We start from the raw sequence: 55754 nt of genomic DNA, 5'->3' as shown, positions 1-55754 counted from the left end.
GGCGCACCTGCAGGAAGTGCCAGCCGCGGCGCCCGCGCCTGTTGCGCCGGCGGCGGATGGCGCTGCACCTGTTCCGGCGGCAGCACCGCAGGCGCAGCTGAATTTCCGCTGGTAAACGTTCTTTCCTTATATAGAAGCAATGGAGTGGTTCATGGTCGATTCGCGGCGTTGGGTTTGGTTGGGTGTTATCGGCCTGCTGTGCGCATTTGTCTATCTGTTGCATCCGATCCTCACGCCCTTCCTGATCGCCCTGGGCCTGGCGTACCTGTTCGATCCCATGGTCGATCGCCTGGAAAAGCTCGGGCTCTCGCGCACCTGGGGCGTGGTGGCGGTCTTTGCCTTGTTCACGCTGATCGTCATGGCGCTGTTGCTGGTGCTGGTGCCGATGCTGGCCAAGCAACTATTGCGCCTGTATGAGCTGGCGCCGCAGATGCTCGACTGGTTGCAACACACGGCCATGCCCTGGGCCCAGGCCAAGCTGGGCCTGAACGATGGCTTCTGGAAGTTCGACAAGGTCAAGGCCGCCATCAGCGAGCACATGGGCCAGACCACCGACATCGTCGGCGTGGTGCTCAGTCAGGCGACGGCTTCGGGCCTGGCCTTGATCGGGTTCCTGGCCAACCTGGTGCTGATCCCGGTGGTGAGCTTCTACCTGCTGCGCGACTGGGACCTGATGATGGCGAAGATCCGCAACCTGCTGCCGCGTGACAGCGAGGCGCGGGTGGTATCGCTGGCAGGCGAGTGTCATGAGGTGCTGGGGGCGTTCGTGCGCGGGCAGTTGCTGGTGATGGTTGCGCTGGGTGTGATCTATGCCGCCGGCCTGATGCTGGTGGGGCTTGAGCTGGGTCTGTTGATCGGCTTGATCGCCGGCCTGGCGGCCATCGTGCCGTACATGGGCTTCGTCATTGGCATCGGTGCGGCGTTGATTGCCGGATTGTTCCAGTTCGGCGGTGACCTGTACCCCATGGTCGGGATTGTCGCGGTATTCATGGTCGGTCAGGCGCTTGAAGGTATGGTCCTGACACCATTGCTGGTGGGCGACCGGATTGGCCTGCACCCGGTGGCGGTGATCTTCGCGATCCTTGCCGGCGGCGAACTGTTCGGTTTTACCGGGGTGCTGCTGGCGTTGCCGCTGGCGGCGGTAATCATGGTGTTGGTGCGACACCTGAAGGATGTCTACAAGGATTCGCAGATGTACAGTGGTGCAGATGAGCCCGACTTATAGGTACAGTTGATCAGGCATGCTAGCAGCGCGCCATGATGGTGCGCTGCGAGGTTAACGCAAACCTTTGATTTTGCTTGTGGTCTATCGCATTGTGCCGCTCGCGTCACGGGTATAAACTTTGCAAACTTTACACAGAGGCCACTAACGGTTCTTCAGGAACTGTTCAGTCAGCATGAAACCGATTCAGCTGCCCCTAGGTGTGCGTCTGCGTGATGACGCCACCTTTATCAACTACTACCCTGGCGCCAACGCCGCTGCACTCGGCTATGTCGAACGCCTGTGCGAAGCCGACGCCGGCTGGACCGAAAGCCTGATCTACCTGTGGGGCAAGGACGGCGTAGGGCGTACGCACCTGTTGCAAGCGGCCTGTCTGCGTTTCGAGCAGCTGGGCGAACCGGCGGTCTACCTGCCGCTGGCTGAATTGCTCGACCGCGGCACCGAAATCCTCGACAACCTCGAGCAATACGAACTGGTGTGCCTGGACGACCTGCAAGCCGTCGCCGGTCGGGCCGACTGGGAAGAGGCGCTGTTCCATCTGTTCAACCGCCTGCGCGACAGCGGCCGACGCCTGCTGATCGCCGCTTCCACCTCGCCCCGCGAATTGCCGGTCAAGCTGGCCGACCTCAAATCGCGCCTGACCCTGGCGCTGATTTTCCAGATGCGCCCGCTGTCCGATGAAGACAAGTTGCGCGCGTTGCAATTGCGTGCGTCACGTCGCGGCCTGCACCTGACTGACGAAGTCGGGCATTTTATTCTGACTCGCGGTACCCGCAGCATGAGTGCGCTGTTCGAACTGCTCGAGCAGCTCGATCAGGCTTCCCTGCAAGCGCAGCGCAAGCTGACGATCCCGTTCCTGAAAGAGACGCTAGGCTGGTAAAACCGCGGCCTGTAGGACATTTTGGCATATTCCAGACGCAAAAAATCCCGCTGGCGGAGGGGGCTCGCAGCGCGCGTGTAAATGGAATGGGCTTAAGCGCTTAGATGTCAGGGCAAAACGGCAAAGTCACATTTAAATCGATTGAATTTGCAAATGAGGATGATAGAAGGCATAGTCTCGGCTTCTTTACACATTCAGCCACGGTCGTGCCCATGCTAAAGCGCTTCGCACCCCTCGTGCCTCTCGCACTCGTCACCCTGTTGTTTGGTTGCGCTGCACACTCGCCAGTGTCCCAGCAAGACGTCCAGCAACAACAGGCTAAAAATGCTGCTACCGCGCAGTCTTCCGCTCTTTATCAGGAAGAACTGGCGACCGAAAAAGAGCTCGCCGACTTTGCTGGCAGCAAGCCTTATCAGATGCCGGTTCTGGCCGACAGCATCCTCGAACGTGGCATGTCCCTGATCGGTACCCGTTACCGTTTCGGCGGTACCTCTGAAGCCGGTTTCGATTGCAGCGGTTTCATCGGCTACCTGTTTCGCGAAGAAGCTGGCATGAACCTGCCGCGCTCCACCCGTGAAATGATCAACGTAGACGCGCCATTGGTTTCTCGCAGCAAGCTGGAGCCGGGCGATCTGCTGTTCTTCGCCACCAATGGTCGTCGCGGTCGTGTCAGTCACGCCGGGATCTACCTGGGTGATAACCAGTTCATCCATTCCAGCAGCAGCCGCAGCGGCGGCGTGCGGGTCGATAGCCTGGGCGACAGCTACTGGAGCAAGACTTTCATCGAAGCCAAGCGCGCCCTTGCGATGGCTCCGACCACGGTCACCGCGCGCAAGTAAGTTATCGGGCAACGGCGCTGTAACCACCGTGTTAGAGCGCCGGCGGTCCAACAAAATGATATTCCTCAGTAATGCCCCTTCTTTTTGTAGTGCAAACTTAAAGTCTTACTTGAAGTTTGGCGCGTACCCGCTAGAATTCTGATCTATTGTTGAAAACTAACCGCGTAAGCCCTGCTTACGCGGTTTTGTTTTCAGCCTCTCGGCAGAGAAAGCCGCAGCCAGTTCAGGATGTTCTGTGATGACGAAGTCGGCCCGCCTAGCACTGATTCTCTGCGCCGCGCTGCTCAGCGCCTGCGCCAGTCGCACGCCGCCACCTGCCAAAGTGGTCCGTGCGCCGGTTTTCGCCCCCACCCAGAGTTTTTCGCCGGTCGCCGACGACGTGCTGTTTCGCGCCCTCGGCCTGGTCGGCACTCCTTATCGCTGGGGCGGCAACACGCCGGATTCAGGTTTCGATTGCAGCGGCTTGATCGGCTACGTCTACCGCGATGCAGCAGGTATTTCCCTGCCACGCACCACCAGTGAAATGATCGGCATGCAGGCACCGAGTGTCGGCAAGGACTCCCTGCAGACCGGCGACGTGATTTTCTTCGCCACCAATGGCGGCTCCCAGGTCAGTCATGCCGGGATCTACGTCGGCGAAGGGCGTTTCGTGCATGCGCCGGCAACCGGCGGAACAGTCAAGCTCGACAGCCTGTCCAAGGCCTATTGGCAGCGTGCCTACCTGAGTGCCAAGCGCGTCTTGCAGCCTGAGCATCTGGCGCGTATTCCCTAGTTTTGTTCCGGGTGGGCGGAGGGGGTCATGACTGCACGAACGCTTAATCTCGACGACGCCCTCTATCACTACTTGCTGGATGTCTCGCTGCGCGAAACGCCGCTGCTGCGCCGTCTGCGTGACGAAACCCAGGCCCTGCCCATGGCACGCTGGCAAGTGGCACCCGAGCAGGGGCAGTTTCTCGCCTTGCTGATCAAGCTCACCGGCGCCCGTCGGGTGCTGGAGGTCGGCACCTTTACCGGCTACAGCGCGCTGTGCATGGCGGCGGCGCTGCCCGATGATGGCAAATTGATCTGCTGCGACATTCCCGGCGACTACAATGCCACTGCCCGCCGTTATTGGCAGGAAGCAGGACTGAGCGAGCGTATCGAACTGCGCCTGGCGCCCGCCTTGCAGACCCTGGCCGAACTTGAGCGGGAGGGGCAGGGTGGATGCTTCGATCTGATGTTCATCGACGCCGACAAGGCCAATTACCCGGCCTATCTGGAGCATGCCCTGCGTTTGCTGCGCACCGGTGGGCTGGCGGTGTTCGATAACACCCTGTGGAGTGGGCGCGTGCTGGAGAGCAATCCGCAAAGCGAAGATACCCGCGCCATCCAGGCCTTGAATCGGGCGCTGAAGGAGGATGCGCGGGTTGATCTGTCGTTGCTGCCACTGGGTGATGGCCTGACGCTGTGTCGCAAACGCTGACATCAGCGTGTAGCGGATACTCGCCAGATCTTGTTACCTACGTCGTCGGCCACCAACAGGTCGCCTTGTCGGTCGATCACCACGCCTACCGGCCGGCCCATTGCCTCTTCATCCTTGTTCAGGAAACCGGTCAGCACATCCACCGGCGGGTCAGAGGGTTTGCCGGCGTGAAAGGGCACGAAGATCACTTTATAGCCACTATGGGGTTCACGGTTCCATGAGCCATGCTGGCCAACGAATGCGCCCTCGGTGAAGGGCGCCGGTAATGTGCTGCCTTGGGCGAAGGTCAGGCCCAGTGAAGCGGTGTGCGGGCCCACGGCATAATCCGGTGCGATGGCCTTGGCCACCAGCGCCGGATCCTGCGGGCTGACCCGGTCGTCGACATGTTGCCCGTAATAGCTGAAGGGCCAGCCGTAGAAACCACCGTCCTTGACCGAGGTGATGTAGTCCGGCACCAGGTCGCTGCCGATCTCGTCCCGCTCGTTCACCGCCGTCCACAGGGCCTTGCTGTTCGGCTCCCAGGCCATGCCGTTGGGGTTGCGCAAGCCCGAGGCAAAAATCCTGTGATTGCCGGTGGCCCGATCCACTTCCCAGATCGCCGCCCGACCTTGCTCCTGGTCCAGACCGTTCTCGCCGACATTGCTGTTGGAGCCGACGGTCACGTAGAGCTTGCTGCCGTCGGTGCTGGCGATCACGTTTTTGGTCCAGTGGTGATTGAGGGGGCCGCCTGGCAGGTCGATGACCTTCATCGGTTTCGAACTGATCGTGGTTGCACCTTCGACATAGTTGAAGCGCAGCAGGCGGTCGGTATCGGCCACGTACAAGTCATTGCCCACCAGGGTCATGCCAAAGGGGGAGTTGAGGTTCTCGATAAAGGTTGTGCGGGTTTCGGCCACACCGTCGTGGTTGCTGTCGCGCAGCAGGGTGATGCGATTGGCGCTGGGTACCGCAGCCCCTGCGCGGCCCATGAACTGCTTCATGACCCAGCCGCGCAGGCCTTTGCTGTCATCGGGCTTGGGTGGCGCGTTGGTTTCGGCCACCAGCACGTCGCCATTGGGCAGCACGTACAGCCAGCGTGGATGATCCAGGCCTTCGGCGAATGCCCCAACCTTGGTGCCGGCGGCGGCCGTTGGTTTGGCGCCATCGGCCCAGCCCACGGCAGGCGCGATGTTGACGGTGGGCAGCAGGGTCTTGTTTGGCGCCGGCAGTTCGGGCGATGGGCCAGTGCCCTCGGCGACTTTCAGGACTGCGGTCTCGCCGCAGGCGACCAGGGCTGCGGCCAGGGTGAGGACAACTGTCAGGCGAGACGTTTGCATGCCGATCTCCCATTAATAACATCGCGTGATGGGTAGAGGCGCGCGCGGCGCCGAAGGTTCAATCGGTCAGGCCGGGCCTTCCTTTAATTGACGCTCCACCCCCAACCCACTAACCTTCGCGACTTGTTTCAGGTGCTCGGTGGCCCGTGGGTCGATCGAGTGAAACAGGGAAGCCGGTGAGGGCGCGTTCTTTGACAGGACGGGCGACGATCCCGGCGCTGCCCCCGCAACGGTAAATGAGTGAAAGCGCTGCCATCAGCCACTGTGTCCGCTGCGACATGGGAAGGCGCAGCGCCCGGCCAATCGCCGCTCATGAGCCCGGAGACCGGCCTGATCCATCCAGCGGCATCACGGTGGGCGATGCCAGGCTTCTTGCCGTCTTTTTCCATGCCTGCCCGCCGTTATCCAGCCTCAACGGAGAGCTCCCCCATGACTGATTCCCCTGAACGCGACGAACGACACCTGGCGCGCATGCTGCGCAAGAAAGCGGTGATCGACGAGCGCATTGCCAACTCGCCCAACGAATGCGGGCTGCTGTTGGTGCTCACCGGCAACGGCAAGGGCAAGAGCAGTTCGGCGTTCGGCATGCTCGCGCGAGCCATGGGCCACGGCATGCAATGCGGCGTGGTGCAGTTCATCAAGGGCCGTAACAGCACCGGCGAAGAGTTGTTCTTCCGGCGCTTCCCCGAGCAGGTGCGGTTTCATGTGATGGGCGAAGGGTTCACCTGGGAAACCCAGGATCGCCAGCGTGATATCGCCGCCGCCGAAGCGGCCTGGGCCGTGTCCCGCGAGCTGCTGCAAGATCCGGCCATCGGCCTGGTGGTGCTGGATGAGCTGAACATTGCCCTCAAGCATGGCTATCTGGATCTCGATCAGGTGCTCAGCGATCTGCAGGCCCGTCCGCCTATGCAGCACGTGGTGGTCACTGGTCGCGGTGCCAAGCCGGAGATGGTCGAGTTGGCCGACACCGTCACCGAAATGGGCATGATCAAGCACGCGTTCCAGGCCGGGATCAAGGCGCAGAAAGGTGTCGAACTGTGAGTCACTGTTCATGAATAACCCTCGTCACTGCCCGGCGGTACTGATCGCCGCGCCGGCTTCCGGTCAAGGCAAGACCACCGTCACCGCCGCCCTGGCGCGCCTGCACCGCAACCAGGGGCGCAAGGTCCGGGTATTCAAGTGCGGTCCGGATTTTCTCGACCCGATGATCCTCGAGCGCGCCAGCGGCAATCCTGTGTACCAACTGGACATGTGGATGGTCGGCGAGCAGGAAAGTCGTCGTCTGTTGTGGGAAGCGGCCCTGGACGCGGATCTCATCCTCATCGAAGGGGTCATGGGGCTGTTCGATGGCACCCCCTCCAGCGCGGACCTGGCCCGGCACTTTGGCGTGCCGGTACTGGGGGTGATTGATGGCACCGCCATGGCCCAGACCTTTGGCGCACTGGCACTGGGCCTGGCGCGCTATCAGCCGGACCTGCCGTTCGCCGGGGTCCTGGCCAACCGGGTCGGCACCTTGCGTCATGCACAGCTGCTTGAAGGCAGCCTGACCGAAGGCTTGCGTTGGTACGGCGCGTTGTCGCGCGAGACCGGCATCGAGTTGCCGAGTCGGCACCTGGGCCTGGTCCAGGCCAGCGAGCTGAATGATCTGGACCTGCGTCTCGACGCGGCGGCAGATGCCCTCGCCAGCAGTTGCGAAGTGGCACTGCCGCCAGCGGTGACCTTTGCCGCGCCTGAAGTGATCGCCGCCGAGCCGCTGCTGGCCGGGGTGCGCATCGCCGTGGCCCGCGACGAAGCCTTTGCCTTCACCTATGGCGCGAGCCTCGACCTGTTGCGGGCGATGGGCGCCGAACTGTGCTTCTTTTCACCGATTCGTGATCGGCAACTGCCCGTAGCGGACAGCCTCTACCTGCCGGGCGGCTATCCGGAACTGCACCACGTGGCACTGGCGCAGAACAGCGCCATGCTCGCCGCCATCCGTGCCCACCATGACGCCGGCAAACCCTTGCTCGCCGAATGCGGCGGCATGCTCTATCTGCTGGACTCGCTGACCGACGTCGACGGCGTACGCGCCGAACTGGTCGGTTTGCTCAGCGGCGACGCGGTGATGCAAAAACGCCTGGCCGCGCTGGCGTTACAGGCGGTGGAGTTGCCGGAAGGCGCGTTGCGCGGGCACACCTACCACCACTCGCTGACCAGCACTACCCTCGAGCCGATCGCTCGTGGCCTGAGCCCCAATGGCGGGCGCGGAGCGGAGGCGGTCTACCGTGAAGGGCGGATGACCGCGTCCTACGTGCACTTCTACTTCCCCTCCAATCCATCAGCGATTGCCGCACTGCTCGCGCCTGCAGCGAAGCAGCCATGAGCGCCAAGGAATTTTCCGAAGCCGAACGCCAGGCGGTCTATCGGGCGATTGCCGAGCGACGCGACATGCGTCACTTCAGCGGCGGCACGGTGGCGCCGGAGTTGTTGCGCCGCCTGCTGGAAGCGGCGCATCAGGCGCCGAGTGTCGGCCTGATGCAGCCCTGGCGGTTTATCCGCATCAGTGATCGAACGCTGCGCCAGCACATCCAGAGTCTGGTGGAAGAGGAACGGGTGCGTACTGCCGAGGCCCTCGGTGAGCGTTCCGACGACTTCATGAAGCTCAAGGTCGAAGGCATCAACGACTGCGCCGAAGTGCTGGTCGCGGCCTTGATGGATGACCGCGAACGGCACATTTTCGGCCGACGGACGTTGCCGGAAATGGACATGGCATCGCTGTCCTGCGCGATTCAGAACCTCTGGCTGGCCGCCCGTGCGGAAGGGCTGGGAATGGGCTGGGTGTCGTTGTTCGAACCGCAAGCGCTGGCCGACCTGCTTGGGTTGCCGCCAGGGGCCAAGCCGCTGGCGGTGTTGTGCCTGGGACCGGTCAACGAATTCTATCCAGCGCCGATGCTGGCACTGGAAGGCTGGGCGCAACCGCGTCCGCTGAGTGAACTGCTGTATGAAAATAGTTGGGGAGTGAGTCAATGAGTGTGGCGTTGCTGAGTGTCGCCGCCGTGGCGCTGGATGCGTTGCTGGGCGAACCGAAACGCTGGCATCCGCTGGTGGCTTTCGGCCGTTTTGCCGACCGGGTCGAGCAGCGCTTCAACGCCGCCGGTCGCGGCTGGCGCAGCCATGGCGTCACCGCCTGGGTGATCGTGGTCGTGCCCCTGACCCTGCTGGCCACGGCTTTGTCGTGGCTGCCCTACATCGGTTGGCTGGTGGAGATTCTTGCGCTGTATTGCGCCCTGGGTCTACGCAGCCTCGGCGAGCATGTCGAACCGGTGGCCCGTGCCTTGCGCAGCGATGACCTGGACGAAGCCCGCAACCGGGTCGGTTATCTGGTCAGTCGCCAGACCAGCGAGCTGGACTCAACTGAAGTGGCCCGTGCGGCCACCGAATCGGTGCTGGAGAACGGCAGCGACGCGGTATTTGCCGCGCTGTTCTGGTTCGTCGTGGCCGGTGCGCCGGGGGTGGTGCTTTATCGCCTGAGCAATACCCTCGACGCGATGTGGGGCTATCGTAATGAGCGCTTCGAACGTTTTGGCTGGGCAGCGGCGAAAATCGACGACCTGCTCAACTACATTCCCGCACGCCTGGTGGCCCTGACCTACGCGCTATTGGGCAAAACCCGCCTGGCGCTCAAGTGCTGGCGCACCCAGGGACCGACCTGGGACAGCCCCAACGCCGGGCCGGTGATGGCGGCCGGTGCCGGGGCCCTGGGTGTGGAATTGGGCGGCGCGGCGATCTACCACGGCGAGCTGCATCAACGTCCGCAACTGGGCGAAGGCGTGCCGGCGGATGCTGACTCGATCGACCGTGGCTGGCAATTGGTCCAGCGCGGGGTGTGGTTGTGGTTGCTGATTCTCTGTGTGGGAGCCGAGTTTTATGCTTGAACACGGTGGCCGCCTGCGCAAGGCGGCCTTGCACTATGGCATCGCCGAAGCCGACTGGCTCGACCTTTCCAGCGGCCTGGCGCCGTGGCCGTGGGCGATCCCGGAGATTGCGCCACGGGCCTGGGCGCGTTTGCCGGAAACCGAAGACGGCCTGGAGCAGGCGGCGCGCGAGTACTACGGCGCCAGCCATGTACTGCCAGTCGCCGGCTCGCAAATGGCTATCCAGTTGCTGCCGCGCTTGCGCCGTGCCGGCAAGGTCGGCGTGCTCTCGCCGTGCTATGCCGAACACGCCGAAGCCTGGCGGCGCAACGGCTACGTGGTGCGCGAAGTGGTGGAGCAGGAGGTGGATTTCTACCTCGATAAGCTTGATGTGCTGGTGGTGGTCAATCCGAACAATCCCACCGGTCTGAGCCTGACCCCGGAACGCCTGCTCGAATGGCACGGGCGGCTGGCGCAGCGCGGCGGCTGGCTGGTGGTCGATGAAGCGTTCATGGACAACACCCCGCATCTGAGCCTGGCGGCCTTCGCCAATCAGGTCGGGTTGATCGTGTTGCGCTCCTTCGGCAAGTTTTTCGGCCTGGCGGGTGTGCGCCTGGGTTTTGTCCTGGCGGAACGCAAACTGCTCAAGTTACTCGCCGAACAGGTCGGCCCCTGGGCGGTCAGTGGGCCGACGCGGGTACTCGGCCAGGTTTGCCTGCGTGATACCGAAGGGCATCAGCAGCAGCGCCTGCGCAGCGAGGCGGCCAGCCAGCGCCTGGTGGAAGTCCTCGAGCGGCATGGCTTCAAGCCCCACGGTGGCTGCGCCTTGTTCCAGTGGTTGATCACCGAGCGTGCCGAGCACTTGTATGAATTCATGGCTCGGCAGGGCATCTTGCTGCGCCTGTTCAGTCACAACAGCAGCGTACGCTTTGGCCTGCCGGCCGACGAAAATGACTGGTTGCGCCTCGAGCGCGCTTTCATCGCCTACGCCAAGGAAGCCTCATGACTACATTGATGGTGCAGGGCACCACGTCCGATGCCGGCAAGAGCACCCTGGTGACGGCGTTGTGTCGCTGGGTGACGCGCCAGGGTGTGGCGGTGGTGCCGTTCAAACCGCAGAACATGGCACTCAACAGCGCCGTTACTGCCGATGGCGGCGAGATCGGCCGGGCCCAGGCGGTCCAGGCCCAGGCCGCGCTCCTCGAGCCGCATACCGATATGAACCCGGTGTTGCTCAAGCCCAACAGCGACACCGGCGCCCAGGTGATCATCCACGGCCGGGCCGTTACCACGATGAATGCCGTCGCCTATCACGACTACAAAGCGATCGCGATGCAGGCAGTGCTGGCGTCCCATCAACGCCTCAGCGCCGCCTACCCGGTGGTGATGGTCGAAGGCGCTGGCTCACCGGCGGAGATCAACTTGCGTGCCGGCGACATCGCCAACATGGGCTTTGCCGAGGCAGTGGATTGCCCGGTGCTGCTGATTGCCGACATCAACCGCGGTGGTGTGTTCGCCCATCTGGTTGGCACCCTGGAACTGCTCTCGGCCAGCGAACAGGCGCGGGTCAAAGGCTTCATCATCAATCGCTTTCGCGGTGATATCGCACTGCTGCAACCGGGCCTGGATTGGCTCGAGGCGCGCACCGGCAAACCGGTGATTGGCGTCCTGCCCTATGTCATGGACCTGCACCTGGAGGCCGAGGACGGCATCGACCAGCGTCAGACCGACAAGGCCGAACAGGTGCTCAATGTGCTGGTGCCGGTCTTGCCGCGCATCAGCAACCACACCGATTTCGACCCGTTGCGCCTGCATCCCCAGGTCAACCTGCAGTTTATTGGCCCTGGCCAGCCGATCCCGCCGGCGGACCTGATCATCCTGCCGGGCTCGAAAAGCGTGCGCAGCGATCTGCAGCACTTGCGCGCCAATGGCTGGGACACCGCCATCACCCGGCACCTGCGCTACGGCGGCAAGCTGCTGGGGATCTGCGGAGGGCTGCAGATGCTCGGCGCGCAGGTACACGACCCGCTGGGCCTGGAGGGCGCCGCTGGCTCCAGCGCCGGCCTCGGTTTGCTGGCGTTTGAAACCGTGCTCGAACGAGAGAAGCAACTGCGCAATGTGCGTGGCCGTTTACAGGTGGAAAACGCCGAGGTCAGCGGTTATGAGATTCATGCCGGGGTGACCACCGGCCCTGCACTGGAGCACGCAGCGGTGTTGCTGGAAGACGGACGCTGCGACGGCGCACAGAGTGCCGATGGCCAGGTGCTCGGGACTTATCTGCATGGCCTGTTCGAATCGCCCGCCGCCTGCAGTGCGCTGCTGCGCTGGGCCGGTTTGCAAGCGGTGCAGGAGGTTGATTACCACGGCTTGCGCGAACGCGATATCGAGCGCCTGGCGGATCTGGTGGAAAAGCATCTGGATACCGGGCTGTTGCGTCAGCTCTGTGGGATTTGAATTGACTGCTCTGGCCTCATCGCGAGCAGCGGAACGCCGCCCGGGCTGCTCCTACAGGTTTTTATGTATACGCCGCACCCCTGTAGGAGCGAGCCTGCTCGCGAAGGGGCCATCTGCCTCACTGAAATTTTCAGGACACTGTCATGCTCCAACTAATCCTCGGCGGCGCCCGCTCCGGCAAAAGCCGCCTGGCCGAAAAACTTGCCAGCGACAGCGCGCTGGAGGTGATCTATATCGCCACCAGTCAACCCCTGGATGGCGAAATGAATGCTCGCGTGGCCCATCATCGCGAACGCCGTCCTGCCGAGTGGGGCTTGATCGAGGAGCCGCTGGAACTGGCCCGGGTGTTGCGCGAAAACGCCAGTGCCGAGCGTTGCCTCCTAGTGGATTGCCTGACTTTGTGGCTGACCAACCTGCTGATGCTCGACGATTCCGCGCGTCTGACCCAGGAACGTGAAGCGCTGCTGGAGTGCCTGGCGACATTGCCGGGCGAAATCCTGTTTGTCAGCAACGAGACCGGTATGGGTGTCGTGCCGCTGGGCGAATTGACTCGCCGTTATGTCGATGAAGCCGGATGGCTGCATCAAGCCCTGGCTGAACGTTGTCAGCGTGTCGTATTGACCGTTGCCGGTTTGCCCCTGACGTTGAAAGGTAATGCGTTATGACAGATTCGTGGTGGATGAACCCGTGCAAGGCAATCGATAGCGACGTTGTTGCCCAGGCGACTGACCGGCAGCAACAACTGACCAAACCCGCCGGTTCCCTCGGTCAACTGGAAACCCTCGCGCTGCAACTGGCCGGCATGCAGGGGCGGGTGAAACCGAGCCTGGAGCAGCTGTGGATTACGATTTTTGCCGGTGACCACGGGGTGGTCGCCGAAGGGGTTTCGGCCTACCCGCAGGAAGTCACCGGACAGATGCTGCACAACTTCGTCAGCGGCGGTGCGGCGATCAGCGTCCTGGCGCGCCAGCTGCAAGCGCAGTTGGAAGTGATCGACCTGGGTACCGTCAATCTGGCCCTGGATTTGCCGGGCGTGCGTCATCTGCACCTCGGGGCGGGCACCGCGAACTTCGTTCAGGGGCCGGCAATGACCGCGACCCAGGGCGAGCAAGCGTTGCAGGCTGGGCGTGACAGCGTGTTGCGGGCCATCGACGCTGGCGCCCAACTGTTTATCGGTGGCGAGATGGGCATCGGCAATACCACTGCCGCCAGTGCCCTGGCGTGTGCCTTGCTCGATTGTCCGGTGGCTCATCTGGCCGGCCCGGGCACCGGCTTGAGTGCTGCCGGCGTCAGCCACAAGGCGCAGGTGATAGAGCGCGCCCTGGCCGTGCATGGCGCGCAGCGTAGCGATGTCGTGCAGACCCTGTTCAACCTCGGCGGTTTCGAAATTGCCGCGCTGGTTGGCGCGTATCTGGCTTGTGCCCAGCAAGGCTTGCCGATCCTGGTCGACGGTTTTATATGCAGCGTCGCGGCGCTGGTGGCGGTACGCCTGAACCCGGCGAGCCGCGAGTGGATGTTGTTCGGTCATCGTGGCGCAGAGCCAGGACATCGCCATCTTTTGGAGAGCCTGCACGCTGCGCCATTGCTCGACCTCGGCCTGCGCCTGGGCGAGGGCAGCGGGGCGGCGTTGGCCGTGCCGTTGTTGCGCCTGGCCTGCGACCTGCACGGGCAGATGGCGACCTTTGCCGAGGCGGCGGTAGCCGACCGTCCGGCATGACCTTGCACCTGGACCTGCTGCGTCACGGCGAAACCGAGCTGGGCGGCGGCCTGCGCGGCAGCCTCGATGACGCGCTGACCGCCACCGGTTGGCAGCAAATGAGCACGGCGCTGAACGAGCGCGGCCCCTGGGATCGGGTGATCAGCTCGCCCTTGCAACGCTGCGCGCGGTTTGCCGAGCAGTTGGCGGCGCGCCTCGGCGTGCCAATCAGCCTGGAAAAGGACCTGCAGGAATTGCATTTCGGCGCCTGGGAAGGGCAGAGCGCCGCGGCCCTGATGGAGACCGACGCTGAAGGGCTCGGTTTGTTCTGGGCTGACCCTTACCGCTTTACGCCGCCAGAGGGCGAGCCGGTGAGTGATTTTTCTGCGCGCGTGTTGGCGGCGGTGGAGCGCTTGCATCAGGCTCACGCGGGAGAGCGGGTGTTGCTGGTCAGTCATGGCGGAGTCATGCGCCTGCTGTTGGCCAGGGCTCGAGGCTTGCCCCGTGAACAATTACTGAATGTCGAAGTCGCCCACGGCGGATTTTTCTCCCTGAGCGTCGAAAGCGCGGCTCTACTGCGGGAAATGTCGTGAACCTGCTGCCCTTGTGGATCGCCCTGCAGTTTCTCAGCAGCCTGCCGATTCGTCTGCCGGGCATGCCGGTGCCTGAGCAACTGGGCCGTTCGCTGCTGTTCTACCCGTTGGTGGGCGTGTTTTTCGGCGTGTTGCTGTGGGCGCTGAATGGGCTGCTGACGGGCAGTCCGGTCTGGCTGCACGCGGCCCTGCTGTTGACGGCCTGGGTGATGCTCAGCGGTGGCTTGCACCTGGATGGCCTGGCGGACAGCGCGGACGCCTGGCTCGGCGGTTTTGGCGATCGAGAGCGTACCCTGGTGATCATGAAGGACCCGCGCAGCGGACCTATCGCTGTGGTCACGCTGATGCTGGTGTTGTTGCTCAAGTTCGCCGCGTTGCTGGCGCTGATCGAGCAACAGGCGACGCTCGGTTTGATCCTCGCACCGTTGCTCGGACGCGCGGCCTTGCTTGGCCTGTTCCTCAACACGCCGTATGTCCGGGCAGGAGGCCTGGGCCAGGCGCTGGCTGATCATCTGCCACGCCAGTCTGCACATTGGGTTCTGCTGTTCAGTGCCGCGGCCTGCCTGTTGATAGGCGGTTGGAGTGGGGCGCTGGCGTTGACAGTGGCGCTGGTGACGTTCTTCATCCTGCGGCGCTTGATGCTGCAACGCCTGGGTGGCACCACGGGCGACACCGCCGGAGCGCTGCTGGAGTTGCTGGAAATGACGGTGTTGGTGGCGCTGGCGCTGCACTGAGTGGGTCGGCAACCACAGACATTGCTTGCAATGGATTAGTCGCGGGTATATACACGCATCATGATTGCCTCTCAGTGTTTATGCATCAACCTGCGTCGCGCCGCCCGTGGCGTCAGCAGGTATTACGACGGCGCCCTCGATGGCTTCAGGATCAACGTCGCCCAGTATTCTTTGCTGTGCAATTTGCAGCGCCTGGATCAGCCGAGCATTTCCAGCCTGGCCGAGGCCATGGGCCTGGACCGCAGCACGCTGGGGCGTAATCTGCGGGTGCTGGAGGGCGAAGGGCTGGTGCGCATGGACGAAGGTGAAGACCAGCGCAACCGCATCGTGCAACTGACCGATACGGGGCATGAGCGCCTGGCCGCAGCGTTGCCGGCCTGGGAAGCGGCGCAGCAGCGCTTGATCGATAAATTGGGTGCCGAGAAGCGCGAAACCTTGTTGGCCTTGCTGGACGAACTCGCCTGAGGCGGGTTTTTTCGAGTTCAAGCGGGTATATACCCGCATCAGGAGAATAAAAATGACATCGATGTGGCGTACCAGTGGCTGGGTCTTGCTCGGGAGCGCGCTGATCCTGGCGTTGTCACTCGGTGTCCGGCATGGCTTCGGCTTGTTCCTGCCGCCCATGAGCGCGCAGTTTGGCTGGGGGCGTGAAGTCTTTGCCTTTGCCATTGCGCTGCAGAATTTGATCTGGGGGCTGGCGCAACCCTTTACCGGGGCGCTGGCCGATCGCTTTGGCGCGGCCAAGGTGGTGTTGGTAGGTGGCATTCTCTACGCCGTAGGCCTGATGTTCATGGGCCTGGCCGATTCGCCGTGGTCGCTGTCGTTGAGCGCCGGGCTGCTGATTGGCATCGGTCTTTCCGGTACTTCGTTCTCGGTGATTCTCGGGGTGGTCGGGCGAGCTGTACCGCCGGAGAAACGCAGCATGGCGATGGGCATTGCCAGCGCGGCCGGTTCCTTTGGTCAGTTCGCCATGTTGCCCGGCACCCTGGGTTTGATCGGCTGGCTCGGCTGGTCCAGCGCGCTGCTGGTGCTGGGCCTGTTGGTGGCGATGATCGTGCCCTTGGTCAGCATGCTCAAGGACAATCCGCTGCCAACGCTGGGGCATGAGCAAACGTTGTCCGAGGCATTGCGTGAAGCCTGCTCCCACTCGGGTTTCTGGCTGCTGGCGTTCGGCTTTTTCGTCTGCGGGTTCCAGGTGGTGTTCATCGGCGTGCACTTGCCGGCCTATCTGGTGGACCAGCACTTGCCGGCCACCGTCGGCACCACGGTGCTGGCGCTGATCGGCCTGTTCAATATCTTCGGCACCTACACCGCGGGCTGGCTCGGCGGACGCATGTCCAAGCCGCGGCTGCTGACCGGGCTGTACCTGTTGCGAGCGGTGGTGATCGGGTTGTTCCTGTGGCTGCCGGTGACACAAACCAGCGCTTATTTGTTCGGCATGGCCATGGGCTTTCTCTGGTTGTCGACGGTGCCATTGACCAACGGTACGGTGGCGACCCTGTTCGGCGTGAGAAATCTCTCTATGCTGGGAGGAATCGTCTTCCTCTTCCATCAGTTAGGTTCCTTCCTCGGTGGCTGGCTGGGCGGGGTGGTGTATGACCGAACAGGAAACTATGACTTGATCTGGCAAGTGGCGATTCTCCTAAGCCTGTTGGCCGCAGCGCTCAACTGGCCGGTGCGCGAGCGTCCGGTGGCGCGCCTGCAGGCCCAGGTGGGGGCGGCGTGAGTCGGATCGGGGGGGCAGTGCTGGCGCTGAGCGCTGGCGCCTTGCTGTTGGCGCTGGCCTGGTGGGGCTGGCATCAGGGCGGGTTGGCGATGATGCAGCTGGGTCTTGGATCTTGCTAGATAGCCACTTGCGATTAATTGCACGGGGCGAGTAACGTCGCCCTCTGACATTTACTCAAGGACGCTCGATATGCCGCTGCGCTGGCTTGTGGTTCCCGCTGTTCTGTCGCTGTTCGCCGGTTCCGCACTGGCGGCTGAATGCCCGCCGCTACTGATCGGTTCCCTGCCCAAGTTGCACGCCAAGGACAGCATCGATCTGTGCCAGCGCTACGCCGGTAAACCCCTGGTGGTGGTCAATACCGCCAGCTTCTGCGGCTTTGCCCCGCAATTCAAAGGTCTCGAAGCTTTGTATCAACGCTACAAGGGCCAGGGCCTGGAAGTGTTGGGAGTACCGTCCAATGACTTCAAGCAGGAGTCCGGCAACAACGCCGAGACGGCCAAGGTCTGCTACGTCAACTATGGCGTGACCTTCACCATGACCGAGGCGCAGAAGGTCCGGGGTGACGGCGCTACTCACTTGTTCAAGATGCTGGCGGAACAGAGCAGTTCGCCGAAATGGAACTTCTACAAGTACGTGGTCGACCGCAAAGGCAATGTGATTGCCAACTTCTCCAGCCTGACCAAGCCGGACAATCCCGAATTCATCGAGGCGGTGGAGAAAGCCCTGGCCTCCCAACCCTGATTGACGCCCACTAAAAAGCCCCGCCTCGGTGACCCGAAGCGGGGCTTTTTCACTTCACTTGGCCGGCCGTTCAGGCCCGCCATGCATCAGAAGCGGTAGGTCGCGCCGACACCGAAGCCGTTCGCCCAGTTTTCATACTTGGCGTTGTAGCTTTGGCCACGGTCGTTTTCGTTGTTGACCTTGACCGCTTCTTCCTTGAGGTAGGAGTAGGCCAGGTCGATGGTCAGGTCGTCGGTCGGGCTCCAGCCAGCACCGAGGCTGAAGATGGTGCGGTCGCCGGTCGGGATGCGCGGCGAGCGATTGACGTTGTTGGTCGGCGACTGGTCAAACGAAAGGCCGGTACGCAGTACCCACTCTTTGTTCAGCTGGTACGAAGCGCCGATGGCGTGAGCCCAGGTGTCGTGCCAGTTCTGCTCTTCGGTGATTTCACCGAATTGGCCAGCCAGCGCGCCCGGCACGCCGCTGTTTTCCACGGTGATTTCTTTCAACTGGCTCCAGCGGGTCCAGGTGCTGCCTGCGTACAGAGTCCACTGGTCATCGAGGGCGTGAGTCACCGAGAAGTCCACGGATTCCGGGGTGGTCAGGTCCAGGGAGGCATCGTACTTCTGGTCCTTGCTCTGGCCAGCCAACGGCAGCAGGCCGTAGTTGACCTTGGTGTTGCCTTCGAGCTTGTACTTGACCTTCGAGTGGTAGGTCAGGCCAACGCGGGTGCTGTCGGTCAGCTGTGCCAGCACACCGATGTTGTAGCCCACGGCGGTGTCGTCGCCCTTGATGCGCACGTGGCCATCAGGCGCGGCCTGGGTGATCGACAGGTCGGACTCGAGCTTGCCTTCGATGCGGTTGAAGGTCGGGCCGAAGCCGATGGAAACCTTGTCGTTGAAGGCGTAGGAAACCGTTGGCTGCAAGGTCAGGACTTTTACGTCGCTCTTGGTGCCAAAGTATTTGCCGGCGAAACCGTTCTCGTAGTCGGTTATCAGGCCAAAGGGTGCGTACGCGCCAATGCCGACGGCCCAATGCTCATCGATCGGCTTGACGTAGAAGCCCATGGGTACGCCGATGAACGGCACCATGTCGCCTTTGTTGGTGCCGCCGTTCGGGCTGGAGCTGGCATGGCTGATGTCGGTATGGGCATCGAGCAGGGCGACCCCGCCAGTGACTTGTTCACGCTTGAGGCGCGACATGCCGGCCGGGTTGCCATAAATGGTGCTTGCATCGTCTGCGACAGAAGAACGCCCGGCGAAACCTGTACCCATCCCGCTGATGCTTTGTTCGTTGATGGCAAAGCCAGCTGCGAAGATCTGGGTGGATGCCAAGGTTACAGCGAGGCCAAGGGTGGTTTTGAGCATGACTTTTTTCATTATTAGAAACTCCGGGTGATCACCGGAGCGGAAACTACCAATATTTTCACTCCAGCGCTATAGCCTGTAATGCGCGAGTTAGAGCGGTTTTGTAGGACAATCCTACTATATTCACCGCTTTTTCGCCGATCTTGCAGTTTGCCCGGTCAGCTCGCCAGTTGATTCAGCGGTGAAACACAGGCCCGCCAGGCGCAAGTGTAGTCGCGCAATCGTCCTTGTGGGTTGAAAATCTGGCGCCAGATTTTTGCCATGCCGAGCACGTCATCGGCGGCCGGGAGCGGGGTGTTCTGTTCTTCGATCAACAGCCAGGCAATGGCCGTGGCGTAGCGCAGATTGACGGTGAGTTCCAGGTGCGGTCCGCTGAGGAAGGCGTGCTGGCTCGCGAGACCACGTACCAGGCTGGCGCGCTCGGGGTCGAGGGCCAGGTAGTCATCCCACAGGGCTTGATGGCGAAGCTCGCCAATCCGGTACAGGCCGTGGCCACGGCGGTCGTGCAGGGCGGAGCCCAGGGCTGACTGGCTGGCGGCGACTCCCAGCAGCAGGGTTTCGGCGGTCGTGCTGTGACTGCCCAGGTAAATCAGGGTGGGACGGATCACAAAACGGCACAGTTCGCTGGCGGCGATACCCATAAGGCCCTCGGAACGTGAAGTGGGCGGCGAGGCCTGATTGGGTGGGCTTGGCAGCGGTGGGTCGACTCAGGCTCGCCGGAAGCGGATCAAGCCGCTTGAGTTGAAGTGTAGTGTCATATCTTTGCTGTAAAGGACTGTTTTTAAAATATTTCCGGCGGGGAGTTATAACCGTTATATCGGTTGGTGCTTAGGCTGTTTGGGTTAAATGAGAAATAAAAGGCAATAAAAAGCCCCGCATTCTCAGCGAGGCTTTTCGGGTTTTTCAGCTTTCAGGCAACCAGTGCCTGACGGGTACGATCGATCACGGCCTGCAGCGGCTCGGCGCTGGAGTATTGATCGGGGTACAGGCGTTCGCTGTGACGGGCGATGCCGTGTTCGTTGACCAGGGTAAAGCTGAAGCAGCCTTTGCGAGCGGCCATGATCAGGCAGTTCATCGGTGCGAAGGCGTTGGTTAGGGTGCGAATGGCATCCTGAGTATGGATTTGAGTCGACATAATTATGGGTGTTCCTACAAATGACACGGATAAGAACCGTGCAACGTTAAAACGTTCCAGTAACGTCGATCACCATTGATCGAACGAAGAACCCGACTGGAACAAAGCAGCCAGTTGAAGCGCTATATTTTTGCGCGCTTGGGCCGGCAGGTAGGTACTTAGGAGGGCAGGCGACACATCAAGGGCAAAGGTTCTGTGCCCGGGGTGAAGATCCTGATCAATTTGCAGGTTGGTTCGGTCAGAGTAAGCGAGCTTTTGGGCACCCATTGTGTTCATAGCGGAACAGGGTGGTTGCAAGCATTACCTGGAAACCATCGAGGTGGTCGGCCCTGTGATATCGGTGATCGCTTCTCTTTAGGGAAGGTAGACCGCAGGAGTTGTTCGACCAGAATTGACTTTCAGCTTGGTACTAACGCCGCGGATACTAACGGATTGAATTGAGGAATGGAAGTGTGCTAGCTAAGAAATATTCTGTTACCTCCGTTCGGGGGCGCCTGACCTGTGCCATCGCGATGAACGTTGGTCCTGACCCTGGTTCAGCTCGATTTCTTGGATCCAGTTGTTACCGGTTTTCCGAAAGTGCCCATTTAATGTGCGTCGATATACCGCTCAACGAGGTACTTGTGCACATTCTGGGGGCAGGTTGTCACCAGGCTGTCATCTTCAATTCAAGGGCCGTAGGTGCCTGTAGTGAAAATTTAAGTCAATGAAAAACATCGCTTTTTTTTACTGGTGAAAAAATCGTCAGTTTGAGCGGGAGCCCCATTCCACTGGGCTTTCGGGCAGTTCAGGGGCTGTTGTCCACTGAGTTATCCACAGCTTCTGTGGATTGTCCCGAGCGCTTGCTCTAGCACGGGCGTGCCGGGTTTTTTTCGGCTTTACCCGAGCGAAAAAAGGAGTAAAGTGGCGCGCCCTCCGATCTGTCCCACAGTGCTTTATGAAGTTTCGCTCAGTATCAACTTCTGTTACCGACAAACACTCCAGTGTTACCCCACCCAAGCGAATGTCGATGCGAGTCGCCGAATGGTTGCTCGACAGCCCGCGCCTGGGCGACAACCCCAACGTCAAGCACTTGGCCGGGCGTCTGCTCAAGGCGCCTGCCCGTGAAGGGGTGGTTGCTGCGCAAAGTCGCCTGGGCCAGTTGATGTGCCGTGAATGTGGCAATGCCCGCGACCGGCGTATCGGCCAGGACCTGCTGCGCCAGGCGGCCCGCGCGGGCGACCGGCGGGCCCAGCGCGAACTTGGCCAGATCGAAGACTGAACTGTCCAAGACTTGCCGGCTTGGTTAACCTTCGAGTTTTATCGGATCGGCAGGAATCGTCATGGCTATGGACTTGACCAGTGTGTTGCTGGGGCTGGCGGGTGGCGCATTGCCGCTGTTGTTTCTGGCCTGGCATCTGCAGCGTCGCGCAGGCGCAGCGCAAGCCGCACAGGCATTGCTCGAAGAGCGCCTGGCGACCGCACAGCTGGCGCAAGACGGGCTGAATGCCCAACTCGATGCCTGCCGCGACGAAATCAGCGACCTGGGCCAGGCCAACGCCAGCAAGCAGGCCGACCTGGCCGCGGTGCGCCGGGAAGTCGAATTGCTGCAGATCGAGCGTGATAACGCCCGTGACGCCGCCCATGCCTGGAACCTCGAGCGCAACAGCAAGGAAGTCGAGTTGCGGCGCCTGGATGCCCAGGCAGCCTCGCTCAATGCCGAGTTGCGCGAGCAGCAGGAAAGTCATCAACAGCGCCTCAGTGACCTGCAAGGTTCGCGGGATGAATTGCGCGCGCAATTTGCCGAACTCGCCGGGAAGATTTTCGATGAGCGTGAACAGCGCTTTGCCGAGACCAGCCAGCAGCGCCTGGGGCAGTTGCTCGATCCACTGAAGGAACGCATCCAGTCGTTTGAAAAACGCGTGGAAGAAAGTTATCAGGCCGAAGCCCGCGAACGCTTTTCCCTGGCCAAGGAACTGGAGCGCCTGCAGCAACTGAACCTGCGCCTGAGTGACGAGGCCACCAACCTCACGCGGGCGCTCAAGGGCCAGAAAACCCAGGGCAACTGGGGCGAGTTGATTCTGGAGCGGGTGCTCGAGCACGCCGGCCTGGAGAAGGGCCGCGAATACCAGACCCAGGTCAGTCTCAAAGGGCCGGATGGCGAGCGCTTCCAGCCTGACGTGCTGATATACCTGCCGGGCGACAAGCAGGTGGTGGTCGACTCCAAGGTCAGCCTCACCGCCTATCAACAGTATGTGGCGGCGGACGATGCGGCCATCGGCCAGGCGGCGCTCAAGCAGCACGTGCAGTCGCTGCGCAATCACGTCAAGGGCTTGTCCGACAAGGACTACAAGCGCCTGGACGGCCTGCACAGCCTGGATTTCGTGTTGCTGTTTGTACCGATCGAGGCGGCATTCTCGGCCGCCCTGCAAGCGGAGCCGAACCTGTTCCAGGAGGCCTTTGACCGGCACATCGTGATCGTCAGCCCGACCACCTTGCTGGCGACCTTGCGGGTGATCGACAGTCTGTGGAAGCAGGAGCGCCAGAGCCAGAACGCGCGGGAAATCGCCGAGCGCGCCGGCTGGCTGTACGACAAGTTTGTGCTGTTCATCCAGGATCTGGACGAAGTCGGTAATCGCCTGCAGCAACTGGATAAAGCCTACAGCGCAGCCCGCAACAAACTGACTGAGGGCCGCGGCAACCTGGTCAGCCGCAGCGAGCAACTCAAGCTGCTCGGCGCCCGGGCCAGCAAGAGCCTGCCGGCGGACTTGCTGGAACGGGCGCTGACCGATGTCGATGGCCTGGCCGAGCTGCCCGAATGACTACAGCGGTAGGTGCCGACTGAGCAAGGCGCGCAGGGCTGCCGGCTTCACCGGCTTGGCCAGGTAGTCGAGGCCGGCGGCATGCACCTGGGCAATCCGTTCGGGGCGGCCGTCGGCGCTGATCACCACCCCTGGCACTGGCTCGCCGAGCTGGGTGCGCAGCCAGGCCATCAACTCGGTACCGGTTTCCCCGTCGTCAAGGTGGTAGTCCACCAGCGCCAGTTGCGGACGCATGCCCTCATTGAGCAGCGCTGCGCATTCGGCACGATTGCGTGCGGTGTACACCTGGCAGCCCCAGCGGCTGAGCAGGCTGTTCATGCCGATCAGGATGCTGTCCTCGTTATCGACACACAGCACGTGCGCGCCGCTGAGTGGCCTGCCGTTGAGCTCGGCGGCCTTGCCCGGTGTGCTGGCCTGGGCGCGCGCCAGCGGCACACTGACGCTGAACACACTGCCATGACCGGGCCATGAGCGAACTTGCAACTCATGGCCGAGGACCCGGCACAGGCCATCAGCAATTGCCAGGCCCAGGCCCAGGCCTTTTTCGGCACGGGTCTGGTGGCTGTCCAGGCGTTTGAACTCTTCGAAGATCACCTGGCGCTTGTCCTCCGGAATGCCCGGACCACGGTCCCAGACTTCCAGGCTCAACTGATCGCCCCTGCGCCGTACCCCCAGCAACACCGGCCCCTTGGCATAGCGGAAGGCGTTGGTGAGAAAGTTCTGCAGGATCCTGCGCAGCAACTTGGCATCGCTGTCGACCCGCAGGCGGCTGCTGCGCACGCGGAATTTCAAGCCTTGCTCCTGGGCCAGCACCTTGAATTCGGCGCCCAGGGTGTCGAACAGTTCATTGAGGGCAAATGGTTTGCGGTCCGGATTGATCTTGCCGTTCTCCAGGCGCGAGATGTCCAGCAGATCGCTGATCAGGTCCTCGGCCGAGCGCAGCGAGCTGTCCAGGTGTTGCACCAGTTGCCGGGTTTCGCCGGACAGTTCGTCGTCGCGGTGGGAGAGGGCGGCGGAAAACAGCCGGGCGGCGTTCAACGGTTGCATCAGGTCATGGCTGACGGCCGCGAGGAAGCGGGTTTTCGACTGGTTGGCCGCTTCCGCCGTACCCTTGGCTTCGGTCAGGGCCACATTCAGCTGCGACAGTTCATGGGTGCGCTCCTCCACCCGGCGCTCCAGGCCTTCGTTGGCCTCGGTCAGCGCCTGCTCGGCTTCGCGGAACGCGGTGATGTCGGTGAAGCTCATGACGAAACCGCCGCCGGGCATCGGGTTGCCGATCAGCTCGATCACGCGGCCGTTGGGGAACAACCGTTCCGAGGTGTGGGCACGCCCCTGGCGCATCCAGTGCAGGCGCCGCGCGACATGCACTTCCGCCTCGCCCGGCCCGCACAGGCCGCGCTCGGCATTGTGGCGGATGATGTCGGCAATCGGCCGGCCGACGCTGATCAGGCCGTCCGGGTAGTTGAACAGCTCCAGGTAGCGGCGGTTCCAGGCCACCAGCTTCAGCGATTGGTCGACCACACTGATGCCCTGGGTGATGTTTTCAATCGCGCCCTGCAGCAAGGCGCGGTTGAACTGCAGGACTTCCGAGGCTTCGTCGGCAATGCGCACGACGTCCTCCAACTGCATTTCCCGCCCTTCAATGGCGGCTTTTACCACGGCGCGGGTGGAAGACGCGCCGAGCACACCGGCCAGCAGGCGCTCGGTGTGAGCAATCCATTCATTGTCGGCGTTCTGGTTCGGGTTGAAGCCTTTGCCCTGGCGGTAGGCGAAACGGATGAAGCTCTGCCGGGCACGTTCTTCGCCGACGAATCGCGCCGCCAGTTGCAGCAGGTCGTCGATCTGTACCGCCAGCATTGAACGGGCGCTGGGCCTTGCGCTGATTTCCTGGCCAATGAAGCGTCCGGCCTGCCAGTGCTCCGAAACCCGGGTGCGCGACAGCACCGAGACCCAGGCAAACAGGGTGAAGTTACCGGCCAGGGACAGCACCACGCCCTGGGTCAGCGGGGTGATCGGCAGGTTCAGCGGGTTGCTGTGCAGCCAGGCGAGGCCGGGGAAACTGCTCAGTGACCAGCCCATGCTGTGGGCGGCAATCGGCAGGATCAGGGTGTAGAACCAGAGGAAGGTACCGGCGGCGAGGCCGGCGAAGACACCGCGGCGGTTGGCCTGCTTCCAGTACAGCGCGCCGAGCATCGCCGGCGCCAGTTGGGTCACCGCGGCGAAGGCAATCTGGCCGATGGTGGCTAGGCTGGCGGTGGAACCGAGCAGGCGATAGGCGACATACGCCAGCAGCAGGATCACCACGATGCTCACGCGGCGTACCGAGAGCATCCAGTGGCGGAACACTTCGAACGGGCGCTCGGCATTTTTACGCCGCAGCAGCCAGGGCAGCAGCATGTCGTTGGAGACCATGGTCGACAGCGCAACGCTGGCGACGATCACCATGCCGGTCGCGGCTGAGGCGCCGCCGATGAAGGCCAGCAATGCCAGGGCCGGATGGGCCTGGGCCAACGGCAGGCTGATCACGAAAGAGTCAGGCAAGACCGAGCTGGGCAGCAGCATTTGTCCGGCCAGGGCGATGGGCACCACGAACAGCGCGGCCAGGGCCAGGTAAGCGGGGAATACCCATTTCGCCAGGCGCAGGTCCTGGGGTTCGATGTTTTCCACCACCGTGACATGGAACTGACGCGGCAGACAGATGATTGCCATCATCGCAACCCCGGTCTGCACGACCATTGAGGGCCAGTTCACGGTTTCCTTCCAGTATTGCTCCAGGCGCGGCGCGAGCATGGCCTGGTCGAACAGGTCGTCGAAGCCGTCGTACAGGCCGTAGGTAACGAATGCGCCGACCGCGAGAAAGGCAAACAACTTGACCAGCGACTCGAAGGCAATCGCCAGCACCATGCCCCGGTGGTGTTCGGTGGCATCAAGGTTGCGGGTACCGAAGACAATGGTGAACAGCGCCAGGATCAGCGACACGATCAGCGCCGTGTCCTGGGCACGGGTGCCCATGGCATCGGCCCCGGCGCCGATCAGCAGGTTCACGCCGAGGACGATGCCCTTGAGCTGCAAGGCAATGTAAGGCAGCACGCCGACCAGGCAGATCAGCGCCACCACCACCGCCAGCGACTGGGATTTGCCGTAGCGGGCGGCGATGAAGTCGGCAATCGAGGTGATGTTTTCCTGTTTGCTGATCATCACCATCTTTTGCAGGACCCAGGGGGCGAATACCAGCAACAGGATCGGCCCCAGGTAAATCGGTAAAAACGACCAGAGTTGCTCGGCGGCCTGGCCGACCGCGCCGAAGAAGGTCCAACTGGTGCAATAGACCGCCAGCGACAGGCTGTAGACCCAGGCGCGCATGCGCGGCGGCAGCGGCGTGCTGCGCCGATCACCGTAGAAAGCGATAGCAAACATGATGGCCATATAGGCTAGGGCAACGGCGGCAATCAGCCCGCTGGACAACGACATGGAAACTCCTGGCAAAAGACACCCGGCAGCGCGGCCCGGTCAGACAGTCTCGCACGTAGTCCCGGCGGCGTCAGTGTCGACCAAGGTCGCAGCGCGGCGGGGTGTCGCAGGGACAATTGCGTGTCGCTCAACCGAGCGCCTGAGTTAGCCTTGGAGCCTGACCTGGACTGATTCAAGGGAGTTGATTGGCAATGAAGATTATCCGCAGCAAATCGTTCACCGGTGAGCGTGCCTGGGCCGCGCTGGATATCGCCACCATGAACGGGATCACCACTCGCCTGCACTGGACCGACCAGCCCTACAAATGGCACGTCAATGATGGTCAGGAGGTGTTTGTGGTGCTCGATGGCCAGGTGCGGATGCATTGCCGGGAGAATGGAGTCGAACAGGTCACATTGCTGGAAGTCGGCGATATTTTTTATGCCGCGGTCGGCACCGAGCATGTGGCCCATCCGTTGGGTGTAGCGCGGGTGCTGGTGGTCGAGTCGGAGGGCAGCGTTTAGCTGTATATCTACAAAACAGATAACAGTTAGAGAAATTACCCGTTATATAGATATGCGATCCGGTTCTATGATGAATTCAACCTCATCAGGGGACAGGAGATCAGCGTGCAAACCCTCAATAACAGCAGAATCATCAGTCGGCCATTGAGCCACTTGCAGCACCCGCGGGAAGTCATTCGCCAGTTCACGCCCAACTGGTTTGCCGCCACCATGGGCACCGGGGTGCTGGCGCTCGCGCTGGCCCAGTTGCCGGTCCAGGTGCCCGGGCTGCACGCTGTCGCCGAGGGCTTGTGGCTGTTCAACATCGCCTTGTTCGTGCTGTTCAGCCTGCTATATACCGCACGCTGGGTGATGTTCTTCGACGAGGCGCGGCGGATCTTCGGCCACTCAACGGTCTCGATGTTCTTCGGCACCATCCCCATGGGCCTGGCAACCATCATCAATGGCCTGCTGGTGTTCGGGGTGCCGCGTTGGGGGCAGGGCGTGGTGTCGCTCGCCGAGGTGTTGTGGTGGCTGGACGTGGCCATGTCCCTGGCTTGCGGCGTGCTGATTCCGTACATGATGTTCACCCGCCAGGAGCACAGCATCGACCAGATGACCGCCGTCTGGCTATTGCCGGTGGTGGCGGCGGAAGTCGCGGCGGCCAGTGGCGGACTGCTCGCGCCCCACCTGACGGACGCCCATGGGCAATGGGTGATGTTGACCACCAGCTACGTACTGTGGGCATTCTCGCTGCCGGTGGCGGTGAGCATCCTGACCATCCTGCTGCTGCGCATGGCCTTGCACAAATTGCCCCATGAGAACATGGCGGCTTCGAGTTGGTTGGCACTGGGGCCAATCGGCACCGGCGCCTTGGGCATGCTGGTGCTGGGCGCCGATGCACCGGCGATCTTTGCCGCCAATGGCATGCCGGGTGTGGGCGAGGTGGCAGCGGGGATCGGCCTGATCGCCGGGATCACCCTGTGGGGTTTCGGCCTGTGGTGGATGCTGATGGCGGTGCTGATCACCCTGCGTTATCTGCGTGATGGCATTCCGTTCAATCTCGGCTGGTGGGGCTTTACCTTCCCGCTGGGCGTGTTCTCGCTGACCACACTGAAGCTGGCCAGCACCCTGAACATGAGCTTCTTCAGCCTGTTCGGCACGCTGCTGGTGGTGCTGCTGGCGATCATGTGGCTGATCGTTTCCAAGCGCACGCTGCAGGGCGCCTGGCGTGGTGAATTGTTCGTCTCGCCGTGCATCGCCGGGTTAAAGAAATAACGCTAAGGTTGTGGCCTGGATCGCTCGAGGGCATTCCAATAAGAGCATCCACGCCACTCAGGGACATGGACGATGAGTCATCCTTCGCAGTTCACCTTGCTCCGCAAGCGGCGCTTCCTGCCGTTCTTCATCACGCAATCGCTCGGCGCGTTCAACGACAACATCTTCAAGCAATCGTTGATCCTCGCCATCCTCTACAAACTGGCCATCGAGGGCGACCGCTCGATCTGGGTCAACCTCTGCGCCTTGCTGTTCATCCTGCCGTTCTTTCTGTTTTCGGCGCTGGCTGGGCAGTTCGGCGAGAAGTTCGCCAAGGACGCGTTGATCCGCCTGATCAAGCTCGGTGAGATCGCCATTATGGCGGTCGGCGCCGTGGGCTTCCTGTTCGATCACCTGTGGCTGATGTTGCTGGCGCTGTTCGCCATGGGCACCCACTCGGCGCTATTCGGGCCGGTGAAATACTCGATCCTGCCCCAGGCGTTGCGTGAGGAGGAACTGGTGGGCGGCAATGGCCTGGTGGAAATGGGCACCTTCCTGGCGATCCTGGCGGGGACCATTGGCGCTGGGATCATGATGTCTTCCAGTCATTACGCGCCTGTGGTGTCCACTGCGATCATTGGCGTTGCGGTCCTCGGTTACCTGGCCAGTCGCGGGATTCCGCGGGCGGCGGCCTCGACACCCGAACTGAAGCTGAACTGGAACATCTTCAGCGAATCCTGGGCGACCTTGCGCCTTGGCCTGGGGCAGACGCCGGCCGTTTCACGCTCGATTGTCGGTAACTCCTGGTTCTGGTTCGTCGGCGCGATTTATCTGACGCAGATCCCGGCTTATGCCAAGGAGTGGATGCACGGCGACGAAACCGTGGTCACCCTGATTCTGACGGTGTTTTCGGTGGGGATCGCCCTGGGTTCGATGCTCTGCGAAAAGCTCTCCGGGCGCAAAGTCGAGATCGGCCTGGTGCCGTTCGGCTCCTTCGGCCTGACCGTGTTCGGGCTGCTGCTGTGGTGGCATTCCGGCGGTATTCCCGAGAGCGTCGAGGGGCATGGCTGGATTCAGGTGCTGGGCTTCGGCCATACCTGGTGGGTGCTGTTGGATATTCTCGGGCTGGGGGTGTTCGGTGGCTTCTATATTGTGCCGCTGTACGCGCTGATCCAGTCGCGCACCGCCGAGCACGAGCGGGCACGGGTGATTGCTGCCAACAACATCCTCAATGCGCTGTTCATGGTGGTCTCGGCGATTGTGTCGATTGTCCTGCTGAGCCTGGCCAAGCTGACGATTCCTCAGTTGTTCCTGGTGGTGTCGCTGCTCAACATCGGCGTCAACACCTACATCTTCCGCATCGTCCCCGAATTCACCATGCGTTTCATGATCTGGCTGCTCAGCCACTCCATGTATCGCGTGCAACACCGCAACCTTGAGTTGATTCCGGATGAGGGGGCGGCGTTGCTGGTGTGTAACCACGTGTCCTTCGTCGATGCGTTATTGATTGGTGGCGCGGTGCGTCGGCCGATTCGCTTCGTCATGTACTACAAGATCTACAACCTGCCGGTGCTGAACTTCATCTTCCGTACGGCGGGGACCATTCCTATTGCGGGGCGTCAGGAAGACATCGAGATCTACGAAAGGGCGTTCAAGAAAATTGCCCAGTACCTCAAGGAGGGCGAGTTGGTCTGCATCTTTCCGGAAGGCAAGCTGACGGCGGATGGCGAAATCGATGAGTTCAAGGGCGGCCTGACGCGGATTCTCCAGGAAACCCCAGTGCCGGTGATCCCGTTGGCGCTGCAGGGGCTGTGGGGCAGCTTTTTCAGTCGTGACCCGAAGAAAGGCCTTTTCCACCGTTTGTGGTCGCGAGTCACCCTGGTGGCAGGGCCGGCGGTGGCGGTGGAACAAGCGCTGCCGGCGGATTTGCAGCAGCGTGTCAGTGAGCTGCGAGGGGCGCTTCGTTAGGTTTGCCCGCCAACAAAAACGCCCGCAGGACGCGGGCGTTTTTTATTGCGGCGCTTGCTCAGGTAGCGCTGATCTTCAACCCCACCAGGCCGGCGATGATCAGGGCAACGCTGGCCAGGCGGAACAGCGCCATGGATTCACCAAACAGGATGATCCCGGCGATAACCGTACCTACCGCGCCGACACCGGTCCAGATCGCGTAGGCGGTGCCCAGCGGCAACTCCTTCATGGCGAGGCCGAGCAGGCCCAGGCTGATGGCCATGGCGGTAACGGTCAGAGCTGTAGGAAGAGGGCGGCTGAAGCCGTCGGTGTACTTCAGGCCTACGGCCCAGCCGACTTCAAACAGGCCGGCGAAAAACAGAATGATCCAGGACATGAACACCTCCATCGATTGATGGGGTCGTCCCCAGATGAATGACTCGATCGAGCCGCGAGGTCGTCCTCGCGTTGGGCGCTAGAGTGCCGCCTATTGATCCTGGGATCAAGGTTAACGGTGATATCCCCCCTGTAGGAGCGAGCTTGCTCGCGAAGAACTCAAGAGCGCCACGTGCATCCTGATAGCACGCGTCATCGTTGACGTCCATCGCTGTTCAAGCCAGCTCCTACAGGAGTTCGATCACGCGATCGGCGATCACCATGCACCCTGTAATCGGGCGCATCCCACAGGTGATTCGTTGGATTCAGATCCCCTGCGGCGTCTCTTCACCGCCCAGCGCTTCCACCAGGGCCGGCAGGAAGTCGCCGAACGTCAGCATCATCAGGGTGAAGCTGGCGTCCAGCTGGCCCAGGGCCTCGTCGCCACCGTCCTGTTCTGCCTGATCCTGTAGCAGATCTTCGAACTTCAGGCGCTTGACCACCATCTTGTCGTCGAGCACGAAGGACAGTTTGTCCTGCCAGGCCAGGGACAGCTGGGTGACCACCTTGCCGGTGCTCAGGTGCAGCTGGATCTCTTCGCTGGTCAGGTCTTGACGCTTGCAACGCACGATGCCGCCGTCTTCGTGAGTGTCGCGCAGCTCGCACTCGTCCAGTACGAAGAAGTCGTCCGCGGCTTTCTGGGTGGTGACCCATTCGGTCATGGTCGCGGTTGGCGACATTTTGACCGTCAGCGGGCGTACCGGCAGCGAGCCGATCACTTCACGCAAGGTCGACAGCAGGTCTTCGGCACGTTTCGGGCTGGCCGAGTTGACCAGGATCAGGCCCTGTTTCGGCGCGATGGCGGCGAAGGTCGAAGAACGACGGATAAAGGCCCGCGGCAGAAAGGCCTGGATGATTTCATCCTTGATCTGGTCGCGCTCTTTCTTATAGACCTTGCGCATCTGTTCGGCTTCGATCTCTTCGACCTTTTCCTTCACCGCGTCACGCACCACACTACCCGGCAGGATGCGTTCTTCCTTGCGTGCAGCGATCAGCAGGAAATCACCGCTGACGTGCACCAGGGGCGCATCTTCGCCTTTGCCGAAGGGCGCGACGAAACCGTAGGTGGTCAACTCCTGGCTTGCACATGGACGCGCCAGCTTGGTGGCCAGTGCAGTTTCCAACGCCTCGGCATCAAAAGGCAGATCTTGGGTCAGGCGATAGATAAGCAGGTTTTTGAACCACATGGGGTGAGTCTCTCCTTTATACAAAGGGGGGCATTATTCTCCGCGCAGCGTCGCAGGCCAACCCTTCGCTAACCCTTTGGAAGGCCTGAGAAAATTATTTAAAAAAGTGCTTGCCAGAGGTGGGTGTGCTCCGTAGAATGCGCGCCACACCGAAGCGAAGGGTGATTAGCTCAGCTGGGAGAGCGTCTGCCTTACAAGCAGAATGTCGGCGGTTCGATCCCGTCATCACCCACCATTCGTTTCAAGTGTTTAGCGCAGCGGTAGTTCAGTCGGTTAGAATACCGGCCTGTCACGCCGGGGGTCGCGGGTTCGAGTCCCGTCCGCTGCGCCATATTCGGTCACCTGGACCACTGAACGCCAGGTCACCACGGAAAGCCCGCTAACGCGGGCTTTTTGCTGAAAGAGTTCCACGCGGTACACACGGTTTCATCGGATTTCGATTTTTTTAATAAATTTATTAATTAAATCAACACTTTACGAAATCTTGTGGCATAATGTGTCCCGCAACGAAGGTAAAGGGTGATTAGCTCAGCTGGGAGAGCGTCTGCCTTACAAGCAGAATGTCGGCGGTTCGATCCCGTCATCACCCACCACTTACTTTCAACGCTTAGCGCAGCGGTAGTTCAGTCGGTTAGAATACCGGCCTGTCACGCCGGGGGTCGCGGGTTCGAGTCCCGTCCGCTGCGCCATATTCGGTCACCTGGACCACTGAACGCCAGGTCACCTCCAGAAAGCCCGCTCAATGCGGGCTTTTTGCTGTCCGGGATTTGCCAAATCCCGGCCACTGCCCCTCAAGCGCCGATCCAGTGATTCATATCAACGGCCATCCCGAACCCTTCCTATAGAAAGACAGTGGGCCCTGCAGGTCCCGGCTAATGCCTGATGAGCCGATAAAAACGAATAGGAAGCTGGCCGACGGGATCGCCCGAGGTCAGTCCCAGAAGGGGGGTTTCAATGGATATGAATCTCTCGCGACTGGCGCTGCTGGTCACCTCGCTGTTTCTTGCGCCAACCCTGCATGCCGCCGAGCCGAGCGCACTGATCGAGCAGGGCAAGTACGTCGCTCAGCTCGGCGACTGCATTGCCTGCCACACCGCCAAGGCTGGCGCGGTGATGGCCGGGGGCCTGGAACTGCAAACGCCGATGGGCACCCTGTACTCCAGCAACATCACCCCAGACCCGGAAACCGGCATCGGCCGCTACAGCTTCGAGCAGTTCGACCGGGCGATGCGCGAGGGCGTGAGGCCAGACGGCGTCAACCTGTACCCGGCGATGCCGTACCCGTCCTACGCGAAGATGAGCGAAGCGGACATGCGCGCCCTCTATGCCTACCTGCTGCAAGGGGTGGACCCGGTCAAACAGGCCAATCTGCAGGCGGACATGAGCTTTCCGTTCAACCAGCGTTGGGGGTTGTGGTTCTGGAACGCTCTATTTGTCGATACCAAGCCATTCATCGCTGATCCTGCCAAAGACCAGACAACAAACCGCGGCGCTTACCTGGTGCAGGGCCTGGGTCACTGTGGCGCCTGTCACACACCGCGGGGGATTGCCTTCCAGGAAAAGGCCATGAGCGACAGCGGCGTCAGCGGTCGACACTTCCTCGCTGGCGAAACCGTGGAGCACTGGCGCGCCCTGAGCCTGCGCAACCTGTGGACGGTGCCCGACACCGTGCAGTTGCTCAAGACCGGGCAGAATCGCTTTGCCACGGTGTCAGGCAACATGGCCGAGGTGATCCATCACAGCACCCAGCACTTTACCGACGCCGACCTGACGGCAATCGCGACCTACCTCAAGTCCTTGCCGGCGGGCAAGGATGACCTGCCGGCACCGAGCCTGCCGCTGGCACCGGCCGCAGCGCCGAGCACCCTGTTCAGCAGCCGTGGCGGCCTCGGTTACACGCAATTCTGTGGCGACTGTCATCGCCCGGATGGCGGCGGCGTGAACGGCATGTTCCCACCGCTGGCAGGTAACCCGAGCGTGGCCTCGGTTGACCCGACGTCGTTGCTGCACATCACCCTGACCGGCTGGAAAACCGCACAGACCCAGACCCATCCTCGGGTCTACACCATGCCCGGGTTTGCTCGGCTGGCGGATCAGGAAATCGCCGAAATCCTCAGCTTCGTGCGCAGCAGTTGGGGCAATAACGGCTCGGCAATCAGCGCGGTGCAGGTCAAGCAACTGCGTGCGCAGCTCAAACCGACCAACGAGCCGACCACCTTTGAAACTCCGCGCCTGGCCGAGATGCTGCTGGCGCCCAACGCCGAGCAAGTGGTGCGCGGCATGCGCCTGCACCTGCAAACCCGGGAGCTACTGCCGGACCACGTCGGCAATGCGCTGAACTGCACCAGTTGTCACCTGAATGCCGGCACCGTCGCCGATGGCTCGCCGTTTGTCGGTGTCTCGGCCTTCTTCCCGGGCTACGCGCCGCGCGCGGGTCGGGAAATTACCCTGGCCGATCGGATCAACGGCTGCTTCCGACGCTCGATGAACGGCCAGCCGCTGCCGCCGCAGTCAGCCGACATGCAGGCGATGATTGCCTATTTCGACTGGATGAAACGCAACACCCAGCCCGGTGACAAAGTGGCCGGGCGTGGCGTCGGTAAAATTGATCCGGCGATCAAACCTGATGCGCAGAACGGCAAGCAGGTGTATGCCAAGCAGTGCGCGGTGTGCCATGGCAATGACGGCGAAGGCCTCAAGCGCGCCACTGGCGACTGGCTGTTCCCGCCGCTGTGGGGCGATGAGTCGTTCAACATCGGCGCCGGCATGGCCCGTACCTACACCGCTGCGGCCTTCGTCAAACGCAACATGCCGGTGGGCTTTCATGAGCAATTCCCGTTGGGGCAGGGCGGGCTTTCCGATCAGGAGGCGGTAGATGTCGCGGAGTACTTCTCCCATCAACCGCGCCCCGACTACCCGGACAAGCACAAGGACTGGCCAAAAGGCGGCAAGCCAGCGGATGCGCGCTACTGAGTCAGAAGCCGGGCAACCGGCTTCAGTTCAGCTTACTGCTCGCTGTTACGCGCGTGCCGATAGTCACTGACGGCTTCATACACCGCCTTGCGCAAGCGGTTGATGCCGCCAATTGGCCGATGGGCTTCAAGTCCGAACCAGGGGTTGAACGACAGGTTGTCGCATTGCAGGTTCTGCGCCGGGGTGTCGAAGTCCTGGGCCGGGAGCCTGATTCGCGCCACGGTTTCGAAGGGCGCGTCGCTTTCGCGCCATTCGATGCTGGTGTCTTCGATAGGCATAAATTTGCCTGGGTCCTGGCGCTGGATCTGCAGGACAAAACAGGCGTCGACCCGATCCGTCGACAACTGCTGGTTCAAAGCGCTGCGCAGGAAGTTCGGCAGGTCCTGATTCTGCGCGGGCAGGGTGTAGCTCGGGCAGCTGTCCGGGTCCGGCGCGACGCGGAATTTGGCATTGGCCTTACCGAATTTGTAGGGCGAAACCGAAAAATAGGTAGTCTGCGTCGGGCTGGCGGGGGCGGGCGCCAGGGTGGCCAGGGCGATGAACAGATGGCGAACTTGCCAGCTGCGTGGATCCCAGGAGGGAAAGAACGCCATGGCCTTTTTGCCGTCGGCCTGTGCAGCGACGTTCTGACGGTATTCGGCGACATCGCTGACAAAGAAGTTCGCATGGTTGAACATCACGAAATCCTGCTCGCCTTGCCCTTGCCGATCCTTGAGCAGTTGCGTACCCGGCACATCCAGCAGTTTCAAGGCCATGCCCCGGGCGTCGCGCAGGCTGTCGAACTGTGGGTAGGCGTTGCCATTGGACAGGCGCATGGTCGCTTGCCAGGTCTTGCCCGGCTCGCTGAACACACCCTGGCGCAAATCCTCGGTCAGCTGCGGCAACACCTGGACCTCGGCGCGCAGGCAGCCGTGCGCCTTGGCATGGGCGTCGCGCAAGTAACGGGTGTTTTCCCGGTGCTGGTCGACGATGCGCACCGCGGTCTGGATCACGTCCTGGGTCATGGCCGCCTCGCCGGCAGGAATCTGCTCGTCGGCAGAGACCGGCCCTCGATGCTGCCAGGCGAACCAGGCGGTGGCCGCCGCCCAGCCCAGCAGGCCAAGGCCCGCCAGCAGCATGAGGATCTTGACCAGCAGTGCACCGATACGTTGCCAGAGGGTCATCAGCATGGGTGGCTCCTTTTCACCGAGATTGAGTTCATGGCAGTTGCGCCTCCAGCGGGCCACCGAGGACTTTCAGGTACTCCAGCAGCGCCCAGCGCTCCTGCGGTTGCAGCAAACGACCGATGACACCATTGCCGCGCTCGCCGGCGCGGAATTCATGACCGCTGTTGTGGTTGCCGGTGATGCGGGTATCGAACAGAAAGCCGTTGTCGAACGCTTCGGTGCGGTAGCCCAGGTGCTGCGGGTCGTACTCGAACGTACCTTTATAGAAGGTGCTGGCCCGCTCGCTTTGCGGTGACAGCAATTGGTACAGGTTGGGCACCGAGCCGTTATGCAGGAACGGCGCGGTGGCCCATACGCCCGCCAGAGGCCGGGCCTTGTAGGCCACGCGCTCGCGCACGCCGATCGGCAGGGCAAAACCGTCCATGCCAGGGCGCTCGGCTGGGGTGACCTTGGCATCACGATAGGCGCGGTTTTCGACGAAGGCCGTAACGTAGGCCAGGCCCTTGGCCACTGACAGTTGGCTCAGGTCCAGCGGTTCGCTGGGCGTCGGTTGCAGTTTCACGTCCAGCGTCGCCAGTTCTGCCGGATCCCACTGCAGGGCGCTGACGTCGAAGCGGTGCTCGGCAATGTTGGTGGCGCTGTTGGGGTCGGTGCCGATGTAGGCCACGGGCAGCATCTTCAGCTGCTTCTCGGGCCGGCCGTTGGCGTCGACGACGTTGGGCACGTGACAGCCGGCGCAGTTTTCGCTGAACAGCGTGCGGCCCTGGGCGGCCAAGGGCAGATTGACATTGCCCAGCAGTTCCTGCGGCCAGGTTGGCGGTTGCAGGCGCTTGAGGGTTTCTTCGATCAAGTGCAGGTCGCGCACCCGCACGCTGGAGGGGTAGCGCGCCTCACCTTTGAGCGGTTGGCCGTCGGCGGCAAAGAAGTCCAGGGTGGCGCCGACACCCAGCGCCTCGCCGATGTTGCGCGCCATCGGCTGCTGGGCCGAACCGTTCCACTGCACCCAGTCGAAGGTCCAGATATCCCAGAGTTGCGGGTAGTCCACCGGGGCGTTGGCAACGCGATAGTTGTCGGCAGAAATGGCGTCGCCGAAGGTGGCATTGGCGATACGGCCAAAGGCGTCGGTGCGGCCCGGGCCTTCTTCGGTCGGATAAAGGCCGCGATGGGTGTCGTTCCAGGCAACGCGCAGGAAGGTGTCAAGGGAGGCCTTGAAGTCCTTGCGCAATTGTTCGTGGCCGGCCTCGTAGTCGGGGCCGAGGACGGTGCGGGCGAAGCGTTCGAATTTCCACGGCACGTAATAGGTCGAGGCGAGGCTGGCGACCAGCGCCTGGCCGAAGCTGCCGCCACGCAATGTTGGCACGCTTGCGGGCAGCACATGCTGCGCCGAGCCGCCGTCGATCCGCAGCGCCTGGCCCTTGAAGCGCAGTTCGCCGGTGTGGCAGGCGGCGCAGGTAATATCCAGAAACTCTTGCTGACTCTCGCCGTTGCGGTGCCGGGTGAAGCCCACCGGCAGGTTGCCTGGGTTGGCCGGCGTCGCCGATCGCGCCGGATCCACCAGGAAGCCGAAGCGCGCCAGGTACTCGGGCGTGGCAAAGCGTTGGGTGGAAAACGGCAGTTCGAGGGCCGTGAACCAGTCGTAGCGCAAGCCCTTGACCTGGGTGCCCTGGGGCGTGAAGTAGTAGGTCTGGCGCTCGGCCTCGCTCCACTGATCCAGGTAGTGCACCTGCTCGACAGGCTGATAAACCGGGAGTTTCGGGTTGGCCACGTAGTAGAGCACCACGGCCACCAGCACGCCCACAAGGACGAGGATCAGCAACAGGGCGCGAAGGAGAAGACGCACGATAAACTTCCTTGTAAATGGGGGGTGGGTTTATGCCTGAGCTAAAGTTCAGCAGCAAGTGGCCATTACGCCAATCTTTGTTGTCGGAGGCGGTGTTTGGCGGATTGCGTAGTTGCTGACAGAAACTTCACCACCCTTGGGTGGAAAACGCGTTAAAACACCTGAACTTATCGCCGCTTTCTTGCTCTTATGCCGGTAGCCATTGGTCGTGGCGGCCTGATAAGCTCGCGGCTTTATTCGATTGCCCTTTAGGCGCATGAACAAGGAAATAGCATGAAACAGCATCGGTTGGCGGCGGCGGTGGCCCTGGTTAGCCTGGTACTCGCGGGTTGTGACTCGCAGACCAGTGTCGAGCTGAAAACTCCGGCGCAAAAAGCTTCCTACGGTATCGGCCTGAACATGGGCAAGAGCCTGGCTCAGGAAGGCATGGATGACCTGGACTCCAAAGCCGTAGCCCAAGGCATCGAAGATGCTGTCGGCAAGAAAGAGCAGAAGCTCAAGGACGAAGAACTGGTCGAAGCCTTCGCCGCGCTGCAGAAGCGTGCTGAAGAGCGCATGGCCAAAATGAGCGAAGAGTCGGCTGCCGCCGGCAAGAAATTCCTCGAAGACAACGCCAAGAAAGCCGGCGTGACTACCACTGCTTCCGGCCTGCAGTACGAAGTCGTGAAGAAGGCCGATGGCCCGCAGCCAAAGCCTACCGACGTGGTGACTGTGCACTACACCGGCACCCTGACCAACGGCACCGTTTTCGACAGCTCGGTCGAGCGCGGCAGCCCGATCGATCTGCCGGTCAGCGGCGTGATCCCGGGTTGGGTCGAAGGCCTGCAACTGATGCACGTCGGCGAGAAGTACAAGCTGTTCATTCCTAGCGAACTGGCTTACGGCGCGCAAAGCCCAAGCCCGGCAATTCCGGCCAACTCGGTGCTGGTGTTCGACCTGGAACTGCTGGCAATCAAAGATCCAGCCAAGCAAGACGACGCCAAGTAATCAGCGTTCGGCTTGACCACAACGCCCCGCTTTGCCGGGGCGTTGTTGCATCTGGCGCTGGCGGGGGGAGAATCGGGTCGAACCGACGCCGATACCGGCAGTCATAGCATTGAGGGTGCTGCAGGTAACCGCTGGAGGTTGCCAAGTCAATGAATTCTTGGGTTTTTTTTATGTGTGTAAAAAACGCCCGATCTGACTTCAGCCCTTGTAAAACGGGGCTTTGAGGCACGCAAAGGGGCTCTGTTCACAAGGTTATCCACAATATATGTGGATAACATTTCAGTGGAGGCGTGATGAAAACACCGTGGAATTTCGCCCGATTCTTGCCACTCGCCGGTCGATTGATCAGTCGTGGGCGTTTGCCGACCCTGTTGTTTGCCGTGGCCAGCAAGGGAGCCACCCAGGGCAATCGGCTGGGCAAGCTCAAGGACGATCTGCGCCTGCTGCAGGCCTTGTGCCTGGCGTACTGGCGGGGCGAGTACCGGGCCATCAGTCCCAAGGCCCTGGTGTCAGTGGTAGCCGGCCTGATGTATTTCCTCAGTCCGGTGGATGCCATCCCGGATTTCCTGCCGTTGTTCGGCATGATCGACGACATCGCGGTTCTGGCGTGGCTGATGAAGACCCTGGATGACGAACTCAATGCCTTCCGGCTCTGGCGCAGTCGCCAGCATCCGGAAAAGCTGGCGGTGCTCGAGCGCTTGCCCGATTCGCCAGAAAAATTGCGCCTGCAACGGCCGAAAAATAGCTGAATTGTTTCGGATCCAACTTCAGATTGATGCCCCACAGCGACCTTGGCCACTGTTAGGATTACACTTCTAGGGAAAAGTGCCGACTCGCTAAGTGTTGTTGTCCTACGGGGTAGTCATGGATATTCAGATAATTGCACGTGATGGAGAGCCCGAATATGCGGTTTTGCCATGGGCTCAGTATCAAGCATTATTGAAAGCGGCAGGTGTCACAGAGCAACGCCCGCGTGAAGCAACAGCTCATCACGCGGCCACCTCGGACCCGGTATTGGTGGGTCTGGATCAACTCCGTCGTTTGCGTGAAGAACAGGGCATCGCCATTGAAGCGTTGGCCCGCACGGTAGGCATCAGCCCTTCTTACCTGGCCATGATCGAAAGTGGCGAGCGTCAGCCTGACGCCGCGATTCGCCGCAGCCTGGCCTGGGAATTGAAGGTGCAGGGCTGGAGGGATGAATCGTGAGCGTGCGCATCAGTCGTCAACATTGGGACGGTTTGCTCGGGGAGCTGGATCAGGCGCGGCGCCAGCGCCATTTGTTGACCTATCGTGCCTTGCTCGAGCGTCTGCAACTGCCCAGTCCGGCCATGCAGACCCTGACCGCGGCGCTTGAACACCTGGCCGCCCTCGATGCACGGGCCGAACAGCCCTTGCGCAGTTCGCTGGTGATCAGCCAGGGCGCCAGTCGCTTGCCGCGCACCGGCTTCTTTGAGTGCGTCGAGCGCCTGGGGCGTTTTTCCGGTCCCTCTGATGGCGTTGCGGCGGCGTCCTGGCACGCGTCGGAAGTGGTCCGGGTGTTCGAGTACGAATACCCCGAGTCAGCGGAGGCCTGAGTGTTTCTACGACTCAAGTCACGCCTGGGCTATTGGTGGGCGCGGCGTCTGTTTCACTGGTCGTGGTTCGTCCGCCAACCACGGATCTGGCAGTGGATGGAAGGGCAGTTCGCGCGGATGGCCAACCTGGGCGATGTCGGCGCCCAGAGCTTCTATGGGCACATCCTGACGTTTCGCGGCGTCGGCCTGGGTGCGCGTGAGGAGGGCGTGCGTTTGTTGCGCCTGGCGGCCTTGGCGGGCGATGGCAAGGCGGCGTATCAGGTCGGTGTGATCAGCCTGGCCGGTACCCCAAGCAAAGCGCCCGATCCTGTGGAGGCGGCGCGCTGGTGGGGCATGGCGGCCAAAGCCGGCCATCCACTGGCGGCAATCAAGCTGGAAGAGCTGGCGAAGCGTTCCAGTCAGGGTTGAGAGCCGCCCCAGCCGCCAGGCTGTCGATCACGTGAACGCTGTCGCCGGCCGTGCCCTTGGCATGGTGCTTGGCCTGCGAGGCCAGTTCCGCCAGGCGGCTGGCGTCCAGTTGTGCACAGGCCTGTGGATACAGATGCACGACGCCCACCGACAGTGACAGCAAGGCGAATTCCTGGCGCGCACCCTGGCGGTTGGACGCCACGAAGCAGCCGGCGGCCAGGTGTTCGGCGCGGTAGAAGCGCTGGCACTGTCGGTGGAAGTCCTCGCGCAATTGCGCAAGTCGCGGGTGCCAGTCGCCCGGGCCGAGCACCAGCAGAAAGTCATCGCCGCCTATATGGCCGACAAAATCCCGGCTCGGATCGATGCATTCGTTCAGGCACTGCGCCAGGCACAGCAGCACTTCGTCGCCTCGGCCGTAGCCGTAGAGATCGTTGAAAGGCTTGAAGCTGTCGATGTCGACGTAGCAGATCATCGATTCGCGCTGCTGTTGCAACAGGCGCGTCAGGCACTGCTGGATCGGCACATTGCCCGGTAGCAAGGTCAGCGGGTTGGCGTGGCGCGCCTGCTGGATTTTCAGCTCGGTGATCAGCTTCAGCACGTCCATCACCCTTCCCAGCCCCTGATAGGCGCCGTCGAGGGTGATGATGAAATCTTCTTCGATGCGCTGGCGGGCGCGACTGGTGATCAACCGGCTGACCTGTTGCAGCGATTGGCCGAACTCGACGGCGAGGAAGTCGTCGCTCATCAGCCGGCTGATGGGTTTGCGTGCGAACAGGTCGGTGGCAAACGGCTTGAGCAGGGCGTCGGACAACGAGTGGCGATGGACGATGCCGCACGGCCGCCCCTGCTCATCGAGTACGGCCAGCGCGTTCAGGTTGGCCTGGCGGCGGAAGCGTTCAAGGACGAGGGCGGTGGCGGTGTCGCGGGTCACCGCCGGTTGTTCGTTGAGCAGCGCGCCGAGGTCGCTGCTTTCTTCGTTGAGCCCCGTAGTGCTGCTGTCATGCCTGGGCATCAGTGCGCGGGCATCGCGCGGTGGTTGTTCCTGCGGGCGGCAGAGCAGATAGCCCTGAAGCAGGTCGACGCCCATCTCGGTCAACACCGCCAATTCCTCTGGCAATTCGATACCTTCGGCAATCACCTGCGCCCGCGACGCCCGGGCAATCTGCAGTATCGAGCCGACGAACTCGCGCTTGAGCGCATCCTGGTGAATGCCGTCGATGAAGTGACGGTCGATCTTCACGTAGTCCGGACGCAATTCCGACCACAGTCGCAGGCTCGAATAGCCGGCACCGAGGTCATCGAGGGCAATGGAAAAACCCATCGCCCGATAATGATGCAAGGCGTTTTGCAGGAGCTGGAAATCATCGGTCGGGGTTTGCTCGGTCAACTCGATCACCACCTGGTCGGGCGCAATGCCGAAGTCCTGGAGCATCTGCAGGGTGCGTCCCGGCTGGTGTTCGGGTTCGAGCAACGATTCGGGGGAGACGTTGAGAAACAGTTTGCCGGGCAACTGTTGGCCGCTGAACTGGCGGCAGGCGCTGTAGCGGCAGGCCATTTCCAGTTCGCTCAAGCGACCTGCCTGGCGCGCCACGGCGAACAGCGCGATGGGCGAGTGCAGCGGGCTGTTGGAGGGGCCGCGGCTGAGGGCTTCATAGCCGAGGATGCGTCGTTCGGACAGGCTGATGATCGGCTGGAACAGGCTGTGCAACCCACGTTGAGCCAGGATTGAACTCAAGGCACTCAGCTGTTCGGTGGTGGTCATGGCGATCTCTGTCGATAAAAAAAGGACCGGGTTCGCTCTTTGCCTGAGCGAACCCGATCCCGTATTTCACGACAGAATGATGTCTGTTTGATGACACTGTGAAGAGCGTTAGTGCTAAAAAGCCATCACTTCTTGTTGCTGGCCACCGCCGTGTTGAGCTTCAGGTAGTCGAGCAGGATACGCCCGGTCTCGCTCAGGTAGGCGTCGTCTTCCGGCTTGGTCTTGTCCGGCTCGGCGGCAATGGCGTCCTCGTCTTCTTTCTTCAGCTCCTTGAGCGGCTCTTCGCCCTTGGCCTTGCGCCGGATATTCTCCATGGCAAGCTGCTTGGCTTCGATGTCGGCATGCTGCGCACGGCGCTCGGCTTCGTTGAGGCTGACGGTTTTTTCGGCCATCAGTTTCTGCGCCAGGGCCAGCTTGTCGCGGATGAACACGAATTCCGCGTCCTTGGCGGTGCGGTCGTCATGTTCGCTCTTGAGCTGGGCGAGGAACGGCTTGAACGGATCCACGGCCGGCTTGATCGCCGGGCGGATGGTGTCCCACGGCATGGCTTCCGGCAGGGCGCTTTCACCGATTTCCTTGGTGTCGATCAGCGACGGGTAGTCGATGTCCGGCAGCACGCCCTGATGCTGGGTGCTCTGGCCGGAAACCCGGTAGAACTTGGCCAGGGTCAGTTTCAGCTCGCCATGGTTCAGCGGCTGGATGGTCTGCACCGTGCCTTTACCGAAGGTCTGGCCGCCGATGATCAGCGCGCGATGGTAGTCCTGCATGGCGCCGGCAAAAATTTCCGAAGCCGAGGCGGACAAGCGGTTGACCAGCAGCGCCATCGGGCCTTTGTAGAACGCGCCCGGGTTTTCGTCTTCGAGCACGTCGACCCGGCCATCGGCGTTGCGCACCAGCACGGTCGGGCCCTTGTCGATGAACAGGCTGGTCAGCTCGGTGGCTTCCTGCAGTGAACCGCCGCCGTTGTTACGCAGGTCGATGACCACGCCGTCGACTTTCTCTTTCTGCAACTCGGTCAGCAGTTTCTTGACGTCGCGGGTGGTGCTCTTGTAGTCCGGATCGCCGGCACGGAACGCCTTGAAGTCGAGGTAGAAGGCCGGAATCTCGATCACGCCGAGCTTGTAGTCCTTGCCATCCTGCTTGAGGTTGAGCACGGATTTTTTAACCGCCTGGTCTTCGAGCTTCACCGCTTCACGGGTGATCGGCACGATCTTGCTGGTCTGGTCGTTCGGCGCATTGTTGGCCGGAATCACTTCCAGACGCACCACGGTGCCTTTCGGACCACGAATCAGCTTGACCACTTCGTCGAGGCGCCAGCCGACCACGTCGACCATCTCTTTGTTGCCCTGGGCTACGCCAATGATCTTGTCCGCCGGGGCCACTTGCTTGGTCTTGTCGGCAGGGCCGGCCGGCACCAGGCGGACGATCTTGACCTGGTCGTTGTCGCTCTGCAGCACGGCGCCGATGCCCTCGAGGGACAGGCTCATGTTGATGTCGAAGTTTTCCGCGTTATCCGGTGACAGATAGTTGGTGTGCGGGTCGTAGGACATGGCGAAGGTGTTGATGTACGCCTGGAAGATATCCTCGGCGCGGGTCTGGTCCAGGCGCGACAGCTGGTTCTTGTAGCGCTTGGTCAGGGTTTCCTGGATCTGCTTGGAATCCTTGCCGGCGATCTTCATGCGCAGCACTTCGTCCTTGACGCGTTTGCGCCACAGGTCGTCGAGCTCGGCAGTGGATTTGAGCCAAGGTGCATCCTTGCGGTCGATCAGCAAGGTTTCCTTGGTGGTGAAGTCGATCTTGTCGACGCCCTTGTTCAGCTCGGCAAGGACGAAGTCCAGACGCGATTTGACCCGGTCCAGATAGCGCTTGTAGATGGTGAAACCGGCGTTCAGGTCGCCGCTCTTGAGGAAATCGTCAAACTGGGTTTTCCATTTGTCGAATTCGGCAATGTCGCTGGCCATGAAGTAGCTGCGCGACGGATCCAGCAGCTTGAGGTAGCTGTCGTAGATGATCACCGAGCGCGCATCATCGAGCGGCGGCTTGCTGTAATGGTGGCGCTTGAGCAGCTCGACGACGTTCAGGCTGGCGATCACCTCGTCACGATCGGGCTGAAGCTTGTCCCAGCTATTGGCTGCGAACGTATTGGCTGACAGCGACAAGCTGCCCAGGCCAATGAATAGAGCGAGTGCGGTGCTGGGGAACAAATGCTTCATGCCGATTCGACGCGGGGACAATTGATAACGCATATTAGGCCGTCTTTGAAGTCGCCGGTTCCCAAGGGGCCGGTCGCATAATGCAAAAAGCCCGGCGCTACAGCACGGGCTCAGTCCAGACTCACTATGGAGGCACTGTGAAGGCATTGCAAGGCGTTGAAGGTCATGTGGAGTGGGTTGAAGAGCCCAGTCCGGCCTGTGATGTAGGACAAGTTCGCATCCGTGTGGCGGCAGCGGGCTTGAATCGAGCCGACTTGTTACAGCGAGCGGGGCTCTATCCTCCTCCTCCCGGCGCCAGCCAGGTGCTGGGCCTGGAGTGTTCCGGGGTCATCAGCGAAGTCGGGCCGGGCTCGTCCTGGCAGGTCGGCGACCGGGTCTGCGCGCTGCTGGCCGGGGGAGGCATGGCCGAGGAAGTGGTGGTCGACGGCCGTCACGTATTGCCGGTGCCGGAGGGCTTGTCGCTGGCTGAAGCCGCCGCCTTGCCGGAGGTGTACAGCACCGCCTGGTTGAATCTGTTTCAACTGGCGGCCCTCAAGCCGGGGGAAAAGGTCTTGCTGCATGCCGGGGCCAGTGGTGTTGGCTCAGCCGCCATTCAGTTGTGCAAGGCGTTTGGCAACCCGTGCTGGGTCAGCGTGGGTTCGGCGGATCGGCTGGCCTACTGCGAGGCGCTCGGCGCCCAGGGCGGGGTGGTGCGCACGGATGGGCTGGAAGGTTTGAGCGACCTGGGGCCGTTCGATGTGATTCTCGACCCGGTCGGCGCCAACTATGCAGGGCTGAACTTGAAGGTGCTGGCCCGCGACGGGCGTTGGGTGCTGATTGGCCTGATGGGCGGGCGCGATGCGAAGGTGGATCTGGCACAAGTGCTGGCCAAGCGGGTTCAGGTCATCGGTTCGACCCTGCGCAACCGGGATGATCAGTTCAAGGCTGATCTGTTCACTGACCTGCACCAGCAAGTCTGGCCGTTGTTCGCCGAAGGTCGTTTGAGTCCGCAACTGGCCAAGACCTACCCGATCACCGACGCCGAGGCGGCGTTTGCCGAGCTGGCGGGTAATCAGGTGTCGGGCAAGTTGGTGTTGGTGATCGACGAAAGCCTGGTTTAAGCCAGTAGCGCTGTTCGCTGGTGCGCACGTGTGACGTGCCAGCGAGCAAGTCTGGCTATTTCCACTGATGAATCGGCCAGCCGGCCTTCTCCGCGTGTTCGCGCAACACCGGATCCGGATTGACCACATGCGGGAAGTCGACCTTGAGCAGCAGCGGCAGGTCGTTACGCGAGTCGGAATAGAAACTCGCGCCCTCGAGGTTTTCCTCTTCGGCGTCGAGCCATTCCAGCAGGCGGGTGATCTTGCCTTCGCGGTAGGTCAGGGTGCCGACGGTTTTGCCGGTGTAGAAACCGTTGATCACTTCCAGTTGGATGCCGAGGATTTCGTCGATGCCCAGGCGTTCGGCAATGGGACCGACCAGGTGCGTGCCGGAGGCGGAAATCACCAGGATCCGATCACCGGCCTTGCGGTGCGCGGCGATGGTTTTGGTGGCGTCGCTGAAGATGATCGGTTCGATGAAGTCCTCGACCCAAGGGCCTACAAGGTGTTCGACTTCTTCCGGCGTGCTGCCGATCAAGGGCTCGAGGCTGAAGTCCATGAACTCCTCCATAGCCAGCTTGCCGTGGCTGTAGGCGTCCATCAGTTCGTTGTTGCGGCGCATGAAGGATTCGCCATCGACCCAGCCCAGGCGCGCCATCTGCTCGCTCCAGAGGGTCGCACAGTCGCCGTGAATCAGGGTTTCGTCCAGATCAAAAATTGCCAGGGCCATCAGTAGGGTTCTCTCTTCGAAATCGGTGGTTGCGGCACAGGCATCACGCTACCTCACACAAAGCCGTCGGATCGATCGACAGTGCCAGACGCTGACCGTCGGCGTGCAGGTCGGCCGCCGAACGGTTCAATACATCCACCACCAGTTCCACGCCTCGGGCTTCAACCCGGTAGCGAATGACATTGCCCAACAGGCTGTGGCTGCGGATCTGGGCGTCCGGTTCACCGATGCGACTCAATTCGATGGCTTCGGGGCGTATCGCGATGCGGCTGGTGACCGGCCGTTGCAGCAGTTTGCTGGCGCTGGCCGGGTCGAGCAGGTTGTAGTTGCCGATGAAGCCGGCGGCAAACACATCCACTGGCGCAGTGTAGAGAGTCTCTGCGTCGCCACTTTGTACGATCTTTCCCTGGTTCATCAGGAATATTCGATCAGACATTGTCAGGGCTTCTTCCTGATCGTGGGTGACGAAAATAGTGGTCAAGCCCAGTTCGCGTTGAATCTGACGGATCTGTTCGCGCAGGTGTTTGCGAATCCGTGCGTCCAGTGCCGACAGCGGCTCATCGAGCAGCAGCAGGCGCGGACGGGTCACCAGCGAGCGGGCGAGGGCTACGCGTTGGCATTGGCCGCCGGACAGTTGGTGCGGATAGCGGTTGGCGAAGTCATTCAACTCCACCAGTTGCAGGGCTTCCTGGACCCGCTTGCGGCTGTCGTCGGCCTTGACCTTCTGCATGCGCAGGCCGAAGGCGACGTTCTGTTCCACGGTCATGTTGGGGAACAGCGCATAGCTCTGGAACACCATGCCGATCCCGCGTTTTTGCGGGCTCAGGGGCACCAGGTCGTGGCCGTCGAGGAGGATCTTGCCGCCATCCACCGAAGTCAGTCCGGCGATGCAGCGCAACAGCGTGGACTTGCCGCAGCCCGACGGGCCGAGCAGGGTGACGAACTCGCCTTTCTGGATCTCGCAGTTGATGTCGCTGAACACCGGGGTGCCCGAGTAGTTTTTTTGCAGGTGTTGGACGCTGACGAAGCTCATTGGCTTTTGTCCTTGTTCAAGATATTGGCCGCCCAGGTCAGAACCAGCACAAAGAAGAAGTAGGAAATCACCAGTGCGCTGGTGAAGTGACCGCTGCTGTTACGCATGTTGTTGAGGTACACCTGCAGCGTCTCGTAGCGGGTGCCGACAAGGATGTTGGCGAACACGAATTCGCCGAACAGGAACGAGAACGACAGCAACAACGCCACCATCAGGCCCTTGCGCAGGTTCGGCAGGACCACCAGGAACGCCGCCTGCCAGGTGCTGGCACCGAGCAGTTGGGCGGCGTCCATCAGGTCGCGCAGGTTGATCGCCTGCAGGTTGTTGGTGATCGCCCGGTACATGAACGGCAATGCCACGGTGAAATAGCAGCCGACGAGGATCCAGGGCGTGCCGACCATGGCAAAGGGTCCGGAACCGTAGAGTTGCAACAGTCCCACCGACGACACCACTGGCGGCACGGCAAACGGCAGCAGGATCAAGATGTTCATCAGCGCGTCGAGCCTGGGGAAGTGGTAATGCACGACGAACAGCAGCGGCAGGATCAGCACCACCGACAGGATCAACGCGCCGACGCACACCAGCAGCGACTGGCCGAAAGCGTTGAGGAAGCGTGCATCGCTCCACAGCTGGATGTACCACTTGAAGGTAAAACCGCTGGGCAGGACAGTGGCCGACCAACTGCTGGCGATCGAGTAGACCAGGGTGCCGACCAGTGGCAGCAACAGGATGGCAAACAGCAGGTACACCACCACGCGGTGATAGAGCGCGGCGGAGCCGGGTTCAGCGCGAGACATGGTAGCTCCTCTTCAACAGCAACTGATGGACCACCGTGACCACGGTCATCAAGGTCACCAGCACTACGGCCAGGGCGCTGGCCATGTTCGGGTCGAGGGAAATATCGCCCGAGACCATGGCCGCGATGCGGATCGGCAGGACGTTGAAATTGCCGGTGGTCAGCGCGTAGACCGTGGCGTAGGCGCCCAGGGCGTTGGCCAGCAGGATGACGAAGGTGCCGAGCAGCGCCGGGGTCAGCACCGGCAGGCCGATGTGGCGCCAGAACTGCCAACTGTTGGCGCCGAGTAGCGCCGCCGATTCGCGCCAGTCTTCACGCAGGGCATCGAAGGCCGGGTACAGCAGCAACACACCGAGGGGAATCTGGAAGTAGGTGTAGAGGATGATCAGCCCGGTTTTCGAGTACAGGTTGAAGTCCTCGATGATCCCGGCCTGTTTGAGCATGATGGTGATGCTGCCGTTGAATCCGAGCAGGATGATGAAGGCGAAGGCCAGGGGCACACCGGAGAAGTTGCTGGTCATGTTGGCGAAGGCGTTGACGAAGTTGCGCAGCTTCGAGTCGACCCGGCGCAGCGAGTAACTGCCGAGGATCGCAATGACGATGCCGAAGACGCTGGACCAGAAACTGATCTCCAGGCTGTACTGGATCGCCTGCAGATAGAACTTCGAGCTGAAGATCTTGCTGAAGTTGGCCAACCCCCAGCCAAACTCTTCCGATTGCAGGCTGTTGATCAGCACCCAGCCCAAGGGGGCGATCTGGAACACGAAGAAGAAAATCGCGAAGGGCACCAGGCACAGCGCCGCCATCCATTTTCCGCGGCTGATGGCATTCACTTGAGCAACTCCTGGCAGAGCGGTTTGTCGTGGGTGACCCCGAGCAATTGGCAGATGGTGCCGCACAGCTCGGTCTGTTTCGGCGCGGCGACGGTGCTGAGGCTGAAGGCGTCGCCGATGACGAACAGCGGTACTTCGCGCTCTTCGTTCAGCAGGCCGTTGTGCGAGCGGTCGTTGTTCATGCCGTGGTCGGCAGTCACCAGCACTTGATAACCGGCGTCGAGCCAGTTTTGCAGGTAGTCGGCGAGGATCACGTCGGCGGTGCGCGCGCTGTTGCGGTATTGCGCGCTGTCCAGGCCCTGCTTGTGCCCGGCGTCGTCGATGTTCATCGGGTGGATCAGCAGGAAATGCGGCGCATGTTGCAGGCGCAGGTGCTCGGCGTCGGCGAACAGGTGGGAATCGGGGTAATGGTCGGACCAGTAAAAATGCCCGTACTGGATCGGCAATTCGGGGTTGGCGGTGTGCCGATCGCGGGACGCAAGGAACGGCGACTGGTTGTACAACTCGCTGACCCAGTGATAGGCCGCTGCCGCCGTGGTCAGGCCGGCATCGCGGGCGTAATGGTAAATGCTGCGCTGGTTGGACAGGCGCGAGACATTGTTGTGCACGATGCCGCTGTCGATCGGGGTGACACCGGTGAGGATGCATTCGTACAGGGGGCGCGACAGGGACGGCAACTCGCAGTGGAGTTTGTACAGTGCCGCCTTCCCGGCCTGCACGTAGGCCTGCAAATGCCCCATGGCATGCCGCGCGACCTCGTAGTTGAGGCCGTCGAGCACGACGAGGATAACGTTGTGTTTCATGGGTAGCTCCGCAACAACTACGCAATACCTGTAGGAGCGGGCTTGCCCGCGAAGGCGTCGGCATGAATGTACCGACCTCATCGCGGGCAAGCCGCAAGCGGGCGCCCGTTCCCACACATCAGGTAGGTTTCCATCAGCCCCGCAGTGGGGCCGACAGCCTTACTGCATATTGATGATCACTTCTTCCTGCCACTTCTGCGGCAGGGCCTTGGAGGTTTTTTCCCAGGCATCGGCGTCCTTGATCGGCGTGACCTTTTTGTACTGCTCGTTCGGCAGCAGCTTGGATTTCACGTCTTCCGGCAGGGTCAGGTGCTCGGCGCGGATCGGACGGGCGTTGCCTCGTGCCAGGTTGATCTGGCCGGCGTCGCTGAAGATGTATTCGCGGGTCAGCTTGGCTGCGTTAGGGTTTTTCGCATACTTGTTGATGATGGTGGTGTAGCCGGAAATCACCGAGCCGTCGGACGGGATCAGCACCACGTAGTCATCCGGGTTGGCCATCTTGGCCTTGTAGCTCAGGCCGTTGAAGTCCCAGACCACGCCGACTTCGACTTCACCCTTTTCCATGGTGGCGATCGTTGGGTTGGCCAGCGACAGGCGACCCTGCTTGGCGATATCGGCGAACAGCAACAAGGCCGGTTGCAGGTTCTTCTCGTCGCCACCATTGGCCAGTGCGGCCGCCAGTACGCCGTTGGCCGCCTGGGCCGCAGTGCTGACGTCACCGATGGAGACCTTGTACTTGCCGGTTTTCAGGTCAGCCCACTTGGTCGGTGCTTCGGATCCGTGCAGCAGCTTCTTGTTGACGATGAAGGCGATGGTGCCGGTGTAGGCCAGCGCCCAGTTGCCGTCCTTGTCCTTGGCCCAGTCCGGGACCTGCGCCCAGGTGCTCGGCTTGTAGGGTTGCACCACGCCTTGCTTGACCGCGATCGGGCCGAAGGCGGCGCCGACGTCGCCGATGTCGGCGCTGGCGTTGTCTTTCTCGGCGGCGAACTTGGCCACTTCCTGGGCCGAGCTCATGTCGGTGTCGATGTGCTTGAGTCCGTAGTTCTTGGCCAGGTCTGCCCAGGTGCCTTTCCAGTTGGCCCAGTCATCGGGCATGCCGACACTGTTGACCGCGCCTTCCGCACGCGCAGCGGCTTCGAGGGATTTCAGATCGGTGTCAGCGGCCATGGCGGCGGTGCACATGGCAATGGTCGTGCCTAACAGTGATGCCAGGAAAAGCTGTTTCATCGAAAGCTCCTTTGGGCGTCTTCAACGCTGCGTTTTTTTGAACGTTTGCGGTTGGGTTGGTCTAGGTCAGCAATACCTGAGCCAATTTAGGGGCGCTGGATGACACTTTCATGTCGGGCACCCGCGCCAGTGGCTTTTTTTCACTCCAGTGGGGTGGCTGCGAAGTAAGCGTAGACCATCGCGGCAGCGCCGGTTTGCCGGGACTTGGCCGCACAATTGCACTGTCGGGGGAAGTCCGTTCGGCGGCTTTGTCACCGATCGGTCATATGCAATGCCTAGGCTTGCACTAGGTTTGAAGTGGCACTTTTTCGTGCGTTACAGCCCTGAAACAGTGCTGGACTAGTCCAGAAAGGTAACCTTGATGCGTGAAGAGGCAACCAAGGCGGTGACAGCCATCGGCCAGATCCTGCTCGAGCAGATCGACCACGGCTTGCTGGCGCCGGCGAGCAAGCTACCGGCCGAGCGCAAACTCAGTGAGCTGTTCGGTACCACGCGGATCACCGTGCGTGAGGCGCTGTTGCAACTGGAAGCCCAGGGGCAGATTTATCGTGAGGAACGCCGCGGTTGGTTCGTGTCGCCGCCCCGACTGGCCTACAACCTGATGCAGCGCAGCCACTTTCACGCAATGGTCAGTGCCCAGGGCCGAGTGCCGTCCACCGAAGTCATCAGTGCGCGCTTGCAGCCAGCCTCGGCGGCGGTCTGTGCCTGGCTGCAGTTGCCGGCGTTATCCAGCGTGATCCAGATCTGTCGTTCGCGACGCATCGACGGGCGCCTGGTGCTCTACGTCGAGCACTATCTGAACCCGCAGTACTTCCCGGGGATTCTCGAATTCGATCTGAATCAGTCGATCACCGAACTGTATGCGCGGCATTACGATTTGCACTACGGACGGGTGCGCTTTGAAATTGTCCCGACCTCATTGCCGCTGGACGCAGCGGCGGCGTTGCGGGTGTCGGCGGGGAGCCCGGGGTTGCGGATTGCCCGGGTCAATTATGACCAGCATGAACGCTTGATCGACTGCGACCTGGAGTTCTGGCGCCACGATGCGATTCATGTCGGGGTCGAGGTGGTTTGAGCAGGCTTTCGACTACTCCTGCTCTTTGCCGCCGCCTACGTTCATTACTTGAATGCTCATCCGCGGTGTTGCCAGGTCCAGTCCGGCCTCATCGAGATGCCGCTTGAGCGACAGGTTGAACGCCCGCGACACCTCCCATTGCTTGATTGGCGCGGTCTTGAAGCGCGCCCGCAGTATCGCGCTGCCGGACTCGAAACTTTCCACGCCCTGGATTTCCAGGGGCGACCAGATGTTGCGGCGTTGCAGCGGATCGGTGCGGATTTTCTGCCCGACCTCGCGCATCAGTTTGATCGCGTCGTCGATTTCCATGTTGTAGGGCACCGCCACCCGGAAGATCGCGTAGCCGAATTCCCGCGAGTAGTTCTTGATGCTTTTGATTTCGCTGAACGGAATGGTGTGGACGATGCCGTCGATGTCGCGCAGGCGCACGGTGCGGATGGTCAGGCCTTCGACCGTGCCCAGGTGACCACCGACGTCGACATAGTCATCGATGGCCAGGGAGTCCTCGATGATGATGAACAGCCCGGTGATCAGGTCGGCCACCAATGACTGTGCGCCAAAACCGATGGCCAGGCCGATGACGCCGGCACCGGCCAGCAACGGGGTGACGTTCATGCCCATGTTGGCAAGGGCGACGATCAGCGCAATGATGAAAATCGCCACGAACAGCACGTTGCGGATCAGCGGCATCATGGTCTGCGCACGGGCATTGGCCAGGCCCTTGCGCGAGCGGGTCAGGGCCAGGTGCACGGCGGTATCGCTGAGGATCCACACCAGCCAGGCAAAAATCAGCGTACCGGCCAGGCCCAGGATCTTCACGCTGACGTCGTGGCCATCGCCTTCGGTGAAGCGGATCAGCGACAGGCCCCAGACGCGCAGGCCCAGCTCGATGAACGCCAGCCACACCAGCAGGTGGGCCAAGGTGTAGAAAAAACTCTTCAGCCGCTCCGAATACAGCGCGTGGCGCTTGGCCCCGCGTTGCGGCTTGAGGGCGTGACGGCGTACCAGGCCGTTGATCACCATGCACAACACCAGCAGCACGGTGCAGATCAACGATTGGCGCAGGGCGGTGCTGGTGTCCCCGGCGGAGACAAAGGTGGCGAACAGCGAGATGCCCACCAGCACCAGCGCCGGCAAGTACCAGAAGGTGCCAAGGATTTCGATGGTGTCGCTCAAGGCGCGACGGGTCAGGCGTCGCGACAGTGGCTGGTTGCGCACCAGGTGCGCGATGGGCCGGCGAAAACGCAGGATGAACAGGCCGGTGAACAGCGCCGCGAGGACATTGGCCACAGTGGCCGTCGCGTGGGCCAGGTGCGGGCCGAGGCCGGCCACCAGGCGCGGATCGTTCAGCGCCTCGCCGAAGGCGGCGAAGCTGCCGATCAGCCACAGTGGGTGGAAAGCCTGATGGCGCAGGATGTACAGCGCGCGGTGGCGGTGCGGGCCGTCGAGCAGGGAAAACGCGATCACGCAGATCGCCGAGAAGCAGGTGCCGACCACCAGCGCATAGGCCAGCACCATCGCCAGCGACTTGCCCAGTGACGAGGGCAGGGCGTAGCTCATATAGACGGTGATCACCAAGGCAATCAGCCAGGGCCCGAGCTTGCGCAGGGCAAAACGCAGCATGTCGAGGGCCTTGGGGTGTTGTGGCAGTTCTTCGGTCAGGCCGAAGCGCATGCGCACCCGGTGGCCCAGCCAGATCAACGCCGCAGCGAGCAGGCTCCAGAGCATCAGGACCACAGCGAAGCCGAAGATGATCGGCAGCCACTCGCTGGCCGGCAGCAGCAGGGCGTTGAATTCTTGCTGGGCCAGGTCGAGCTCGTCGGTCCAGCGGTTGATCGGACTGTCGGCACCGGAAAACTGTTTCTCAATCGTCGCCAGGGTGCCGCCGATCAGCCCCAATACACCTTCTTCGGTGGGCGTCTGGGCTTTTTTCGTGGCGTCGCGCAGCTTCTTCAGGTCGGCCAGCAGCTTGGCCCGTTGCTGGTCGTTCTCCAGCGACTTGATCACCTCGTCCAGCGATTGCCCCAAAGGCTCGGCGGCCTCCGGCTGGGCTTTGTTCGAGCTGCCCAGCAGGCTCGGCAGACCAACGGCCTGGGCCGGTGCCATGGGCAACAGCATCAGCAGGCAGAGCAACAAGGTGGAGGGCAGGGCCAGCAGACGAGCGAACACTAGGCGGTCAACCTCAAACAGGTACAGGTTGACCGAGTGTACGAGGGGGGCAGGACCAATGCGAGCGCAGTGGCGGCTTTTATTCGTTGAGCTTGGCGAGGATCTTGATAACCACGGTGGCGAGGATCACCAGCATGCCGATCCACATCGAGAACACACCGGCGTTCTTGTCGCGAAAGTTGAAGCCGATGGCCAGCAGGATCATGCCCGACAGAATGGGAATCAGCATGGAGGAGAACAGTGACATCGAGATCATGGCAACAGCCTTGGCAAGGGACGGGTTCGAGTGTAGGTGGGTTTGTGCTGGGTGAGCTGACGAATGTCAATGTAACGAGACTGCGCTCATATCACTGTAGGAGCTGGCTTGCCAGCGAAGAGGCCGGTACAGGCAACCTATTCATTGCCTGACACACCGTCATCGCGAGCAGGCTCGCTCCTACAAGGGATCATCAATATCAGGGCAATTCGCGCGACGCGTAGAACGCGCTCAGCACTTTCACCAGATGCACCAGGTCATGGCTGCCACACAGTTCCCGGATCGAGTGCATGGCGAAGGTCGGCAGGCCGATGTCGACGGTGCGCACCCCCAGATGGCTGGCGGTGATCGGGCCGATGGTCGAGCCGCAACCCATGTCGCTGCGCACCACGAAGCTCTGCACCGGCACTTCTTCGGCCATGCACAGGTGGCGGAAGAACCCCGCGGTTTCGCTGTTGGTGGCGTAGCGCTGGTTGCTGTTGACCTTGATCACCGGGCCGGCATTGAGTTTCGGGCCGTGGTTGGCGTCGTGCTTGTCGGCGTAGTTGGGGTGCACGCCGTGGGCGTTGTCGGCAGAAATCAGCAGCGATTTCTGGATCGTGCGCACGAACTCCTCGCCCTCGGGCAGCAGGCGACGCAGGGTCTGTTCGAGCATCGGGCCATCGGCACCGCAGGCCGAGCAGGAGCCAACTTCTTCGTGGTCGTTGGCGACGAAGACGCAGGTTTCCTCGGTGTCGGCGGTGAGCAAGGCTTGCAGACCGGCGTAGCACGACAGCAGGTTGTCCAGGCGCGCGCCGGCGATGAAGTCGCCGTGCAGGCCGATCACGGCCGCGCCCTGGGTGTCGTAGAAGCTCAGCTCGTAGTCCAGCACCACGTCGGCGTTGAGGCCGTGCTCCAGTGCCAGTTGATTGGTCAGCACGGCACGGAAGTCGACACGCTCGTCGCCGGCAAACTGCGCAAGGATCGGCGGCAGCTCGGTTTGCGCGTTGATCGCCCAGCCCTGGTTGGCCTCACGGTTGAGGTGAATCGCCAGGTTGGGAATGATCGCAATCGGCGCCTTGAAGTCGATCAGTTGGCTTTCGACCTTGCCGTCGCGGCGGAAGGTCACCCGGCCAGCCAGCGACAGGTCGCGGTCGAACCAGGGGGCGAGCAGCGCGCCGCCATAGACTTCGACGCCCAGTTGCCAGAAACCCTGGCGCTGCAATTCGGGTTG

The 55754-nt window shown here is 61.8% G+C and carries 52 protein-coding genes, 4 tRNA genes and 1 riboswitch (2 of these 57 only partly in view); of the genes, 36 read left to right on the top strand and 20 right to left on the bottom strand.

The window, feature by feature from the left end; genetic code table 11:
- The 6 genes from ACZYR5_RS01380 to ACZYR5_RS01355 all read left to right on the top strand — a co-directional run.
- Positions 1 to 115, top strand: the end of a protein-coding gene (locus ACZYR5_RS01380) for a DUF2066 domain-containing protein (protein WP_489088233.1). The gene continues 926 nt to the left of window position 1, outside the view; the window shows 115 of its 1041 coding nt (coding positions 927-1041); its start codon lies off the left edge, out of view; its stop codon occupies positions 113 to 115.
- Positions 116 to 151: 36 nt separating this feature from the next.
- Positions 152 to 1225, top strand: coding sequence for an AI-2E family transporter (locus ACZYR5_RS01375; RefSeq protein WP_489088234.1), 1074 nt, complete (start codon positions 152 to 154; stop codon positions 1223 to 1225).
- A 172-nt stretch (positions 1226 to 1397) separates the two neighbouring features.
- The gene (gene hda / locus ACZYR5_RS01370) at positions 1398 to 2102 is read left to right on the top strand and encodes a DnaA regulatory inactivator Hda (protein WP_027619976.1); all 705 of its coding nucleotides are present in this window, start codon (positions 1398 to 1400) and stop codon (positions 2100 to 2102) included.
- Positions 2103 to 2314: 212 nt separating this feature from the next.
- Positions 2315 to 2941, top strand: coding sequence for a C40 family peptidase (locus ACZYR5_RS01365; RefSeq protein WP_489088235.1), 627 nt, complete (start codon positions 2315 to 2317; stop codon positions 2939 to 2941).
- 238 nt (positions 2942 to 3179) lie between these two features.
- The gene (locus ACZYR5_RS01360) at positions 3180 to 3713 is read left to right on the top strand and encodes a C40 family peptidase (RefSeq protein WP_489088236.1); all 534 of its coding nucleotides are present in this window, start codon (positions 3180 to 3182) and stop codon (positions 3711 to 3713) included.
- A 27-nt stretch (positions 3714 to 3740) separates the two neighbouring features.
- Positions 3741 to 4403 carry an O-methyltransferase gene (locus tag ACZYR5_RS01355; protein WP_489088237.1) on the top strand — a complete coding sequence of 221 codons (663 nt, stop codon included), beginning with the start codon at positions 3741 to 3743 and terminating at the stop codon, positions 4401 to 4403.
- Between the two features lie 2 nt (positions 4404 to 4405).
- On the opposite strand, the gene ACZYR5_RS01350 is transcribed toward ACZYR5_RS01355, so the two are convergent.
- Positions 4406 to 5719 (bottom strand): PQQ-dependent sugar dehydrogenase, encoded by a 1314-nt coding sequence (locus tag ACZYR5_RS01350; RefSeq protein ID WP_489088238.1) that lies wholly within the window; start codon positions 5717 to 5719, stop codon positions 4406 to 4408.
- A gap of 113 nt (positions 5720 to 5832) precedes the next feature.
- Positions 5833 to 6067: riboswitch (cobalamin riboswitch) on the top strand.
- An 81-nt stretch (positions 6068 to 6148) separates the two neighbouring features.
- Between ACZYR5_RS01350 and cobO the strand changes: the two genes are divergently transcribed.
- The 13 genes from cobO to ACZYR5_RS01285 all read left to right on the top strand — a co-directional run bounded on the left by cobO (position 6149) and on the right by ACZYR5_RS01285 (position 17556).
- Positions 6149 to 6760, top strand: coding sequence for a cob(I)yrinic acid a,c-diamide adenosyltransferase (gene cobO, locus ACZYR5_RS01345; protein ID WP_489088239.1), 612 nt, complete (start codon positions 6149 to 6151; stop codon positions 6758 to 6760).
- A 10-nt stretch (positions 6761 to 6770) separates the two neighbouring features.
- Positions 6771 to 8081 carry a cobyrinic acid a,c-diamide synthase CobB gene (locus tag ACZYR5_RS01340; RefSeq protein ID WP_489088240.1) on the top strand — a complete coding sequence of 437 codons (1311 nt, stop codon included), beginning with the start codon at positions 6771 to 6773 and terminating at the stop codon, positions 8079 to 8081.
- Positions 8078 to 8728, top strand: coding sequence for a 5,6-dimethylbenzimidazole synthase (gene bluB / locus ACZYR5_RS01335; protein WP_489088241.1), 651 nt, complete (start codon positions 8078 to 8080; stop codon positions 8726 to 8728). The genes ACZYR5_RS01340 and bluB overlap by 4 nt, the downstream gene beginning before the upstream one ends.
- Positions 8725 to 9633, top strand: a complete 909-nt coding sequence (gene cbiB / locus ACZYR5_RS01330) for an adenosylcobinamide-phosphate synthase CbiB (protein WP_489088242.1) — start codon at positions 8725 to 8727, stop codon at positions 9631 to 9633. Before bluB ends, cbiB begins: the two co-directional genes overlap by 4 nt.
- Positions 9626 to 10618 carry a threonine-phosphate decarboxylase CobD gene (gene cobD, locus ACZYR5_RS01325; protein ID WP_489088243.1) on the top strand — a complete coding sequence of 331 codons (993 nt, stop codon included), beginning with the start codon at positions 9626 to 9628 and terminating at the stop codon, positions 10616 to 10618. Before cbiB ends, cobD begins: the two co-directional genes overlap by 8 nt.
- Positions 10615 to 12066 carry a cobyric acid synthase gene (locus tag ACZYR5_RS01320; RefSeq protein WP_489088244.1) on the top strand — a complete coding sequence of 484 codons (1452 nt, stop codon included), beginning with the start codon at positions 10615 to 10617 and terminating at the stop codon, positions 12064 to 12066. Before cobD ends, ACZYR5_RS01320 begins: the two co-directional genes overlap by 4 nt.
- Positions 12067 to 12209: 143 nt before the next feature.
- The gene (gene cobU, locus ACZYR5_RS01315) at positions 12210 to 12731 is read left to right on the top strand and encodes a bifunctional adenosylcobinamide kinase/adenosylcobinamide-phosphate guanylyltransferase (RefSeq protein WP_489088245.1); all 522 of its coding nucleotides are present in this window, start codon (positions 12210 to 12212) and stop codon (positions 12729 to 12731) included.
- Positions 12728 to 13783, top strand: a complete 1056-nt coding sequence (cobT, locus tag ACZYR5_RS01310; RefSeq protein ID WP_489088246.1) for a nicotinate-nucleotide--dimethylbenzimidazole phosphoribosyltransferase — start codon at positions 12728 to 12730, stop codon at positions 13781 to 13783. Before cobU ends, cobT begins: the two co-directional genes overlap by 4 nt.
- Positions 13780 to 14355: an alpha-ribazole phosphatase family protein gene (gene cobC / locus ACZYR5_RS01305; RefSeq protein ID WP_489088247.1), complete on the top strand. Its 576-nt coding sequence runs from the start codon at positions 13780 to 13782 to the stop codon at positions 14353 to 14355. Before cobT ends, cobC begins: the two co-directional genes overlap by 4 nt.
- A gap of 2 nt (positions 14356 to 14357) precedes the next feature.
- Complete coding sequence (locus tag ACZYR5_RS01300; RefSeq protein WP_489088478.1) at positions 14358 to 15089, top strand: adenosylcobinamide-GDP ribazoletransferase; 732 nt, start codon at positions 14358 to 14360, stop codon at positions 15087 to 15089.
- Between the two features lie 60 nt (positions 15090 to 15149).
- A complete protein-coding gene (locus ACZYR5_RS01295; protein ID WP_489088248.1) occupies positions 15150 to 15554 on the top strand; it encodes a MarR family winged helix-turn-helix transcriptional regulator in 405 nt (134 codons plus the stop codon).
- Positions 15555 to 15606: 52 nt separating this feature from the next.
- Positions 15607 to 16815, top strand: coding sequence for an MFS transporter (locus tag ACZYR5_RS01290; protein WP_489088249.1), 1209 nt, complete (start codon positions 15607 to 15609; stop codon positions 16813 to 16815).
- Positions 16816 to 17004: 189 nt separating this feature from the next.
- Positions 17005 to 17556, top strand: coding sequence for a glutathione peroxidase (locus ACZYR5_RS01285; RefSeq protein WP_489088250.1), 552 nt, complete (start codon positions 17005 to 17007; stop codon positions 17554 to 17556).
- Positions 17557 to 17642: 86 nt separating this feature from the next.
- On the opposite strand, the gene ACZYR5_RS01280 is transcribed toward ACZYR5_RS01285, so the two are convergent.
- From ACZYR5_RS01280 to ACZYR5_RS01270, 3 genes are all read right to left on the bottom strand, one after another.
- Positions 17643 to 18914 carry an OmpP1/FadL family transporter gene (locus ACZYR5_RS01280; protein WP_489088251.1) on the bottom strand — a complete coding sequence of 424 codons (1272 nt, stop codon included), beginning with the start codon at positions 18912 to 18914 and terminating at the stop codon, positions 17643 to 17645.
- Between the two features lie 146 nt (positions 18915 to 19060).
- Positions 19061 to 19543, bottom strand: a complete 483-nt coding sequence (locus ACZYR5_RS01275; protein WP_489088252.1) for a hypothetical protein — start codon at positions 19541 to 19543, stop codon at positions 19061 to 19063.
- A gap of 269 nt (positions 19544 to 19812) precedes the next feature.
- Positions 19813 to 20037, bottom strand: coding sequence for a hypothetical protein (locus ACZYR5_RS01270; RefSeq protein WP_003214941.1), 225 nt, complete (start codon positions 20035 to 20037; stop codon positions 19813 to 19815).
- Positions 20038 to 20974: 937 nt separating this feature from the next.
- Here ACZYR5_RS01270 and ACZYR5_RS01265 point away from each other — a divergent pair.
- Positions 20975 to 21298, top strand: a complete 324-nt coding sequence (locus ACZYR5_RS01265) for a sel1 repeat family protein (protein ID WP_489088253.1) — start codon at positions 20975 to 20977, stop codon at positions 21296 to 21298.
- A gap of 175 nt (positions 21299 to 21473) precedes the next feature.
- Entirely contained in the window at positions 21474 to 22838 is a 1365-nt protein-coding gene (locus ACZYR5_RS01260) for a DNA recombination protein RmuC (RefSeq protein ID WP_489088479.1), read from the top strand.
- Here the strand turns inward: ACZYR5_RS01260 and ACZYR5_RS01255 are convergent, their stop codons facing one another.
- Positions 22839 to 26309 carry a hybrid sensor histidine kinase/response regulator gene (locus tag ACZYR5_RS01255; protein ID WP_489088254.1) on the bottom strand — a complete coding sequence of 1157 codons (3471 nt, stop codon included), beginning with the start codon at positions 26307 to 26309 and terminating at the stop codon, positions 22839 to 22841. It lies immediately after the preceding gene.
- Positions 26310 to 26500: 191 nt separating this feature from the next.
- On the opposite strand from ACZYR5_RS01255, the gene ACZYR5_RS01250 reads away from it, so the two are divergent.
- From ACZYR5_RS01250 to ACZYR5_RS01240, 3 genes are all read left to right on the top strand, one after another.
- Positions 26501 to 26812, top strand: a complete 312-nt coding sequence (locus tag ACZYR5_RS01250; protein ID WP_489088255.1) for a cupin domain-containing protein — start codon at positions 26501 to 26503, stop codon at positions 26810 to 26812.
- Between the two features lie 105 nt (positions 26813 to 26917).
- Positions 26918 to 28069, top strand: coding sequence for a TDT family transporter (locus tag ACZYR5_RS01245; RefSeq protein WP_489088256.1), 1152 nt, complete (start codon positions 26918 to 26920; stop codon positions 28067 to 28069).
- A gap of 72 nt (positions 28070 to 28141) precedes the next feature.
- On the top strand, positions 28142 to 30016 hold the full coding sequence (locus tag ACZYR5_RS01240) for an MFS transporter (RefSeq protein WP_489088257.1): 1875 nt from the start codon (positions 28142 to 28144) through the stop codon (positions 30014 to 30016).
- Between the two features lie 58 nt (positions 30017 to 30074).
- On the opposite strand, the gene sugE is transcribed toward ACZYR5_RS01240, so the two are convergent.
- Both sugE and rdgC read right to left on the bottom strand, forming a co-directional pair.
- Positions 30075 to 30392: a quaternary ammonium compound efflux SMR transporter SugE gene (gene sugE, locus ACZYR5_RS01235; RefSeq protein WP_489088258.1), complete on the bottom strand. Its 318-nt coding sequence runs from the start codon at positions 30390 to 30392 to the stop codon at positions 30075 to 30077.
- A gap of 304 nt (positions 30393 to 30696) precedes the next feature.
- Entirely contained in the window at positions 30697 to 31617 is a 921-nt protein-coding gene (gene rdgC / locus ACZYR5_RS01230) for a recombination-associated protein RdgC (protein WP_007936132.1), read from the bottom strand.
- A gap of 159 nt (positions 31618 to 31776) precedes the next feature.
- Here rdgC and ACZYR5_RS01225 point away from each other — a divergent pair.
- The 5 genes from ACZYR5_RS01225 (at position 31777) to ACZYR5_RS01205 (ending at position 34590) form a co-directional block, all read left to right on the top strand.
- Positions 31777 to 31852: transfer RNA gene (locus ACZYR5_RS01225), tRNA-Val, on the top strand.
- 19 nt (positions 31853 to 31871) lie between these two features.
- Positions 31872 to 31948, top strand: a tRNA-Asp gene (locus ACZYR5_RS01220).
- Between the two features lie 186 nt (positions 31949 to 32134).
- Positions 32135 to 32210 (top strand) — tRNA-Val (locus ACZYR5_RS01215).
- Positions 32211 to 32229: 19 nt separating this feature from the next.
- Positions 32230 to 32306, top strand: a tRNA-Asp gene (locus ACZYR5_RS01210).
- Between the two features lie 265 nt (positions 32307 to 32571).
- On the top strand, positions 32572 to 34590 hold the full coding sequence (locus tag ACZYR5_RS01205; protein ID WP_489088259.1) for a c-type cytochrome: 2019 nt from the start codon (positions 32572 to 32574) through the stop codon (positions 34588 to 34590).
- A gap of 32 nt (positions 34591 to 34622) precedes the next feature.
- On the opposite strand, the gene ACZYR5_RS01200 is transcribed toward ACZYR5_RS01205, so the two are convergent.
- Together ACZYR5_RS01200 and ACZYR5_RS01195 are read right to left on the bottom strand one after the other, a co-directional pair.
- A complete protein-coding gene (locus tag ACZYR5_RS01200) occupies positions 34623 to 35759 on the bottom strand; it encodes a catalase family protein (protein WP_489088260.1) in 1137 nt (378 codons plus the stop codon).
- A gap of 28 nt (positions 35760 to 35787) precedes the next feature.
- On the bottom strand, positions 35788 to 37596 hold the full coding sequence (locus ACZYR5_RS01195) for a di-heme-cytochrome C peroxidase (RefSeq protein WP_489088261.1): 1809 nt from the start codon (positions 37594 to 37596) through the stop codon (positions 35788 to 35790).
- A 273-nt stretch (positions 37597 to 37869) separates the two neighbouring features.
- Here ACZYR5_RS01195 and bamJ point away from each other — a divergent pair, with 273 nt between their 5' ends.
- From bamJ to ACZYR5_RS01170, 5 genes are all read left to right on the top strand, one after another.
- Positions 37870 to 38583 (top strand): BamJ family beta-barrel-assembly machinery protein, encoded by a 714-nt coding sequence (bamJ, locus tag ACZYR5_RS01190; RefSeq protein ID WP_027620006.1) that lies wholly within the window; start codon positions 37870 to 37872, stop codon positions 38581 to 38583.
- Positions 38584 to 38876: 293 nt separating this feature from the next.
- The gene (locus tag ACZYR5_RS01185; protein ID WP_489088262.1) at positions 38877 to 39332 is read left to right on the top strand and encodes a YkvA family protein; all 456 of its coding nucleotides are present in this window, start codon (positions 38877 to 38879) and stop codon (positions 39330 to 39332) included.
- Positions 39333 to 39447: 115 nt separating this feature from the next.
- Positions 39448 to 39789, top strand: a complete 342-nt coding sequence (locus tag ACZYR5_RS01180) for a helix-turn-helix domain-containing protein (protein WP_489088263.1) — start codon at positions 39448 to 39450, stop codon at positions 39787 to 39789.
- A complete protein-coding gene (locus ACZYR5_RS01175; RefSeq protein WP_003179080.1) occupies positions 39786 to 40157 on the top strand; it encodes a hypothetical protein in 372 nt (123 codons plus the stop codon). The genes ACZYR5_RS01180 and ACZYR5_RS01175 overlap by 4 nt, the downstream gene beginning before the upstream one ends.
- Positions 40158 to 40565, top strand: coding sequence for an SEL1-like repeat protein (locus ACZYR5_RS01170; RefSeq protein ID WP_489088264.1), 408 nt, complete (start codon positions 40158 to 40160; stop codon positions 40563 to 40565).
- Here the strand turns inward: ACZYR5_RS01170 and ACZYR5_RS01165 are convergent.
- Positions 40525 to 42327, bottom strand: a complete 1803-nt coding sequence (locus tag ACZYR5_RS01165; RefSeq protein WP_489088265.1) for a bifunctional diguanylate cyclase/phosphodiesterase — start codon at positions 42325 to 42327, stop codon at positions 40525 to 40527. The genes ACZYR5_RS01170 and ACZYR5_RS01165 overlap by 41 nt on opposite strands.
- Positions 42328 to 42452: 125 nt before the next feature.
- Positions 42453 to 44540, bottom strand: coding sequence for a carboxy terminal-processing peptidase (locus ACZYR5_RS01160; RefSeq protein WP_489088266.1), 2088 nt, complete (start codon positions 44538 to 44540; stop codon positions 42453 to 42455).
- A 137-nt stretch (positions 44541 to 44677) separates the two neighbouring features.
- Here ACZYR5_RS01160 and ACZYR5_RS01155 point away from each other — a divergent pair, with 137 nt between their 5' ends.
- On the top strand, positions 44678 to 45640 hold the full coding sequence (locus tag ACZYR5_RS01155; RefSeq protein WP_489088267.1) for a zinc-binding dehydrogenase: 963 nt from the start codon (positions 44678 to 44680) through the stop codon (positions 45638 to 45640).
- 55 nt (positions 45641 to 45695) lie between these two features.
- On the opposite strand, the gene ACZYR5_RS01150 is transcribed toward ACZYR5_RS01155, so the two are convergent.
- From ACZYR5_RS01150 to ACZYR5_RS01125, 6 genes are all read right to left on the bottom strand, one after another.
- Complete coding sequence (locus tag ACZYR5_RS01150) at positions 45696 to 46349, bottom strand: HAD family hydrolase (RefSeq protein WP_489088268.1); 654 nt, start codon at positions 46347 to 46349, stop codon at positions 45696 to 45698.
- 43 nt (positions 46350 to 46392) lie between these two features.
- Positions 46393 to 47382: an ABC transporter ATP-binding protein gene (locus tag ACZYR5_RS01145; RefSeq protein WP_489088269.1), complete on the bottom strand. Its 990-nt coding sequence runs from the start codon at positions 47380 to 47382 to the stop codon at positions 46393 to 46395.
- Positions 47379 to 48179, bottom strand: coding sequence for an ABC transporter permease (locus tag ACZYR5_RS01140; protein WP_489088270.1), 801 nt, complete (start codon positions 48177 to 48179; stop codon positions 47379 to 47381). The genes ACZYR5_RS01145 and ACZYR5_RS01140 overlap by 4 nt, the downstream gene beginning before the upstream one ends.
- Positions 48166 to 48984, bottom strand: a complete 819-nt coding sequence (locus ACZYR5_RS01135) for an ABC transporter permease (RefSeq protein WP_489088480.1) — start codon at positions 48982 to 48984, stop codon at positions 48166 to 48168. Before ACZYR5_RS01135 ends, ACZYR5_RS01140 begins: the two co-directional genes overlap by 14 nt.
- A gap of 23 nt (positions 48985 to 49007) precedes the next feature.
- Positions 49008 to 49814: an alkaline phosphatase family protein gene (locus ACZYR5_RS01130; RefSeq protein WP_489088271.1), complete on the bottom strand. Its 807-nt coding sequence runs from the start codon at positions 49812 to 49814 to the stop codon at positions 49008 to 49010.
- Between the two features lie 159 nt (positions 49815 to 49973).
- Complete coding sequence (locus tag ACZYR5_RS01125; RefSeq protein WP_489088272.1) at positions 49974 to 51041, bottom strand: ABC transporter substrate-binding protein; 1068 nt, start codon at positions 51039 to 51041, stop codon at positions 49974 to 49976.
- A 361-nt stretch (positions 51042 to 51402) separates the two neighbouring features.
- Here ACZYR5_RS01125 and ACZYR5_RS01120 point away from each other — a divergent pair, with 361 nt between their 5' ends.
- Positions 51403 to 52116: a UTRA domain-containing protein gene (locus ACZYR5_RS01120; protein ID WP_489088273.1), complete on the top strand. Its 714-nt coding sequence runs from the start codon at positions 51403 to 51405 to the stop codon at positions 52114 to 52116.
- A 12-nt stretch (positions 52117 to 52128) separates the two neighbouring features.
- Here the strand turns inward: ACZYR5_RS01120 and ACZYR5_RS01115 are convergent, their stop codons facing one another.
- From ACZYR5_RS01115 to ACZYR5_RS01105, 3 genes are all read right to left on the bottom strand, one after another.
- Positions 52129 to 54285: a mechanosensitive ion channel domain-containing protein gene (locus tag ACZYR5_RS01115; RefSeq protein WP_489088274.1), complete on the bottom strand. Its 2157-nt coding sequence runs from the start codon at positions 54283 to 54285 to the stop codon at positions 52129 to 52131.
- A gap of 79 nt (positions 54286 to 54364) precedes the next feature.
- Positions 54365 to 54541: a hypothetical protein gene (locus ACZYR5_RS01110; RefSeq protein WP_177327264.1), complete on the bottom strand. Its 177-nt coding sequence runs from the start codon at positions 54539 to 54541 to the stop codon at positions 54365 to 54367.
- A gap of 199 nt (positions 54542 to 54740) precedes the next feature.
- Positions 54741 to 55754, bottom strand: the 3' portion of a protein-coding gene (locus ACZYR5_RS01105) for a M18 family aminopeptidase (RefSeq protein WP_027620021.1). It continues 276 nt past the right edge of the window; 1014 of the gene's 1290 nt are visible here — the last part of the coding sequence; its start codon lies beyond the right edge, outside the window; its stop codon occupies positions 54741 to 54743.

The sequence above is a fragment of the Pseudomonas sp. F007 genome, assembly GCF_057814275.1.
Note: the sequence above shows the minus strand (reverse complement) of the source record. Positions and strands in the feature narration are given on the sequence as shown.

What these genes read in the sequence shown, in the direction of transcription:
- ACZYR5_RS01200 (WP_489088260.1), bottom strand. Translation starts at nt 35,759, where the DNA reads ATGCTGATGACCCTCTGGCAACGTATCGGTGCACTGCTGGTCAAGATC.
- ACZYR5_RS01320 (WP_489088244.1), top strand. Translation starts at nt 10,615, where the DNA reads ATGACTACATTGATGGTGCAGGGCACCACGTCCGATGCCGGCAAGAGC.
- ACZYR5_RS01160 (WP_489088266.1), bottom strand. Translation starts at nt 44,540, where the DNA reads ATGAAGCATTTGTTCCCCAGCACCGCACTCGCTCTATTCATTGGCCTG.
- cobU (WP_489088245.1), top strand. Translation starts at nt 12,210, where the DNA reads ATGCTCCAACTAATCCTCGGCGGCGCCCGCTCCGGCAAAAGCCGCCTG.
- ACZYR5_RS01140 (WP_489088270.1), bottom strand. Translation starts at nt 48,179, where the DNA reads ATGTCTCGCGCTGAACCCGGCTCCGCCGCGCTCTATCACCGCGTGGTG.
- ACZYR5_RS01120 (WP_489088273.1), top strand. Translation starts at nt 51,403, where the DNA reads ATGCGTGAAGAGGCAACCAAGGCGGTGACAGCCATCGGCCAGATCCTG.
- ACZYR5_RS01255 (WP_489088254.1), bottom strand. Translation starts at nt 26,309, where the DNA reads ATGTCGTTGTCCAGCGGGCTGATTGCCGCCGTTGCCCTAGCCTATATG.
- ACZYR5_RS01375 (WP_489088234.1), top strand. Translation starts at nt 152, where the DNA reads ATGGTCGATTCGCGGCGTTGGGTTTGGTTGGGTGTTATCGGCCTGCTG.
- ACZYR5_RS01285 (WP_489088250.1), top strand. Translation starts at nt 17,005, where the DNA reads ATGCCGCTGCGCTGGCTTGTGGTTCCCGCTGTTCTGTCGCTGTTCGCC.
- ACZYR5_RS01350 (WP_489088238.1), bottom strand. Translation starts at nt 5,719, where the DNA reads ATGCAAACGTCTCGCCTGACAGTTGTCCTCACCCTGGCCGCAGCCCTG.
- ACZYR5_RS01360 (WP_489088236.1), top strand. Translation starts at nt 3,180, where the DNA reads ATGACGAAGTCGGCCCGCCTAGCACTGATTCTCTGCGCCGCGCTGCTC.
- sugE (WP_489088258.1), bottom strand. Translation starts at nt 30,392, where the DNA reads ATGTCCTGGATCATTCTGTTTTTCGCCGGCCTGTTTGAAGTCGGCTGG.
- ACZYR5_RS01265 (WP_489088253.1), top strand. Translation starts at nt 20,975, where the DNA reads ATGAAGTTTCGCTCAGTATCAACTTCTGTTACCGACAAACACTCCAGT.
- ACZYR5_RS01365 (WP_489088235.1), top strand. Translation starts at nt 2,315, where the DNA reads ATGCTAAAGCGCTTCGCACCCCTCGTGCCTCTCGCACTCGTCACCCTG.
- ACZYR5_RS01290 (WP_489088249.1), top strand. Translation starts at nt 15,607, where the DNA reads ATGACATCGATGTGGCGTACCAGTGGCTGGGTCTTGCTCGGGAGCGCG.
- ACZYR5_RS01280 (WP_489088251.1), bottom strand. Translation starts at nt 18,914, where the DNA reads ATGAAAAAAGTCATGCTCAAAACCACCCTTGGCCTCGCTGTAACCTTG.
- ACZYR5_RS01240 (WP_489088257.1), top strand. Translation starts at nt 28,142, where the DNA reads ATGAGTCATCCTTCGCAGTTCACCTTGCTCCGCAAGCGGCGCTTCCTG.
- cobT (WP_489088246.1), top strand. Translation starts at nt 12,728, where the DNA reads ATGACAGATTCGTGGTGGATGAACCCGTGCAAGGCAATCGATAGCGAC.
- bamJ (WP_027620006.1), top strand. Translation starts at nt 37,870, where the DNA reads ATGAAACAGCATCGGTTGGCGGCGGCGGTGGCCCTGGTTAGCCTGGTA.
- bluB (WP_489088241.1), top strand. Translation starts at nt 8,078, where the DNA reads ATGAGCGCCAAGGAATTTTCCGAAGCCGAACGCCAGGCGGTCTATCGG.
- ACZYR5_RS01185 (WP_489088262.1), top strand. Translation starts at nt 38,877, where the DNA reads ATGAAAACACCGTGGAATTTCGCCCGATTCTTGCCACTCGCCGGTCGA.
- ACZYR5_RS01205 (WP_489088259.1), top strand. Translation starts at nt 32,572, where the DNA reads ATGGATATGAATCTCTCGCGACTGGCGCTGCTGGTCACCTCGCTGTTT.
- rdgC (WP_007936132.1), bottom strand. Translation starts at nt 31,617, where the DNA reads ATGTGGTTCAAAAACCTGCTTATCTATCGCCTGACCCAAGATCTGCCT.
- ACZYR5_RS01150 (WP_489088268.1), bottom strand. Translation starts at nt 46,349, where the DNA reads ATGGCCCTGGCAATTTTTGATCTGGACGAAACCCTGATTCACGGCGAC.
- ACZYR5_RS01165 (WP_489088265.1), bottom strand. Translation starts at nt 42,327, where the DNA reads ATGACCACCACCGAACAGCTGAGTGCCTTGAGTTCAATCCTGGCTCAA.
- cobC (WP_489088247.1), top strand. Translation starts at nt 13,780, where the DNA reads ATGACCTTGCACCTGGACCTGCTGCGTCACGGCGAAACCGAGCTGGGC.
- ACZYR5_RS01250 (WP_489088255.1), top strand. Translation starts at nt 26,501, where the DNA reads ATGAAGATTATCCGCAGCAAATCGTTCACCGGTGAGCGTGCCTGGGCC.
- ACZYR5_RS01180 (WP_489088263.1), top strand. Translation starts at nt 39,448, where the DNA reads ATGGATATTCAGATAATTGCACGTGATGGAGAGCCCGAATATGCGGTT.
- cbiB (WP_489088242.1), top strand. Translation starts at nt 8,725, where the DNA reads ATGAGTGTGGCGTTGCTGAGTGTCGCCGCCGTGGCGCTGGATGCGTTG.
- ACZYR5_RS01340 (WP_489088240.1), top strand. Translation starts at nt 6,771, where the DNA reads ATGAATAACCCTCGTCACTGCCCGGCGGTACTGATCGCCGCGCCGGCT.
- ACZYR5_RS01275 (WP_489088252.1), bottom strand. Translation starts at nt 19,543, where the DNA reads ATGGGTATCGCCGCCAGCGAACTGTGCCGTTTTGTGATCCGTCCCACC.
- hda (WP_027619976.1), top strand. Translation starts at nt 1,398, where the DNA reads ATGAAACCGATTCAGCTGCCCCTAGGTGTGCGTCTGCGTGATGACGCC.
- cobO (WP_489088239.1), top strand. Translation starts at nt 6,149, where the DNA reads ATGACTGATTCCCCTGAACGCGACGAACGACACCTGGCGCGCATGCTG.
- ACZYR5_RS01295 (WP_489088248.1), top strand. Translation starts at nt 15,150, where the DNA reads ATGATTGCCTCTCAGTGTTTATGCATCAACCTGCGTCGCGCCGCCCGT.
- ACZYR5_RS01135 (WP_489088480.1), bottom strand. Translation starts at nt 48,984, where the DNA reads ATGGCGGCGCTGTGCCTGGTGCCCTTCGCGATTTTCTTCTTCGTGTTC.
- ACZYR5_RS01110 (WP_177327264.1), bottom strand. Translation starts at nt 54,541, where the DNA reads ATGATCTCGATGTCACTGTTCTCCTCCATGCTGATTCCCATTCTGTCG.
- ACZYR5_RS01355 (WP_489088237.1), top strand. Translation starts at nt 3,741, where the DNA reads ATGACTGCACGAACGCTTAATCTCGACGACGCCCTCTATCACTACTTG.
- cobD (WP_489088243.1), top strand. Translation starts at nt 9,626, where the DNA reads ATGCTTGAACACGGTGGCCGCCTGCGCAAGGCGGCCTTGCACTATGGC.
- ACZYR5_RS01130 (WP_489088271.1), bottom strand. Translation starts at nt 49,814, where the DNA reads ATGAAACACAACGTTATCCTCGTCGTGCTCGACGGCCTCAACTACGAG.
- ACZYR5_RS01270 (WP_003214941.1), bottom strand. Translation starts at nt 20,037, where the DNA reads ATGTCGACTCAAATCCATACTCAGGATGCCATTCGCACCCTAACCAAC.
- ACZYR5_RS01145 (WP_489088269.1), bottom strand. Translation starts at nt 47,382, where the DNA reads ATGAGCTTCGTCAGCGTCCAACACCTGCAAAAAAACTACTCGGGCACC.
- ACZYR5_RS01125 (WP_489088272.1), bottom strand. Translation starts at nt 51,041, where the DNA reads ATGAAACAGCTTTTCCTGGCATCACTGTTAGGCACGACCATTGCCATG.